Below are 52,107 nucleotides of genomic sequence, written 5' to 3'. Positions count from 1 at the left end.
CTCGGCGGCCATCAGCATCTGCTTGATCGAATCGTTGACGTAGACCACGTTGAGATCGGCGTCGGCGACCATGACGTTGGTCTGCACGACGTCGAGCCCCTGGCGGATCCGCGCCGTGTCGGCCGCCCGGCGCAGGTCCTGCGCGCGGCTCTCGGCCTCCGCCTGCTTCTGCGCGGTGATGTCGGTGGCGAACTTGACGACCTTGGTCGGCCGGCCCCGGGCGTCGAGAATCGGGTTGTAGGACGCCTGGATCCAGATCTCGCGGCCATCCCTGCCGACGCGGCGGTACTGGCCGGCATCGAACTCGCCGCGGCCGAGCTTCTCCCAGAACGCGCGGTACTCGGCACTCGCCCGGTACTCCGGGTCGACGAACATGCCGTGGTGCTGGTCACGGATCTCGTCCATCGAGTAGCCGACGACCTGCAGGAAATTGTCGTTGGCCTTGAGGATCGTGCCGTCGAGCCGGAACTCGATCACGGCCTGGGCACGCTGGATGGCGGCGATCTGGCCGGCGAGGTCGGCCTGCGCATCGCTGCGCGTCGCGACCTTGCGGGGAGCGGCCTTCTTCTTCGTCGAAACGGCCGTCTTGGCCTTGGATGCGGTTTTCATGGCGGAACGGCCTTCTCAGGAGTGGGACACGGTGGCGAGCGCGGCGCTCGAGGCTTGCGCGGGGAGCTGCCGTCTGCGCGACGACCCGCCCAGCGCAGCCAGGGCGAGATAGGCGCCGGCGGCGCCGGCAGCGATCGCCGCGGCGATCACGGCGAGCAGGACGCCCGCTCCGACGGCGCCGTGACCGTGCGCGAAGCACGCGGCTGCCACGACGGCAGGGAGGGTGAGCAGCAGCGTGGCGACGATGCGAAGCCGGGCTGCAAGGGTCGGGGTGCGGGTCTTCATGGGGTACTCCGGTTCGTCGTACGGGTTCGGCACGGGCATGGCGTGCGCGCTACTGCAGGGCCTGGCTGCCGGCGTCCATCAACGCCATGTCGGCAGCCGTCATGAGCTTCTCGATGTCGACCAGGATCAGCATGCGTTCGTCGAGCGCACCGAGCCCGGTGATGTAGCGCGCATTGACGGCACTGCCGAACTCCGGCGCGGGGCGGATCTGTTCCGGCGTCAGCTGCATCACGTCCGAGACGCCGTCGACCACCATGCCGACGACGCGACGCGCGACATTGAGGATGATCATCACGGTGAACTCGTTGTATTCGGCGCGGCCCAGCCGGAACTTCAGGCGCATGTCGATCACCGGAACGATGGTGCCGCGCAGGTTGATCACGCCCTTGATGAAGTCCGGCGCGTCCGGAATCTTCGTGACCGTGTCGTAGCCGCGGATTTCCTGGACCTTGAGAATGTCCACGCCGTACTCCTCGTCGCCCAGCGTGAAGGTCAGGAACTCGTTGGGCATGCCGACCGTGCTGCCGGACTCGGTGTTCTCGGTTGTTGCAGTGCTCATGGATACGGATTCCCGGAAAAGAAACGTTCAGGCGGCCAGTGGCTGGGAGAACAGGCGCACGACGGCGGAGACATCCACGATCAGGGCGACGCGGCCGTCGCCGAGAATCGTCGCGCCGGAAACCCCGCGCACGCGGCGGTAGTTGGCTTCCAGGCTCTTGATCACGACCTGCTGCTGACCGACCAGATCGTCGATCTGCAGCGCCAGCTTGCGGCTCTCCGCCTCGACGATGACGACGATCGACTCGTGCGGTGCAGCCTTCGTGCCCGGCAGGCCGAACCACTCGCGCAGGTCGACGAGCGGCAGGTATTCGTTGCGCACGCGCACGACCGTGCCCTGCTGGGCCATGCGCTTGACCTGCTCGGGCAGCGGCTGCAGCGACTCGACGACGGCCCCCAGCGGCAGGATGAACACCTGGTCGCCGACGGCGACGGACATGCCGTCGAGAATCGCCAGCGTCAGCGGCAGGCGGATCGTCACGCGCATGCCACGGCCGGTCTCGGACGCCACCTCGACGACGCCGTTGAGCGCCTCGATGTTCTTCTTCACCACGTCCATGCCCACACCGCGACCGGAGACGTCGGTGAGCGCAGCCGCGGTCGAGAAGCCGGGCGCGAAGATGAGCTGCCACACCTCGGCATCGGTCATCGATTCGCTGACCGACAGGCCACGCTCCGCGGCCTTGGCGAGAATGCGCGCACGATCGAGTCCGCGACCGTCGTCGGCAACCTCGACGACGATGTGACCGCCCTGGTGCGAGGCCGATAGGCGCATCGTCCCGGTCGTTTCCTTGCCGGCCTCGGCGCGCGCCTCGGGCGTCTCGATGCCGTGATCGATGGCGTTGCGCACCAGGTGCGTCAGCGGATCGCTGATGCGCTCGATCACGCCCTTGTCGATCTCGGTCTGCTCGCCGCTGGTCACGAGCCTGACCTGCTTGCCGAGCTTGCCGGCGAGATCGCGTACCATGCGCGGGAAGCGCGAGAACACGAAGTCCACCGGCAGCATGCGCGTGGCCATCACCGCTTCCTGGATGCTGCGCGTATTGCGTTCGAGCTGCGACAGGCCGGTGAACAGGCGCTCGTGCTGCACGGGGTCCAGACTGCCGGCGAGCTGCTGGAGCATCGCCTGCGTGATCACCAGCTCGCCGACCAGGTTGACCAGGTTGTCGATCTTCTCGGTGGCGACGCGGATCGACCCGCTGTCGACGCGTACCGGGGCCGCGGTCCCGGCGTTCGCCGGCAGGGCAGCTTGCGCGACGTTTGCCGGCAGCGGTGCGGGAACCGGACCGGCGGTCGTCAGCGGCTCGATGGCCAGTGCGCACTCGTCCTCGACCCAGGCGAAGACCTCGGCCACGTCGTCGCGGTCGCAGGCGGCGCGCAGTTCGATGTCCCAGGCCAGGTAGCAGGTTTCCGCGACCAGATCGTCCAGCGCCGGCAGCGTGTCGAGCGTGGCGACGACGCGGCACTCGCCGAGTCGCTGCAGCTCGCGCAGGATGCGCAGCGGATCGTTGCCGCTCGCGAACAGTCCCGCGTGCGGCGCAAAGTGGATCTTCCAGCCGGCGGCCGACCTGTCGGCGCGCGGCGCGGTCTTCTCCGCCGCCGCGGACGCGGGTCCGTCGAGCAGGGCCCGCAACTCGGCGCTCAGGCCCTCGGCCAGCGTCGCGTCGTCCACGCGCCCGGCACGGGCGAAATCGAGGAGGCTGCGCAGTACGTCCACCGAGCGCAGCAGCACGTCGATGTCCGCCGGCGTGATCGCGCGGGTGCCGGCGCGCAGCCGGTCGAGCAGGGTCTCCAGCAGGTGGGTGAAATCGGCCACCGCGGCGAAACCGAAGGTCGCCGCGCCACCCTTGATGGAATGCGCCGCGCGGAAGATGCCGTTGATGGTCTCGGCGTCGGCCGAATCGGGCGTCAGCTTCAGCAGCGACGCCTCCATCGCATCGAGACCTTCGGCGCTCTCGTCGAAGAAGGTCTGGTGGAAGCGCGCGAGGTCGATACCGCTCATGGCGCGCTCAGCCGATCACCTTGTTGATGGTCGAGATCAGTTGCTCGGGATTGAACGGCTTGACCAGCCAGCCGGTCGCACCGGCGGCGCGCCCCTCCTGCTTCTTCTCGGGCCCGGATTCGGTGGTCAGCATCAGCAGCGGCGTGAACTTGTAGTCCGGCAGCTCGCGCAGCGCCTTGACCAGCGAGATGCCGTCCATGCGCGGCATGTTCACGTCGCACAGCACCAGGCGGAATTTCTCCTTTCTCGCCAGCTCGAGCGCTTCCGCGCCATCGGGCGCCTCGGCGACGTCGAACCCCGCGGAACGCAGGGTGAACGCGACCATCTCGCGCATGGAGTTCGAGTCGTCGACGGCGAGGATGCGGCTCATGTGCGCTCCGGATTGAGAGACAGGATTTCGGACAGACCCAGCGTCGCCGTGGCGGCGGTGAGGGCCGCAGAGGTCTGCAACCAGCCGGTTTGCAGGCCGGCATCGCGGCGATCGCGGAACACCGCGGCCAGCATCTGCAACGCGCTCGCGTGCAGGCGCTCGACGGCGGCGCCGTCGATCAGCACCGGCGCGGCTTCGGCGGCCACCGGCATCAGCAGGGCCTTGAGTGCGGCGGCCTGCTCGATGCCCAGGTCGCCCGGCAGCGACACGGTCGCGGCGACCGGCGGCGATCCGGCGTCAACGGTGTCGTCTGTCTCGGTACTGCCCATGGTTCGGCTCCAGCCCGGCCATCGGTCCCGGCGGCTGGCGGTGACGCGCAGCGCCGGACGGGTCGTTCTGCTAGCGGCTCGCCGGCGTCGCGGCGCAGGTGAAGCGGGACGAAAGGCAGTCCGGGGACCGCCGAACGGCATCAGTCGGCGGGAAGCTGGACGCAGTCCAGAACCGACGCCGTGTCGAGCAGCGTCAGCAGATCGCCGTCGCGCGTGTAGACGCCGTGAACGCGCGCCTGCCGCGCACCGGCACCGACGTCCGGCGCACGCTTGATCGCGTTGTCGATGATCTTGCGGACGTCCGCGACGCGGTCGACGAGCAGGCCGAAGCACTCGCCGTCGCTTTCGACGACGACGACCCGGGTCTCCGCATCCGTTGCCGCGGCCGGCAGGTTCAGGCGCCGGCGCAGGTCGATCACGGTCACCACCGTGCCGCGCAGATTGATGACGCCGAGCACCTCGTCCGCGGCACCGGGTACCGGTTCGATGTCGAACTGGCTCAGCACTTCCTGGACGTCGCCGATCGGCAGCCCGTAGATCTGGTGGTCGAGCGCGAAGCAGACCCAACGCGAGAGGCTGTCGTCGCGACGCCGCGCGGTGGCGTGATCGCTCACGATGCCGGCCCCGCCAGCGACTTCAGCGTGCCGGCAGGGACGATCACCTCGCCCCCGCTGCGTGGCTCCGGCACTGCCGCCGCCACGGCGGCCTGTCCGTTCTCGTCGCCGAGCACGACGACGACGACCCGCCGGTTGCGGTTGCGCCCCTCGGTCGTGCGGTTGTCGGCCACCGGATGATGTTCGCCGAGACCGACGACGGTCATGCGCGCCGGATCGATGCCGTGCTGCATGAACAGGTGCACGACGCTCGCGGCGCGGGCGGCGGACAGCTCCCAGTTCGACGGAAACGCGAGCGTCGCGATCGGACGATCGTCGGTATGTCCCTCGATGCGCAGCACGTTGGGGAACGGCGCGAGGATGTCCGCCAGCCGCTGCAGCACCGGTGCCGCCTGCGTCCCGACGGCGGCGACGCCGCTGGCGAACAGGATGTCGGTGTTGATCTCGATCTCCAGCCACTGCTCGGACCGGCGCACGATCACCAGGTCGCGGTCGATCAGATCCTGCATGGCCTGCTGCACGGCATCGGCCATGCGTCGCAGCTCGGCGCCGCCCTGCCCTTCCGCCATCCCGGCAGCGGTGCCCGACGACGCCTCACCGGACCGCCCGCCCGGCTCGGCCTGGTCGCCGCCCATCCTCGCACCCGGCAGGTCGGGACGGATGCCGCTGCGCTCCTGCTCGAAGCCGCGAAGGGTCACGGTATTGAACAGCGACTCGTTCTGCGTGCCCTTCTCCGGCTTGTCGCCGATCTGCACCGGCTTGAGCGCGCGCGGCGGACCGCCGAGCGCCACCGACAGCGAGTCGGCCAGAACGCGGTACTTGCCCTCGTTGACCGAGGACACCGCGTACATGACGACGAAGAACGCCAGCAGCAGCGTCACCAGGTCGCCGTAGGGAATCGCCCAGGCTTCGTGGTTCTGGTGTTCCTCGTGCTTGTGCTTCTTCGCCATCAGTGCAGGTACCCCTGCAGCTTGGACTCGATGTTGCGCGGGTTCTCGCCCTGCGAGATCGAGATCAGGCCCTCGATCGCCATCTCGCGGACGCGCGTCTGTTCGGCGATGGCGGCCTTGAGCTTGGCGGCGATCGGCAGGAAGAACAGGTTGGCCGCGCCGATGCCGTAGATCGTCGCGGTGAACGCGGCGGCGATGCCGGAGCCGAGCTTGCTCGGATCGGCGAGATTCTTCATCACCGCCATCAGGCCGAGCACGGCGCCGATGATGCCGAGCGTCGGCGCGTAGATGCCCATGCCCTCGAAGACCTTCGCACCCTGCTGGTCGAAGTGTTCGTGCGTGCCCATCTCGACTTCGAGGATGTTGCGGATCGCATCGGGTTCGGCACCGTCGACGAGCATCTGCAGACCTTTCTTCAGGAACGGGTCGGCCTCCGACTCCACCGTTCCCTCGAGCGCGAGCAGGCCCTGCTTGCGCGCGATGCCGCTCCACTCGACGATCCGTTCGATCAAGGCCTGCGGATCGTGCTGTGGCGGCCGGAACGCCCAGCGCATGATCTTCATGCCGTGCTTGAAGGTCTTCATCGGCGTGTGCAGCATGATCGCCGCCAGCGTGCCGACCATCACGATCACGAACGCCGCCGGATTCATCAGGCCGGCGATGCCCGAGCCCTTGAGCACGCTGCCGCCGACGATGGCAACCAGCGCGAGCACCACGCCGAGCAGCGAGAGCTTATCCATGGACCAGCTCCCGCGGCCGCGCGATGCGCCGTTTCCAGGCATCCACCAGGCCGGCGAAGTCGAGGATCAGCGCGACGCGGCCGTCCGGCAGCACCGTCGCCGATGAAACACCCGGCGTGCCGCGCAGCGACGGGCCCAGCGGCTTGATCACGATCTCCTCGCGTCCGCGGACCTCGCCGACGACGAATCCGTAGCGCTCGTCGCCGACCTGCGCCACGACCACGTGGCGTCGACCATCGTCCTCGGCGCGGCACAGCCACGGGTCCAGCCAGACCAGGCGCAGCGTGTCGCGCCGCGTCAGCACCACGTCCCAGCGGTCCAGCGTTTCCGCGGCGCCCGGCTCGAGCGCGAACACGTCGAGCACCGGCGCCAGCGGCAGCGCATAGCGCCGGCCGTTGGCCGATACCATCAGCGCCGACAGGATCGCGAGCGTCAGCGGCACGCGGATGCGTACCGTGCTGCCGGCACCGGGCTGCGACTCGATGTACACGTTGCCGCCGAGCGACTTGATGCGCGACATCACCACGTCCATGCCGACGCCCCGACCCGACAGGTCGGAGACCTGCTCCTTGGTCGAGAAGCCCGGCAGGAAGACCAGCTGCAGGCATTCCTCCACGGAAAGCTGCGCGGCCTCGACCGGGTCGAGCAGGCCCTTGTCGACGGCCTTGGCGCGCACTCGCTCGGCGTCGATGCCGCCGCCGTCGTCGCGCACGGTGATCGCGATGCTGTCGCCCTGCTGCTGCGCGCTCAGCGTCAGCCTGCCGGCGGGCGGCTTGCCGCGCCGCACCCGCTCGTCCGGCATCTCGATGCCGTGGTCGACGCTGTTGCGCACCATGTGCACCAGCGGATCGGCCAGCGCCTCGACGAGATTCTTGTCCAGGTCGGTGTCCTCGCCCTGCAGCTCGACCTCGACCTGCTTGCCCAGGCCGCGGGCCACGTCTCGCGCGATCTTCGGAAAGCGCGCGAACACCTTGCCGATCGGCTGCATGCGCACCTGCATCACCGCGTTCTGCAGGCCGCGGGTGATGAAGTCGAGTTCCGCGACGGGGCGCGCGAACTGCGCCGGGTCGGCCTCGCGGGCACGCAGGTCCTTGAGCCGGTTGCGCACCAGCACCAGCTCGCCGACGAGGTTCATCAACGCATCGAGGCGCGCGGTATCGACGCGCACCGTGGTCTCGGCCGGCGGCTTGCCGTTTTCGGCCGCCGGCGAAGCGGAAACAGGTGACCGCGCCGTGGGCGTGGGCGCAGGTGCCGGCGCGCTGACGCTCGCGGTCTGCGCTTCGGCGGCCGGCGGGCTGGCGGGGACCGGGGCAACCGGCGCCTTGCCGGCGCCGTGCAACTGATCGAGCAACGCCTCGAATTCGTCCTCGCTGATCGTGTCCGCGGCAGCAGCCGGCGGCGCCTCGGCCTTGGCCCTGGATTTGCGCGGCTTGCGCGCCGGCCGGGGCTTCGCCGGCGGTGCGAGCAGCGAGCGCAGGGTGTCCAGCAGCGCCGGATCGGCCGGCGCGAGCGGAGCGCCATCGGCCACGGCCTGCATCATCGCCTGCACGCCGTCGAGCGCCTGGAGCACGGCGTCCATCAGCGCCGCATCGACCGGCCGCTTGCCGGCACGCAGCGCGTTGAAGACGTCTTCGGCGGCATGGCACAGCTCGACCAGCGGATGCAGTTCGAGGAACCCGGCACCGCCCTTGACGGTGTGGAAGGCGCGGAAGATCGCGTTGAGCAGGTCCTGGTCCTGCGGCCGGCTCTCGAGCTCCACGAGCTGGCCGCCGAGGGCCTGCACGAGCTCGCCGGCCTCGATCAGGAAATCGGCGCGGATGTCGTCGTCGCTGCTCATGCGTCGGTGTGGTCTAGAAGCCTAGGCTGGCCAGCAGTTCGTCGGCGTCCTGCTGGCTGGCGGCGACCGCCCCCGGCACCGCCGGTCCGGCCAGATCGCCCGCCTTCGCCTGTATCGGCGCGGCCGGCGCGGTCTGAAGGGCGCCGCCGCCGGCGCTGCGCAGCAGCTCCAGCAGCGCGGTCTCGACGTTGCAGACCAGCGCGATCACGCGCTTGATGATCTGCCCGGAGATGTCCTGGTATTCCTGCGCCTGCGCGAGTTCGGACAGCGTGCCGCGCAGGGCGTCGGAGCGGCCGCGAAGGTCGTCGCCGATGCCCTGCAGCAGCACCGCGACGTTGCCGATATCCGGATGGTTGTCGGCGATCACGCTTTCCGCCTCGGCCACATGCGCGGCCGCGGCGTCGATGCCCACGGCCACGCCGCGCGCCTGCTCGACGAGATCGAGCGTGCGGTGCGCGGCCTGCTCGGTCATCTGCATGACGTAGTCGAGGCGGTGGCGGGCGTCGGGAATCTCGTCGCCGGCGATGCGCGCCAGCCGCTCGTCCACCCGCAGCTCGACGACGGCGTCGTGCAGCTCGCGCGTGAGTCGTGCCACGCGGGCGAACAGGGCGTCCTCGCGCTCGCGCGCCAGGGCGTCGATCCCCTGCTCGAACGCGGCGTCGTCGCCGCTCTCGAGCGCGGCGAGCAGTTGCCGCAACCGCGCGGCCGTCTGCCGGCGCCGGTCCGCGATCGGCCCGTCCATGTCAGGCGTCCCGTGGCGCGACGCGCCACCCGCTGCGACCGGGAAGACGGTTCATCCTAGGCCGTCTCGGAAATGCGCTGGAAGATCTTGTCGATCTTTTCCTTGAGCGTCTGCGCCGTGAACGGCTTGATGATGTAGCCGTTCACGCCGGCCTGCGCGGCCTCAATGATCTGCTCGCGCTGCGCCTCGGCGGTGACCATCAGCACCGGCGTCTTGGCGATGCGCGCGTCGCCACGGATCGCCTTGAGCAACTCGATGCCGGTCATGCCGGGCATGTTCCAGTCGGTGACGACGAACTCGAAGCCGCCGGCCTGCAGCAGCGGCCACGCGGTCTTGCCGTCGTCGGCCTCGGTCGTGTTGGTGTATCCCAGATCGTTGAGCAGATTCTTGACGATGCGCCGCATCGTCGAGAAATCGTCCACGATCAGGATCCGCATGTTCTTGTCCATCGTCGCTCCAGTTTCCGGTCGTTGCTTCAGGCTGCGGCGCGCATTTGCTTCCAGCCCTTGAGTCGTGCGCGCAGGCGCACCAGGGCCTGGCCATGGATCTGGCAGACGCGGCTCTCGCTCACGTCGAGCACCGCACCGATCTCGCGCAGGTTCAGCTCGTCGTCGTAGTACATCGACATCACCAGCCGTTCGCGTTCCGGCAGCTCGTCGATGGCCTCGGCCAGAGCTTCGCGGAATTCGCGCTGTTGCAACGCGTCGAGCGGACCGCCGGCAGGATCGGGACTGTCGAACGTCTCGTCGCCGTCCTCGCCGGCAGCGTTGAGGCTCAGGACCTGGCAGCGCGCGGCGTCGTGCAGGATCTCGCGCACCTCGTCGACACTGATGCCCATGCGCTCGGCGACCTCGGACTCGCGCGCGTCGCGCCCACTGGCCTGCTCGATCGCCCGCATCGCCTCGGCGGCCTCGCGGACGCGGCGGTGGACCGAGCGCGGCGCCCAGTCGGTCTGGCGCAGCTCGTCGAGCATCGCGCCACGGATGCGGATACCGGCATAGGTCTCGAAGGAGGCGCCGCGGTCGCCGCTGTAGTGCCGTGCCGCCTCGATCAGGCCGATGACGCCGGCCTGGATCAGGTCGTCCACGTCGACGCTCGACGGCAGCCGCGCCGCGAGGTGGTGGGCGATGCGCCGCACCAGATCGGCATGCCGGCGTACGAGATCGGTTTCGGACAGCGCATCGGGTGTGCTCATGCGGCAACTCCGGTGGCGACGCCGCCGTGAATCAGGCGTTCGACGAAGAATTCCAGGTTGCCGCGCGCGCCCTCCGGCATCGTCCAGCCGCGCACGCGGCGCGCCAGGTCGCGGTAGGCACGCGCGCTCGGCGCACTGGGATAGGCCTCGACGACGGCGCGCTGGCGGCGCACGGCGCGTCGCAGCCATTCGTCACCGGGAATCGTGCCGAGGTCGACCAGCGTGACGTTGAGAAAGCGCTCCGACACGCGGCGCAGGTTCTCGAAGATCTCGCGCGCCTCGGCCGGCGTCTGCGTCATGTTCGACAGCACCTGGAAACGGCGCACGCCGTGGTCGCGGCTCAGCACCTTGATCAGGGCATAGGCGTCGGTCAGCGACTGCGGGTCGTTGGTGACGACGACGATGATTTCCTGCGAGGCCTGGCTGAAGGTGATGACGCTGTCGGCGATGCCGGCCGCGGTGTCGACGATCAGCGTGTCCAGCGGCCGGCGCAGGTCGGAGAACGCGCGCACCAGGCCGGCGTGCTCCGCGGCGGACAGCTCGGCCATGTTGCGCTGGCCGCTCGACGCCGGCACCACCATGACGCCGGACGGTCCTTCGATGATCGTGTCCTCGAGCGAGCAACTGCCGTCGAGTACATGGGAGAGATTGCGCTGCGGCTGCAGGCCGAGCATCACGTCGATGTTGGCCAGGCCGAGATCGCCGTCGAGCAGCATCACGCGCTGTTCGTCCATCGCCATCGACACGGCGAGGTTCACCGAGGTCGAGGTCTTGCCGACGCCGCCCTTGCCGCTGGTGACGGCGATGACCTGCACCGGCCGCTGCATGCGCAGCGCCGCCAGACCCGAGGCCTGGTGACCGAACAGCGAATCAGACGCCGGCATGGGCAGCTCCGAATTGCAGGGCGAGCGTGCTGTCGTGCACGCGGGCGGGGTTGGATCGGGCGAGTTGCATCGCCCGCAGCACGAGCTGGTCGGCGCGCGCCGAGTGCAGGTCCTGCGGCACGCGCTGTCCGTCGCAGATGTACTGCACGGCGAGGCGGTGGCGGATCACGGCGGACAGCACACCGCCGATGCGCGCGGCCTCGTCGAGCTTGGTCAGCACGCAGCCGTCGAGCCCGGCCGGCGCGAAGCGTCGCAGGATGTCCTGCTGATCGGCCGCCTGGGTCGTCGCCGACAGCACCAGCCAGTTGCGCACCGGCCGGTGCGCCGCGCGTAGCTCGGCGAACTGCGCGCCGAGGCGGGCATCGCGCGGGGCGAGGCCGGCGGTGTCGATCAGCACCAGCTTGCGGTCGGCGAGCCGCGCCAGCGCGGCGCGCAACTGCTCGCCGCTGGAGGCGGTCTGCACCGGCACGCCGAGCAGGCGGCCGTAGGTGAAGAGCTGTTCCTGCGCACCGACGCGGTAATGGTCGGTCGTGACCAGCGCGAGGTCGCGGGTGCCGTGGCGCGCGGCGAAGCGCGCCGCGAGCTTGGCGATGGTCGTGGTCTTGCCGACGCCGGTCGGGCCGATCAGCGCGATCGTGCCGCCTTCGAGAATCGGATCACGGGGCGTCGGCGGCAGCCGGCGTACCAGCAGGCCGAGCGGCAGGAAGCGGGCGCGGTCACGATCGGCATCGCCCGGTAGTTCGTCGACGATCTCGCGCGCGAGGCCGGCGTCCAGGCCCAGGTCGGTCATCGCGCGCAGGGCCGCCATGCGTTCCGGCTGGCGGTCGGCCAGGTCGCGCCAGGCGATGTGCGCCACCTGTTCCTCGAGCATGCGGCGCATGCCGCCGAGTTCGCGGCGCAGCTGCTGGATTTCCGGCGCCGGCGGTGTCGGCAGCGCGGCCGGTGCCGGCCTGGCGACCGGGGGCGCCGGCTTGGCCACGGCCGCCTTGTCCTTCTTTGCCGCCGCCGACGCGGCGCGTGTCTGGGGAGGCTGTTCGGGAGCGGGCTCGGGGGCTGCGGCAGGCGTCTCGCGCCGCGTCGCCACCTGCATCAGCGCGGCGTCGTAGTCGGTTGCGGACACCACCTCGATGCCCTCGGCCACGCGCCGGTTCGACAGGATCACCGCATCGGCGCCCTGCTCCTCGCGCACCATGCGGATCGCCTCGCGCATGCTGCCGGCGACGAATCGTTTGATCTTCATGCGGACACCACGCTGTGTTCAGTCTCGGTCACGAAATCGCTCCCACCATGCGCAACTGTTTTGAATCCGGTACTTCGTCGAAGGCGAGCACGTGCAGGCCGGGAATCGTCTGTCTCGTGAACCGCGCCAGCAGGGGTCGCAGCGCCGGCGGAACCAGCAACACCGCGGGCTGACCGTCCGTCTCCAGCTTCCGCGTCTGTTCCGTGAGCGAGCGATGCATCCGCTCGGCGAGGCCCGGCTCGATCGCCGCTCCACCGCTCTTGAGGCTGTCCTGCAACACCTGTTCCAGAGGACCGGCCAGCGTGAGCACCGGCAGCTCCGGCTGCATGCCATTGATTTCCTGAACGATCTGCCGCCCGAGCGCGACGCGCACGAGACCCGACAGGACGACGGGGTCCTGACTCCTGCCGGCGTGTTCCGCCAAGGCTTCGGCGATCACGCGCAGGTTGCGGATCGGCACGCGCTCGGCGAGCAGGTTCTGCAGCACGCGCACGAACGCGGTCAGCGACAGCAGCTTGGGCACCAGGTCCTCGACCAGCTTCGGCGCCTGCTTGGCAAGCTGGTCGAGCAGCGCCTGGCCCTCGTCGTGACCGAGCAGCTCGTGGGCGTGCATGCGCACGATCTGCGACAGGTGCGTCGCGATCACCGTCGGGCAGTCGACCACGGTGTAGCCCAGGCTCTGCGCATGCTCGCGCCCGCCCTTGTCGATCCAGATCGCGTCGAGGCCGAAGGTCGGGTCCTTGGTCGGGATGCCCTCGACACTGCCGAAGACGCGACCGGGGTTCAGGGCCAGCTCGCGCTCGGGATGCACCTGGCCCTCGGCCACCGGCACGCCGTGCACCAGCAGGCGGTAGCTGCCCGGCTGCAACTGCAGGTTGTCGCGGATGTGCACCGCCGGCACGAGAAAGCCCAGCTCCTGCGTCAGCTTGCGGCGCACGCCCTTGATGCGCGCCATCAGCTCGCCGCCCTGGCGCGCGTCGACCATCGGGATCAGCCGGTAGCCGACCTCCAGTCCCAGCGCATCGGCGCCGCCGACGTCCTCCCAGCTCAGTTCGGCCGGCGCCGCGGGCTCGGTCGCTTCCGGTTCGGGCGCTTCGGCCGCCGCCTTGGCCCGTCGCGCGATCAGCCAGGCGACGCCACCGCAGGCCGCGGCCAGCAGCAGGAAGGCGAAGTTCGGCATGCCCGGGATCAGGCCCACGAGTCCCAGTACGCCGGCCGTCACCGCGAGCACACGCGGCTGGTTGAACAGCTGCCCGGCCACCTGCTTGGACATGTCCGCCTGCCGCGACATGCGCGTGACCAGCACCGCGACCGAGGTCGACAGCAGCAGCGCCGGCACCTGCGCCACCAGGCCGTCGCCGATGGTCAGCAGCGTGTAGATGCGCATGGCCTCGCCGAAGCTCATGCCGTGCGTCATCGGGCCGATGACCAGGCCACCGATGATGTTGATGATCAGGATCAGGATCCCGGCGATCGCGTCGCCACGGACGAACTTGCTGGCGCCGTCCATCGAGCCGTAGAAGTCCGCCTCGGAGCGCACCTCCTCGCGGCGCGCCTTGGCCTCGTCACGCGTCAGGATTCCGGCGTTCAGGTCGGCGTCGATCGCCATCTGCCGGCCCGGCAGCGCGTCGAGCACGAAGCGTGCGGACACCTCGGACACGCGCTCGGCGCCCTTGGTGACCACCATGAAATTGACGATCGTCAGGATGATGAAGACGACCAGGCCTACGGCGTAGTTGCCGCCGATCACGAAGCTGCCGAAGGCCTCGATCACCTGTCCCGCCGCGTGCGGTCCCTCGTGGCCGTTGAGCAGCACCACGCGCGTCGATGCCACGTTCAGCGACAGCCGCAGCAGCGTCGCGAACAGCAGCACCGTCGGAAAGGCCGAAAAATCCAGCGGCCGCATCACGTAGACCACCGCCAGCAGCACGGCGATCGACAGCGTGATGTTCACCGTGAACATCAGGTCCAGCACCGGCGTCGCCAGCGGCACGATCATCATGCCGAGCACGGCCATCAGCAGGATGGGCGCGGCGAGTCCGGAGCGGCCCAGTTCGCGGAAGCGGTTCAGAAGATCGGCAAGCGTCATGGACGCCCGCGTGCAAGGCCTGTGCCTCGCGGACAGGCCCCAAGTGTCGGCCAATTGACTCGCCCTCAGACGGTGACTATCTTTGGTATCTACCACTTGGATGGAGATCACCATGAGCACCGCCGCCAAGCTCTTCCTGTCCGGCCGCAGCCAGGCGGTGCGCCTGCCCAAGGCCCTGCGCTTCGAGGGCGACGAGGTGATCGCCAAGCGCTTCGGCAACGGCGTACTGCTGCTGCCGGTCGACGCGCCATGGCAGCTCATGCGAGAAGCACTCGACGAGTTCGAGCCCGGCTTCGAGATTGCGCGCGAGCAGCCCGACCAGCAGACCCGCGACGACTGGGCGTCATGACCGCGCCGCGCTATCTGCTGGATACCAACACCTGCATCTACATCATCAATCGCCGTCCGGCACAGGTCTTCGAGCGCTTCGCCGGCATTCGCTATGGCGAGATCGCAATCTCCAGCATCACCGGTGCGGAGCTGACGTTCGGCGCCGCCAAGAGCGGATCGGAACGCAACCTCCGCGCACTGCAGAAGTTTCTGGCGCCGCTGGAAGTTCTCGCCTTTGACGAAGCCGCGATGAAGCACTACGGTCCCGTGCGCGCCAAACTTGAAAGGCGCGGCACGCCCATCGGCGCCCTCGATCTGCTGATCGCGTCCCACGCCCTGGCCTTGAACGCCACACTGGTGACAAACAACCTTCGCGAGTTCCGCCGCGTGTCCGGCTTGGCGCTGGACAACTGGGTTGGCACCTCGGTCTGATCGAGTGAGCTTCGCGACCCGTCACGAAACCGCGGACGATGCCTCGGCCATCGAGACCGTCACCACCGCCGCCTTCCTCCACGCCGAACACCGCAGCGGCACCGAGCAACACATCATCGCTGCGCTGCGCGACGCCGGGCAGCTATCGGTATCTCTGGTCGCCGAGCTTGATGGCCGCATCGTCGGCCACGTCGCGGTGTCGCCGGTGACGATCTCGGACGGCAGCGCGGGCTGGTACGGCCTGGGTCCCATCTCGGTCCTGCCCGAGTGTCAGCGCACCGGCATCGGCAGCGCGCTGATGCACGCGGCGCTGTCCGCGCTACGCGGGCGCGGCGCGCGGGGCTGCGTCCTGCTGGGCGATCCGGCCTACTACCGCCGCTTCGGCTTTGCGCCCGACCCGCGACTGGTGCTGCCCGGCGTTCCACCCGAATACTTCCAGGCCCTGCCCTTCGGCGATACGGTGCCCACCGGCACCGTCGCCTATCACGCCGCCTTTGACGCGCAGGCCTGATCTCACGAAGCCGACACATCGCCATGCGATGCTGCGCGGTTGAAGCTCGACCCGTAGGAGCGGCTTCAGCCGCGACCATGCGCCCGGATCGCAGAAGGGTCGCGCCTGAAGGCGCTCCTACAACCGCATGCCACGCTTCACCACCTTATCGAGAAGTGCCCCATGAAACGCCGCGACTTCCTCCACTCCAGCCTGCTGCTGCTCTCCACCCCGCTGCTGCCCGGCTGCGGCGACAGCGACGATGCGCCGGACAACGGCGGCGATCCGGGCACCGACCTGCCGGGCAACCTGGACGACAGCCTGCTCGACTATCCGCGCGTGCTGCCGCTGCCGTTCGCGCATGGCGTGGCGTCAGGCGATCCGCTGGCGGACCGCGTCATCATCTGGACGCGCATCACCGAATCCACACCGTCGGCGGATGCGATCCCGGTGCACTGGGAAGTCGCGGCCACGCCGGACTTCGCCACCGTGCTGAAGAGCGGCGCGCAGAACGCCGTCGCCGCGCACGACTGGACGATCAAGGTCGACGTGACCGGCCTCGCCCCGGCCACGAGCTACTACTACCGCTTCCGCGCCTTCAACCGCTGGTCCATCGTCGGCCGCACGCGCACCGCGCCAGCCGATGCGGTGGACGAGATCCGCCTCGCCGTCGTCGCCTGTTCCAGCTACTGGTCCAGTCACTGGAGTGGCTTCGGCCACCTGGCCGACCGCAACGACCTCGATCTGGTCCTGCACTGCGGTGACTACATCTACGACTTCGTCGACGAGGACGAGGAAGTCCGTGCACGGCTCGACCGCAAGGACATCAACGACGTCGACTACCGCGACTGGCTCAACCTCGACGAGGTACGCCGCCGCTACGCCCTGTTCCGGTCGGACCCCAACCTGCTGCGCGCCCACCAGCAGCATCCGTGGATGATCGTCTGGGACAACCACGACATCGATCCCGGATTCGGCAACGAGCTGGACAGCCCCATCGACCCAGCCACCAGCACCTGCACGCTCGCCGACACCGCGCGCGCCTTCCACGAGTGGACGCCGACGCGGCCAGTGAAGCCCGACGGCTCCGGCGAGTTCGTGTTCGTCGACGACGGCAGCTACCCGCAACCGGCCGACCCGCTGCTGATCTACCGCAAGCTCGCCTACGGCCCGCTGCTCGACATCGTCGGTGTCGACACGCAAAGCCTGCTGCCGCGCTACGAGCTGCCGGTGGACAGCAGCCACCTGCCCGACGGCGCGCCCAGCCTCTACGGCCGGCGCCAGTTCGAATGGCTTACCGGCACCCTGCTCGCGTCGCAGCAGGCCGGCACCACCTGGCGGCTCATCAACAACCAGACCTGGTTCGCGCCGGTGGACATCCCGGACGTGGTCGACGGAATCCCCACGCCCAAGCTCGGCATCTCGCGCTGGGCCGATTACGCGCAGGAACGCGCCGCGCTGTGCCGCTACCTGCGCGGCGACAACCCGGCGAGCCTGCGCATCCGCAACAACGTGCTCGTCTCCGGCGACGCCCACGGCAACCTCGGCTCCGACGTGATCGAGGACAACGCCCTGCTCGGCGCCTACTTGCCCGGCGTGCCGCTGCCCAATCCGCGCGGCGGCTCCACGCCGGACAACCTGCTCGCCGGCTACATGCGCGCCACCACCGGCGCCCTCGGCCCCGTCAGCGGCCGCGAAGCTTCCGTCGGCGTCGAATTCGCCCCCAGCTCCATGGGCCGCGGCGGCGCCGACGAACTCGTCACCAACGCCGCCGGCCTCGAACCCGGCTCACCCCTCGGCGTCGTCGGCGCCCGCGCCCTCGAACTCGCCCTCATCGCCGGCAACAAGAACGTCCAGTTCGTCGAATGGGTCGACCACGGCTACGGCATCGTCAGTCTTACGAGCGAACGCGCCGTCTTCGAATGGTGGTGGCAGGACAAGCTCACCCCCGACTCCCCCGACGTGCTCGGCCAGCAGATGGTGGCCTGGGCGGAGACCGATACCGCGCAGCTCATTCCGCGCTTTCAGGATCAGATTGATGCTGTGACGGCGCACGGCATGGCAGTGAGTGCGACGCAGGGGAGCCGCGTTGCCGAGCCGGCGCCGTTACATGGCGAGCTGTTGATTCCGCGCTGACCGGTCGTACTCTCGTAGGGATTCCAGCTCTACTTGCTGGCTGGTATTGTCGCCTAGGCATCGAGACCCCTTGTGCCACTCAACGCGTAAAGCGTTAAATCCGCTTAACAAGCATCACCGCTCTTGGACGAGTACTAGCGTGACATGGACGTTGTTCGTCTGCTGCGCCATGGCGCGGGAGGATCTGGCGATGATGCTAAATGTGCGTCCATCGGATGCGGCACACTGAAGAAGCTGATGGCTGGGAATCATAAGGGGAGGCGGCGATGATCTTTCTCACAATGTACAAAGCTTCGGTAGACGCTGATCTCGCGACTCGATTTGGGGAACTGAAAGCCGGGCTGAGGTCAATCCTCACGCCACTCGTAACCCCCGCAATCGACACTATTGCAAATGTATTCAACGTTCCTGGTGCCACCCTCCGCTCCCCAGCTCAACCCACGGAGTTCGGTGAACCGACAGGAATACTTGACGCTGAGTTGTACACAGATAGGAGATCACTAGTTGCGATCACTCTAAGTGACCCAACGCATAGGCACGTACCACGTCTAAGACGTCTTGCTCGATCTGCCGCTGAAGACTCTGACGATAAGCGCCTCGTCATTGAGGTGGCTTTCATCGGCCCAGATTTGCCGCCTCGCTCCCTCGCTCCAGTGATCGATGTCTACGACACGGTCTTTCCTGTGAAGCTCGCTAACAGGCGATTCACTTCTCCGCGATTTACCGAGCTGAAGGACGAAGGGCGCGAGCCCCCAACTGCCCCAACAGCGCAGGAGCTTTTGGCGGTTACAAAGCTCCGCGATCGAGCAGCGCGCACACTAGCAACAGCTGTGAAAGCCTCTGGCGGCCTTTTGCTCAAGGACGCCCCGAAGCAGCTCCCCCAAGACCACCGAGCTGACGTCGAGCATCTGACTACAGAACTCAAGGCATCGGGAATCATTGACTCAGAGGTTTTTGTCGTCTGCAGCAAGACCCAAGCTCAGGTAGCGCGCGTCCCCAACCTCCAAGTAATTGACGATTTGGCGAGAAGCGGGGTCAAGTGCGCCTGCGGTAGAAGCATCTCCGAGGAACGTCACGAAGAGGCTTTGACAGTTACAGAACTGGGGCGGTCGTTGCTAGATAAGGCTCGATGGCTGACTGTGCTGCTTATTCAAGAACTCGAAGGCATGGGCGTTCCAGCCGGAGACATTCTCGTAGAGCAGAATATCGGCGGAGATGAGATTGATTGCCTCGCAAACATTTCTGGAGAACTGGTCCTGATTGAACTAAAGGACAAGGAATTTAGCTTGGGCAATGCGTATTCCTTCGGCGCCAAGATTGCCATCGTTCGTCCGCAGCACAAGGTGATCATTACGACAGACAAGATAGGCAATGATGCTAAGGAGCATTTTAAGCGGGCACGCCTATCGGGCGGGACGGAAGGCGACATGGACTTTCTCTATGAGCACTCTCAACAAGGGAGGGACATCACTTATATCGAGGGAGTTCAGAATCTCAATGAGGGTCTCGCTGATTTGGTTACGTCAATATATCGCGGCGACGCAACTAGGCTCTTGGGGCAAGTCCTTCCGTTCGCCGTTGTTGATGGAGCGGCTCTACTTGCTGCGTTTGAATCGACAATAGCGCAACCCAAAACCGTGGCGGCCTAAAGGCAGCCCTACCGGGCGCGTTCGTTACTGAACACACTTCCCCGCACGAAGCGACCTTCAGAAGGAAGGCGGTGTTCATTTCTACGGATCGGCCTCTCCTCCTGGCACATCGCCAATACTCGGCACGTTCGGACGCGGCCCGGCGGCCTCGGGTCGCCGACGCCAATCACGCAACTGGTAGATGTAGGTGAGCACCTGCGCGACGGCCGCGTAGAGGTTGGCCGGAATCTCGTCGTCCACATTCGCGTTGCGGTACAGCGCTCGCGCCAGCGGCGGTGCGTCGACGATGGGGATGCGGTGCTGGCGCGCGAGTTCGCGGATGGACAGTGCGAGCAGGTCGACGCCCTTGGCGACGACGCGCGGGGCGCGCATCTTGCCGGCGTCGTATTTCAGGGCCACGGCGTAGTGCGTCGGGTTGACGACGACGACGTCGGCGCCCGGCACGGCTTCCATCATCCGGCGGCGCGAGATCTGTTGCTGCAGTTGGCGCTGGCGGCCCTTCACTTCCGGGCTGCCCTCGGCCTCCTTGTGTTCCTGGCGGACTTCCTGGCGCGTCATGCGCAGCTTCTTCGCATGCGACCAGAGCTGGTAGGGCGCGTCGATGAGCGCGATCAGCAGCAGGCCGCCGCACATCCAGCCGAGGCATCCGAGGGCGATGCGCATGGCGTGCGCCATCGCCGGCGCCAGCGGTTCGCGGCCCAGGGCCATGATCTCGTCAAGCCGCGTGGCGATGTAGAGCACGGCAATGGCGCCGAGCGCGCCGGCCTTGAGCAGCGCCTTGCCGAGTTCGACGAGGCTCTGCGAGGAGAAGATGCGGCCGAGTCCGGACAGCGGGTTCACGCGCTTGAAGTCCGGCTTGAGCGCTTCGGCCGAGACATTCCAGCCGCCGAGGAGGATCGGGCCGACGATGCCGGCGAGAAAGCCGACGCCGAGCAGCGGCAGGGCGACGGCGAAACCGGCGCCGATCAGTGCGCCGAAGTGGCGCGCCATGTCCTGCGGCCGTTCGACCAGCGGCAGTTCCGGCGACAGCGCGCGCTGCATCCATGTGGCCGCGCCGTTGGCGATGGTGCCGGAGAGCAGCAGCAGCGTCAGCAGACCGCCGGCGACGACGACGAAGCTCACCAGCTCGCGCGAACGCGCGATCTCGCCACGCTTGCGCGCGTCGCGCAGGCGCTTGGGTGTGGCGCGTTCGGTCTTGTCCTGGCTGCTGGCCTGTCCGCTCATGGGTTCAGAGCCTCAGCAGGGCGCCGAGCAGCACCCAGGCCTCGTCGAGCAACTGGACGATGCCCTCCTGCAGCGCCGGCAGACCGGCGCGGATCAGCATCAGGCCAGCGACCAGCGTGACCGGGAAGCCGACCGCGAACAGGTTGAGCGTCGGTGCGCTGCGGCTGACCACGCCCATCGCGAGGTTCACGGTGAGCAGGGCGATGACGAGCGGCAACGCGAGCTGCAGACCGCCGGAGAAGACGATGCCGGCGAAGCGCAGCAGCGTGCCCATCTGGTCGATGCCCAGCCCTGCGCTGCCGACCGGCAGCGTCGCGAACGAGCGCACGATCATCTCGATGAGAATCAGGTGACCGCCGAGTGCGAGGAACAGCAGCGTCGCCATCACGGTGAGGAACTGGCCGATTACCGGCGTGCTTGCGCCGCGCAATGGGTCGGCGAGCTGGGCGAAGCCCAGGCCCATGCCGAAGGCGATCAGCTCGCCGCCCATCACCACGGCCTCGAACACCAGCAGCAGCACGAAACCTGCAACCAAGCCGATCAGCAGTTGCTGCAGCAGCGTGGAGAACCAGTCCGCCGACAGCAGCGCCGTAACCGGCGGTGCCGGCAGCAGCGGCGCGACGACGACGGTGATCAGCAGAGCCAGCAGCAACCGGATGCGCGGCGACACCGCGCGCGCGCCGAGCACCGGCGCAATCATGAACAGCGCGCTGATGCGGATCAGCGGCCAGACGAATTGCTGGACCCAGGCGAGCAGTTGGGTGTCGGTGAGGGTCATTGCAGGCCCCTCGGCATACCGCAATGACGTTCCCCTCTCCCGCTCGCGGGAGAGGGTGCCCGGAGGGTGGGAGAGGGCGGCGCGCAGCGCCGTTTCTTTGCCGAGGTGCCGGTCAGCACCCGCTTCGCGGGCCCTCTCCCCTCCCCCTCTCCCGCTTGCGGGAGAGGGGAGACGGTCTGATCGGGGCAGCGACGAAGCGTCATGTACATCGCCTGATGCACTCAGGCCAGCAATCCCGGGATGCTCTCCACCAGCCGCCGCGTGTACTCGATCAGCAGGCGCAGCATCCACGGGCCGGCGACGACGGCGACCGCGGCCATCGCCAGCAGCTTGGGGATGAAGCTCAGGGTCATCTCGTTGATCTGCGTCGCGGCCTGGAACACGCCGACGAGGACGCCGACGGCGAGCGCGGTGAGCAGCAGCGGGGCGCCGAGCAGGATGCCGAGCGCGAGCGCGTCGCGGCCGATGGTCAGCACGCTCTCCGGGGTCATGACACCGCCCGGAACGAGGCCGCGAGCATGCCAGTGATCAGCGACCAGCCGTCCACGAGCACGAACAGCATCAGCTTGAACGGCAGCGAGATCAGCATCGGCGACAGCATCATCATGCCCATGCTCATCAGCACACTGGAAACGACCAGGTCGATGATCACGAACGGGATGAACAGCAGGAAGCCGATCTGGAAGGCCGTGGTGAGTTCTGAGGTGAGAAACGCGGCGGCGAGCACGGCGAAGGGCACGTCCTGCTGCGAGGCATAGGGCTCGTCGCCGGCGATGCGGGCGAAGCTGAGCAGGTCCGCCTCGCGGGTCTGGGCGAACATGAAGCTGCGCATCGGCTCGGCCGCTGCCTGCAGCGCGGGTTCGAACGCCATCTCGCCCGCCATGTACGGCTGCACGGCGTTGCTGTACACGCCGTCCAGCACGGGCGCCATGACGAAGAAGGTGAGGAACAGCGACAGGCCGATCAGCACCTGGTTGGTCGGCGTCTGCCCGGTGCCCAGGGCCTGCCGCAGCAGGCCGAGCACGATGACGATGCGCGTGAACGCGGTCATCGACAGGATCGCCGCCGGCAACAGCGTGAGCGCCGTCATCAGCAACAGCACCTGGATGCTGAGGCTGTATTCGGTGGCGCCGTCGCCGAGCGGCGTGGCAGTCACCGCCGGCAATGCCGGCTCGGCGAACGCTGGCAGCGCGAACAGCGCGGCGAGAACGGCGCAGAGGCGCAGCGCGAACGTCACGTCGCGTTCCGGCCAGTCAGCGCCTGGCGCAGGCGTTCGGCGAAGGCTGGTTCGGCGCCCGGCGGCGGTGCGTCCTCGGTCACGGCCGAGTCGAAGCGATGCAGCAGGTTGACGCCGCCGCTGGCGACGCCGACGAGAAACTGCGTGTCCCCTACCTGCAGCAGCACGACCTTCTCCTTAGCGCCGAGCTGCGCGCCGCCGCGGATCTGGATGGCGGCGCCGCGCGCCACGCGCGCGCCCTGCAGCCAGCGTGCGAGCCAGGCCAGCGCGAAGATCGCGCCGATGACCAGCAGCAGGCTGCCGAAGACTTCGAGCATGCCGGTCGCCGGGACGGCGGATACGGCGGCCGCCGGTTCGCTCACTTGAGCTTCCGGATGCGCTCGGCCGGGCTGACGACGTCGGTCAGGCGGATGCCGAACTTCTCGTTGACGACGACGACCTCGCCGTGCGCGACGAGCGTGCCGTTGGCGTAGACGTCCAGCGGCTCGCCGGCCGCGCGGTCGAGTTCGACGACCGAGCCCTGGTTGAGCTGCAGCAGCGTGCGGATGGGAATGCGCGAACGGCCCACCTCCAGCGACAGCGTGACGGGCACGTCGAGGATGACGTCGAGGCTCACGTCGCCTTCGGCCTGTGGCTGCGAGCGGTCCTCGAGGTTCTGGAAGCTGGCGCGGGCCGGCTCCGGCTTCTGGCTGGTTTCGGTGCTGGTGCTCATGCGGCTTCCCGTTGGCTGGTGGAACGCGGCCGGTTGACCACGTCGGTGATGCGGATGGCGTTGTGTCCGTTGGCGACGCCGAAGCTGCCGCGGTACAGCGGCAGGTCTTCCACGCAGAGTTGCAGCGTCTTCGGCAGCGTCACCGGAATGACGTCGCCCGGCTTGAGCTGGGCGAGCTGGCGCAGAGAGATGGTGGCGCGCGCGAGTTCGCTGGAGAGTTCGACCTCGGCGTCCTTGACCTGCTCGCGCAGCGCGACACCCCAGCGCTCGTCCTTCTCGACGCGATCGGACTGGATGCCGGCGTCGAGCAGCTCGCGGATGGGCTCGATCATCGAGTACGGCAGCGTCACGTGGATGTGGCCGCCGCCGCCTTCGAGTTCGATCTTGAACTTGCTGACAACGACGATCTCGCTGGGCGCGACGATGTTCGCGAAGTGCGGGTTGACCTCGGAGTTCAGGTACTCGAAGTCCATCTTCATCACCGGACTCCAGGCCTCCTGCATGTCGGCGAAGGTCTGGCGCAGCAGCAACTGGATCACGCGCATCTCGGTGGGCGTGAATTCGCGGCCCTCGATCTTGGTGTTGAGGCGCCCGTCGCCGCCGAAGAAGTTCTCGACGACGCTGAAGACCAGGCGCGGCTCGAACACCACCAGCGCGGTGCCGCGCAGCGGCTTCACGCGCACGAGGTTGAGATTGGTGGGCACGTACAGCGAATGCGTGTACTCGCTGAACTTCGCCGTCTCGATGCCGACGACGGTCAGCTCCGGCGAGCGGCGCAGCATGTTGAACAGCGAGATGCGGAACAGGCGCGCGAAGCGCTCGTTGATCATCTCCAGCGTCGGCATGCGACCACGGATGATGCGGTCCTGCGAGGTGAAGTCGAAGGTGCGCGCCTCGCCGGGGGCCGGTGGCGGCGGCGTGGTGTCGACGGCGCCGCTGTCGACGCCGTGCAGCAATGCGTCGATTTCGTCCTGGGACAGCAGATCGTTGGGATTGGCCATCGCGCGCCTACTGCATCACGAAGCTGGTGAAGTAGACCGCCTCGACCTGCGCCTCGCCGGTCTCGGCCATCAGGATCGCCTTGACCTCGGCGAGCACTGCCGCCTGCAGCGCCTCCTTGCCGGCGCGCGTCGACAGGTCCGCCACCTGCTGCTGACCCAGCAGCATCAGCAACTGGCTGCGGATGCGCGGCGCGTGGCGTTCGATCTGCTCCAGCGTCTTGCCGTCGCGGCTCATCAGCTCGACCTGCACCTGCAGGAAGCGCTGTGCGCGTTCGTCCTCGAGATTGACGACGAAGGCCGGCTCCAGCGCGAAGTACTGGGCAGGCGACGACGGCAGCTCGACCTGCTCCTCGGCGTCTTCCTCGCCTTTCGGCTGTGCCGCCGCGAGCGCATGCTGCGCAACGAACCAGGCCGCGCCGCCGCCACCCAGGGTCGACAGCAGCACGGCGGCCAGCACCAGCACGAGGCCACCGCCCTTGCGCGGCGCCGCCGGCGGCGGCAGCGGGGCATCGATCACGTCTTCGGATTTCGCAGCAGCCATCGGCTCGGGCTCGGTTCAGTCAGGAACGTTTGGGGTCACGCTTGCCAGCCCCGGAGCAAGTCCTGTTCCAAGCATCTGCGCCGGACTTTCGACGCGGATCGTTCGAGGTGACGCCACCGGGACCACGCGTGCTGCCCTCCTCGCTGCGGCGGGAGGGGACGCCGGAAAGGAACCGAGGACCGGTTCCGCCTAGGCGTAGGCGTCGACCAGCGAAACGGAGGTGATGCGCCGACGACCGGTGCGCGACGGCGGAACGGTGGCGACGGCGTCGCCGCGGCGCTCGGCCGATTCCACCTGCCCGCGCGTCAGCGTCAAGCCGCCGGCACCGAGCAGATCGCGCAGTTGCGGCAGGCACTGGCTCAGCAGTGCGCGCGCGCCCGGCTCGGCCGCGAGAATGTGCACCTGCGCCTGCTGGCCCTGGGTCTCGATGCGGATGGTCAGCGCGCCCAGTTCCGCGGGATGCAGTTCCAGCGTTGCCTCTCCAAGGCCCTGGTCGACCTGCCAGGCGATGCGCTCGCCGAGGTCCGCAGCGAAATCCGGGTGGTCGGGCACCAGTGGTGGCGTCGCGGGATCGACCGGTGTGGGCGGTGGGGTCGACGACGCGGCGGCGGCCGGCATCGACAGCAGTGCCGCCGCCGGCAGCGGGGTCGGCGATGTGTCGGCGAGCGATGAAGCGGGTTCGGGCACCGGCATCGGCACCGTTCCAGCGGTCAGCGTATCGAGAACGGCGTCCGGCGAAGCGAGAACGGACGCCTCCACTGCGTTCGCATCCGGCGTCGCGAGACGCGCGTCGGTGAGCAACTGCGGCAACGTCGGCTTGTTCGCAGCCGGATCGATGCTGCCTACTGTCGTTCCGGTCGCATCGTTTGCGGTGCCCGCCGGCCGCGGCGCCGCGGTCGCGTCGGTCGGCACGGTTGCCATCGCGATGCTGTCGAACAGCCAGCCGATCAGCGGTGTCCCGCCGTCGTCGGTCGTGGTGTCCTCGGTCGCTGCGGGCTCCGGCGACGCGCCGGCACGCGGGGTCTCGGCCGCAACCGGCGGCAGCGTCAGCAGGGTGAACGGCAGCAGCGGGGGAGCGTCGGCCGCCGATCCCGGTGTGGACGCTGCCGGCAACGGCGCGGCCATCCCGCCGAGCGCGGGAATGCTCACGGATCGAGATCCGCGGCAAGCCCGTCGCCGGCCAGGAACCGGCGCAAGGCGAACTCGTCGAGCTGACGCTGGCCGCGCTGTTCTTCGCTGCGCCGCTCGCGGCGGCGGTAGCACTCGGCCAGCTGGTCGAGCGTCGACACCTCGCGATGCTGCAGCAGCCATTCGGCGCGCTGCACCTCGCAGCGGCTGCGCGCCTGCTCGACCAGCCGCGCCTGCATCGACACCGCTTCGCGCAGGCGTTCGACGAAGGCCTGCCGGTTCATCAGCAGCCGCGGGTTGTGCGCACTGGCCAGTCCTTCGTACTCGGCCAGGTAGCGGGTGAGTTCCTGCAGGCGCTGCTCGCGTTCGCCGAGCACGCGCTGCTGATCGATGAGCCGGCGCGCGGCCTCGTCCTCGCGTACTTCGGCAAGCTGCTGCAGCGGCTGCATGCGGGCGGACGACATCGCGGGACTCATGGGCGTTCTCCTGTGGGCGGCGTCAGCAGCGCGGTCAGCGCACGCGCGCTGTCGGCGAAGCTCGCGGAGCGCTCGACGCTCTGGCGCAGGAACTCCTCGATCTGCGGCCAGCGCGACACTGCCGCGTCGACGCGCGGATCGGCGCCCTTCTGGTAGGCGCCGATGTTGATCAGGTCACGGTTGCGCTGGTAGGCCGACACCAGCGTGCGCAACTGCCGCGCCCGCTGCACGTGCGCAGCCGGGACCACGGCATCCATCACTCGCGAGATGGAGGCCTCGATGTCGATCGCGGGGTACAGGCCGGATTCGGCGATGGTGCGCGATAGCACGATGTGACCGTCGAGCACGCCGCGTGCGGCGTCGGCGATCGGATCGTTGGGATCGTCGCCCTCGGTCAGCACTGTGTAGAAGGCGGTGATCGAACCGCCGCCGGCGCGGCCGTTGCCGGCACGTTCGACCAGGCCGGGCAGTCGCGCGAACACCGACGGCGGATAGCCGCGCGTGGTCGGCGGCTCGCCGACGGCCAGACCGATCTCGCGCTGCGCCTGTGCGAAGCGCGTCAGCGAATCCATCAGCAGCAGCACATGCCGGCCGCGGTCGCGGAAATGCTCGGCAATGGCGGTGGCCGTGTACGCGGCGCGCAGGCGCAGCAGCGGCGACCGGTCGGCCGGCGTGGCGACGACGACCGAGCGTCGCAGACCCTCGGCGCCGAGCGCGTGATCGAGAAAATCGCGCACTTCGCGGCCACGCTCGCCGACCAGACCGACGACGACGACGTCGGCGGCGGTGTAGCGCGTCATCATGCCGAGCAGGGTCGACTTGCCGACGCCGGTGCCGGCGAACAGGCCGAGACGCTGGCCGCGTCCGACGCTGAGCAGCGCATTGATCGCGCGCACGCCGACATCCAGCGGCTGCGCGATGGGCGCTCTTTCGAGCGGATTGAGCGGCAGGCCGTGCAGGCGCGCGTGACCGTCGCAGGCGAGCCGCCCGCGGCCGTCGATGGGTCGCGCCTCCGCATCGAGCACGCGACCGAGCAAGGCATCGCCGACGCCGATCTCGAGGCGGCCGGCCGCCGGCACGACGCGCGCATGCGGCATCAGGCCCTGCATGTCGCCGCTCGGCATCAGGTAGATGCGATCACCCGAGAAGCCGACGACTTCGGCTTCGACACTGCCGCCATCGGCCTGGGCGATCCGCGCGCGCGCGCCGAGCGGGAGCTGGCAGCCGACGGCTTCGAGCGTCAGCCCGACGACGCGGCGCAGTTGTCCTTCGACCTGCACGCTGGGCAGCGTCGCGATGCGCGCCGTCTGCTGACCGAGCCGGGCCGCCAGCCGCAGGTTGCTGCCCTCGGCCCAGGTACTCACGCTTCGTCTCCGGCCAGCGCCTCGGCAATCACGCGTACACGGCGGTCGAGGCGTGCGTCCACCAGCGCCGAGTCCGTGTAGATGCGACAGTCGCCCGGATGCAGTTCCGGGTCCGGCACGATGCTGAATTCCTTCACGTCCGGAGGCGGGCTCAGATGCTCGCGCAGCAGCGCCTCGTCTCCCGGATGCACCTGAAGCCGCAGGCTGCGCAGTTGCGGCGGCAGCCCCGAGAGCGCTTCGCGCACCAGCGTGACGGCGCGTTCCGGCGCGGCCTTGATCTCGTCGTGCAGCAGACGCCGTGCGATCGCGCCGGCCAGTTCGACCAGCGCGCGTTCCACCTCTTCGTCGAGATGCGCGAGCGGCCGCATGATGTGATCGACCAGCGCCTGCAGGCGCTGCGCCTGTTGCAGGACCGCCTGCTGCCCCGCGGCAAAGCCTTCGGCCTGACCGCGCTGGAAGCCGTCCTGGTAGGCAGCGGCCTCGATCGATTCGAGCTGCTCGGCCGTGGGCGGGTTCTTCAGCGCCGCATCGAAGTTCGGCAGCTGCCAGCGTGCCGGCGCCTCGCCGACCGTTTCGGCCGGGAGAATGTCCGCGGTCTCGAAGCCGCTCACCGCTGCACCCCGCGCCCGAAGCAGTCGTCAGCGCCTTGCCGTGAGCACGGGCAACCTCCCGCACTCGTTCGAGCGGCGCGCAAAACACCGTGTCGCGCGCTCACACGAAGGCCTCGCCCTTGCCGCCGATGACGATGGTGCCGGCGTCCGCCAGACGCCGCGCCACGGCCAGGATTTCCTTCTGCGCGGCCTCGACGTCCGACAGCTTGGCCGGTCCCTTGGCCTCCATGTCCTCGACCAGCATCTCGGCGGCGCGCTTGGACATGTTGCGGAGGATCTTGTCGCGCACGCGCGGGTCGGCGCCCTTGAGCGCGAGCCCGAGCGTCTCGCCGCCGACATCGCGCAGCAGCGTCTGCACGCTGCGATCGTCGACCTCGGCAAGATCGTCGAAGACGAACATGAGGTCCTGGATGCGCTGCGACAGCTCCTGGTCCGCCTCGCCGATGCGGCCGATGATGGCCTGCTCCTCGGACGAGTCCATCAGATTGAGGATGGTCGCCGCGACCTTGACGCCACCGACGCTGGAGGCCTTGAGGTTGTTGCCGCCGGTGAACTGCTTTTCCATGATCTCGTCGAGCTCGCGCAGCGCCGCCGGCTGGATGCCGTCGAGCCGCGCGATGCGCATCAGCACGTCGCCCTTCATGCGCTCCGGCAACTGGCCGAGCACGTCGGCGGCCTGGTCCGGATCGAGGTAGGACAGCACGATGGCGACGATCTGCGGATGTTCGTTGCGCACGATGTCCGCCACCGCGCGCGTCTCCATCCACTTGAGCGCTTCGAGGCCCTTGCTGTTGCGGCCGAGCAGGATGCGGTCGATCAGACCGGACGCCTTGTCCTGTCCCAGCGCACCGACGAGCACGCGGCGCACGTAGTCGTCCGCGCCCACGCCCAGCGAAGTCTGCGAGTCCAGCTCCTCGATGAACGAGTCGACGACCTCGGTCGCGCGTTCGCGCGAGACGTTCGACAGCGTGGCCATCGCCGCACCGAGCTTCTGCACATCCTTGGCGCCCATGTGCTTGAGCACTTCGGCCGCCTCGGATTCGCCGAGCGACATCAGCAGGATCGCGGCGCGTTCGACGCCGCTGATCGCTGCCTCCTTGATCTGCGTCTCGGCCATCAGCCTTCCTGTCCCACCCAGTTCTTGACCACCTGTGCGACCCGCTTGGGGTCCTGCGCAACAGCGTTGCGCGCGGACTGCAGTTTGTTCTCGTAGGCGAGCGCCGGCAGCGCGGCCGGATCGGCGGACAGTGCCAGACGATCGTCGGCAGGCTGGCGCGCGGTCTCGTCGCTCGCGGGCAAGGCCGGCTGGGCCACCGGGCGCAGCGGCGTGGCCAGCAGGTTGCGCAATGTCGGCCGCAGCACGAACAGGATCAACGCGAGCACCAGCACCGCGCCGCCGGCCTGGCGCGCCAGATCGCGCAGCGCCGGCCGCTGCCACAACGGTACCGCTTCGGGCTCGGCGATCTCGCTCTGGATGAACGGCGCGTTCTGCACGCTGACCGAATCGCCGCGCTGGGCGTCGAAGCCCACCGCCTCGCGGACCAGGGCCTCGACCTTGGCCAGCTCCGCATCGCTGAGCGGCGCCAGCTCGGTCTCGCCCGACTTGCCGTCGGCCTTCGGTCGCGGCAGGTAGTCCACCAGCACGGCGACCGACAGCCGCTGCAGCCGCCCCACGGACTGGCGGGTGTGGCTCAGCGTGCGGTCCAGCTCGTAGTTGCGCACGGTCTCGCGCGACAGGTTCTGCACGTCCTCGCCGCCGCCGGTGTCGTTGAGTGCGGCGGCGGCCTGGGTTTCCGGCGGCTGGTTGCTCACGGCGCCGGGCACGCCGACCGCCCTGGTCGCGCTGCGTCGTGTGTCCTCGGAAATCTGCTCGCTGCGGACCTTGCCCGGGTCCGGCGTGTAGGTCTCGCGCGCCTCCTCGGTCACCGAGTAGTCGACGCTGGCCGCCACCTGGGTGCTGACGCGTCCGGCGCCGAGCATCGGCAGCAGCAGTTCGTTGATGCGGCGCACGTAGTCGCCCTCGAGCCGGCGCGTGTGCTCGAGCTGCCCGACGCTGCGCGCCGCGGCACTGTCGGCATCGTCCTGGCTGAGCAGGCGGCCGTACTGGTCGATGACGGTGACCGCACCCGGCGGCATGCCCGCGACGCTGGAGGCGACCATGTGCACGATCGAGGCCACCTGGTTTTGTTCGAGCGTGCGGCCGGCATGCAGATCGACGAGCACCGAGGCGCTCGGCGTGCTGCCGTTGCGGGCGAACGCGGACGGCTTGGGAATCGCCAGGTGCACGCGTGCGGCGCGCACCGGCTGCAGCGATCCGATCGTCCGTGCCAGTTCGGTTTCGAGCGCATGCTGGTAGCGCGCGCTCTCGATGAACTGGCTGGTGCCGAAGCCCTGTTCCTGCTGCATCATCTCGAAGCCGACGCCGCCGCTGCGCGGCAGGCCCTGGGCGGCGAGCTGCAGCCGCGCCTGATCGACCTGCGCCTGCGGCACGGTGACCGCGCCGCCCTCGAAGCGGAACGGCACGCCGCTGCCGCGCAGCGCCTCGGCCACGTCCGCGGCATCGCGATCGGCCAGACCGCTGTAGAGCGGCGCGTAGCCCGGCTCCTGCGACCAGCGGAACATCCACAGGCCGACGGCGACCGCGAGGGCGATGCCCCCGAGCAGCAGCAGCTGGCGCAGCGCCGGCGAGTCGCCGAGCTGACGGACGTTGACCATAGCGGCCTGTGCCTGTGCCATCGATCAGTCCTCGCTCAGACCGGCATGTTCATGATGTCCTGGTACGCCGCCACCAGACGGTTGCGTACCTCGGTCATCGCGCGGAAGTTCACCTGGGATTTCGCCGACGCCAGCATCACGTCGGCCAGCTCGACGCTGCGGTCGCCGCGGGCGAAGGATTCCTGCAGGCGGCTCGTGGCCTGCTGGCTCGCGTTGACCTGCGAGACCGCGTCCTTGAGCAGCGACTGGAAACCGACCTGCGGTGCGGCGGCGCTGGCGTTGGGCGTCGCCGGCCGGGTGCCCGCCTGCGCCTGCAGGGCACGGATCTGCGCCAGCACGCGACCGACATCCATCTCGCTCATTGCCTCACCCACCGCTCGGGGAACCTGCGGGCGCTGGAGCAACTTCCATTCCAGGCGCCGGAGGTTTCAGCGCGTCAAGGAGTCGACGCCGGGTCCGGGTGGGCTTGTCGTCGCAACAGTTCGTTGACCTCATCGACCAGCGACGGGATGAAGTCATTGCCGTAGCCGCGATGCTCGTAGGCAACGCGGCCTTCGTGGTCGATCATGAACATGTGTGGAATCGGCCCGACACCCCAGGCCTTGCGCACGCTGCCGTCGCCGTCGTGCGCCAGCGTCAGGCTCAGCCGCTTGGACAGCACGCGGCGCACCTCGCGAAAACGGGCAAGGCTCTCGATGTTGACCGACACGACGGCCAGCTGGTCGCCCGCCTCCTGCTGCAGGCGCTCGAGCACGCTCATCTCGTTGAGGCACGGCCCGCACCAGCTCGCCCAGAACGTGACGACGAGAATGCGCCCGGCATAGTCGGGAGTGCGCAGAACGCTGAAGTTGGGACCGGTGCCGAGCGCTTGCGGCGGCGGCTGGCCGCGGTCGAGCGCCCACGCCGGCGTGACCACGGCGCACAGCATCAGCAGGCCGGCGAACACGCCACGCGGGAGAACGGATGCGGTCATTGCCGCATCGTACCCGCCCGCCGTGCCGGATGGCGCCTCAGGCGGCAACTTCCCGATTCAGCCCGTACTTGCGCAGCTTCTCGACCAGCGTGGTGCGGCGGGTGCTGAGCAGCTTGGCCGCGTGCGCCACGACGCCGCCGGCCTGCTCCAGCGCCTGCCGGATCAGCGTCAGCTCGATGTGTTCGATGTGATCCTTGAGGTTCATGCCCTCGGGCGGCAGCTCGGCGATATCGCCCGGAGTGCCGTCATCGCCCAGTGCCGGCGACACCGGCAGGGCCTCGTCCTCGTCGATCGGCTCGTCGAAGTCTTCCGCTTCGGCCAGCGCCGGCAGCGGCGACTGCGCGCGGTAGCGCGGCGGCAGGTCGGCCACGCGGACGCTGGCGCCCGGATGCAGCACCGCCAGACGTTCGATCAGGTTCGACAGTTCGCGGACGTTGCCGGGCCAGTGGTAGGCACGCAACGCGTGCACTGCGTCGCTGCCCAGGCGGACCGAGCCGTGCCCGCTGCGTTCGAGCGCGCGGATCAGGTCCTCGATCAGCAGGGGCAAGTCTTCGAGCCGCTCGCGCAGCGGCGGCATCTCGACCGGGAAGACGTTGAGCCGGTAGTACAGGTCCTCGCGGAAGCTGCCCTTGACGATGGCGTCCTCGAGGTTGCGATGCGTCGCCGCGATGATGCGCACGTCGCACTGCGAGCTGCGGTTGGCGCCGACGCGTTCGAACGTGCGTTCCTGCAGCACGCGCAGGATCTTCACCTGCATCGACAGCGGCATGTCGCCGATCTCGTCGAGGAACAGCGTGCCGCCGTCGGCCATCTCGAAGCGGCCCTTGCGGGCGGTGATCGCCCCGGTGAACGCGCCTTTCTCGTGGCCGAACAGCTCGGATTCGAGCAGCTCGTGCGGGATCGCACCGCAGTTGACGGCAACGAACGGCTTGTCGGCGCGGTTGGAGCGCTCGTGGATCGCCCGGGCGACGACTTCCTTGCCGGTGCCGGATTCGCCGGTGATCAGCACCGTGGTGTCGAAGCCGGCCACCTGCTCGATCATGCGACGGACGCGGCGCACCGCTGCGGAGTTGCCGGTAGGTCCCTGCTGCGCACGGACGGTCGACGGCGCGGCGGACACCTGCGGCTGCATCTGTTCGGCGCGCCGCAGCAGTTCGGAGAGCTGCACGTAGCGTACCGGCGTGTCGAGCTGCAGGCAGGCGCTGCGATCGAGTCCCGAGGCTTTGAGCACGGCATCGTAGTAGGGCTGCAGGACCAGCAGCGGCGCGTGCATGCGGTCGCGGCGCAGCCATTCCAGCAGTTGCGCCAGCGCCTGGCCGGCGAGCCTGCCGAGAATCACGGCGTTCCAGTCGCGCGGCGAGGTGTCGATGATGTCGGCGGGCCGGTCCGTCACCTGCGCACGGCAGTGAACGAACTCGAGAACCGTGCGCAGCTCCTGCGCGCGTTCCTCGTCGGTATCGATGACCAGAACCCGTCCTTCCGACATGGTGTGACTCCTAGCGTTCGACGACGCAAGCGAGGACTCCATGTCGCTTCGCTGCTTGTTCTTGTTCCTGCCCGCGATCACTCCCGATCGCGCACCACCGTTTTACTTCAGCGCGCCATCCACGCCCGTCGCGGCCCGACGACCGGTGTCCGTTCCTTGGCGGACGGAATCTGCATCGCCTCGCGGTACTTGGCGACCGTGCGCCGCGCCACGTGAATCCCGTTGCGCGCCAGCAGCGCCATGATGTCGCCATCGGCCAGCGGCGCCTGCGGGTTCTCGCCGTTGACGATGCGGCGGATCATCGCCTTGACGGCCGTGCCCGAGGTGTCGCCTTCGCGCATCGCGATCTGCGACGGGAAGAAGGCCTTGAGTTCGTAGACGCCCCACGGCGTCTGCACCCACTTGTTCGTGGTCACGCGGCAGATCGTCGATTCGTGCATGCCGATCGCCTCGGCGATCTCGCGCAGCGTCAGCGGCGCCATGCCCTCCTCGCCACGCTCCAGAAACGCCGTCTGCCGTTCGAAGATCGCACGTCCGGTGCGCAGCAGCGTGTCGTGGCGCATCTCGATGCCGCGCACCATCCAGCGCGCCTCCTGGAGCTGGTCGCGCAGCGCCCGGTGGGCCTGGTTGCTCAGCGCGCGTTCGTACATGGCGTTGACGCGCAGGCGCGGCAGCCGCTCGCCGTTGAGTTCGACCTTCCACGCACCCGGCGTGCCGCTGACGATCAGGTCGGGCAGCGCGGCTTCGGCCGCCGCCGCACAGGCGGCGCCCGGCTTCGGGTTGAGCGAGAGCACCAGATCGAGCGCCGCGTGCAGGTCCACGTGGTCGACCTCGTAGCGTGCGCACAGGCCGTCGAAGTCGCGCGCGGCGATGGCGTCGAGACTCTCGTCGACGATGCGCGCCGCCAGCGCGAGACCGGCGGTACCGGCCGGCTGCGCCCGAAGCTGCAGGTCGAGACATTCGCGCAGGTCGCGCGCGGCGAAGCCGGTCGGCTCGACCGACTGCACCAGCCGCAGCGCGGCCTCGACCTCGGCCGGCGCCGGCAGCGGATCGAGTCCGGATTCCAGCGCGATGCCGTCGAGCGGCTGGCCGAGGTAGCCGTTGTCGTCGACGGCCTCGACGATCGCGGCCACCAGTCGTGCCTCGCGCTCGTTGCGCACGACGAGCTGCAACTGCTCGATGGCGGCGACGCGGGCATCCGTGGCGGCCGGTTGCCCGATGCGGGCTTCCCAGGATTCGCCATCCTCGTCCGGCGGCTCGCCGCCCGACCAGGATTCGCGGCTGGACCAGTCGAAGTCGGCCTCGACCTCCGCGGTCGCGCCGGCATCCGCACCGCTCACCGAGGCGATCTCCTCGGCATCGGCCGCCCCGGCGTCATCCGCCGAGGCCTCGTGGGTGGCAGGTTCTTCCTCGTCCTCCTCGACCGGCTCGAGCAGGACGTTGCGCTCCAGCGCCTCGCGCAGTTCCTGTTCGAGTTCCAGAGACGACAACTGCAACAGACGGATCGACTGCAGCAGCTGTGGCGTCATCGCCATCGTCTGCGTCGTCTTCATCTGCAGGTGCGGTTTCATGCGCCTTGTCTCCTCTTATGGCCGTGCCAGATCCCGGATTCAGATTGGCGAAGCGGCGGCGCAAACCAAAGCAAGATTTTCCTGACGTGATGTCGTGTAAACCCCGACAAGCGTCGGAATTCCGACGATGCCGCCTCAGACGTGGGCGTAGTCGAGCCCGGTGCGGATCGCGTAGCGCATCAGGGCATTGGTGCCGTAGAGCCCCAGCGCATTCATCATGCGCGCGCGATGCGTCTCGACCGTCTTGATGCTCACCCCCATCAGGCCGGCGATCTCCTTGGTCGACTTGCCGCGGCCGATGAGCTGCAGCACCTGACGCTGGCGCGGCGTCAGTGCCACGCGGTCCTCGGCGAGGTGGCCGTTGCGGCGCTCGACGGCGGCATGAGAGATCGAAGGACTCAGATAGATCTGGCGCCGCTGTACTGCGCGCAGCGCAAGGCCGAGCTCCATCGGCTCGGCATCCTTGTCGAGGAAGCCGGCGGCGCCGGCGCGCAGGGCCGCGCGCACGTGCTGACCGTCGGTCAGGCCGGTGAGCACCAGCACCGCCACCTCGGGGTAGTGCCGGTGAATCTGCACCAAGGCCTCGAGTCCGCTGATCTTCGGCAGGTCGATCTCGGTGAGGACCGCGTCGGGGCGCAGCTGACCAACCAGTTCGAGCAGCGACTGTCCGTCACGCGCCTCGCCGACGACTGCGGCGTCCGTGTGTTCCTCGATCAGGCGCTTGAAGCCGGCGAGAACGAGTGTGCGGGAATCGGCCAGGACGAGGCGCATGACAAGGTCCCTTTCATGGTGGCGGATGACGGACCGATTGTCGGGGGGGACCTGACGCCGCGACCGTGCCGGCCGGCGAACGCGCACCAGCGACCGACCGCCGGTGCCGGGTGAACACGAAACGTTCCAGCGCGGCACCGAGCGCCTCGCTCATGTCCTCGAAGCGCGCACAGGTCTCGCCCTCGTGCTCGCCGATGAGCTGGACGGGCCAGCACAGCGGCGCCGGTGCGCAGGGGTGCAGGCTCAGCTCGACCAGCAGCCGCGCGTCCGTTGGCGCCGGATGCCCGACCGGCCACGACAGGCCCTCGCGGCTCAGGCGCACCGGCACTGCCGGCGCCTCACTGCGCCCCGCCCGCAACACCGCGCCGAGCAGCTCGAGCACCACGTCGATCTTCTGGTGCAGGCGCTCGACCTCGGTCTCCAGCGCGCCGCCGGTCTCGCTGCCGACATGCCGCTCGTCGAGCACGGCGATCGCGTGCAGTGCGCGCAGGTTCTGGTCGTGCCAGTGCTCGAGCTGCGCCACCGATGCCTGCGTCAGTGGCGTGAGCGCCAGCGGCAGGCAGTCCCGGTAGCCGAGCCAGTGGTCGAGCGGGCCTTCGGTCGCGTTCATTGCCGCGTGGGGGCAATGCCGTCCCAGGCCGACTTGATCTGGCGCAGCAGCGCCAGCGCCTCGTCGATCGCCTCGACGTCGTCGCGCACGTTGGCCTGCAGCAGGCGGCGGCCGAGATAGTCGTAGAGCGCATCGAGATTGCGTGCGATGGCGCCGCCGGCCTCGTGGTCCAGGCTCAGCCGCAGATGCTCGACGATCGCCAGCGCCGAGCCGAGCGTGCGCAGCTTGACCGCCACCTCGCCACGCAACACCGCGCCGCGTGCCGTGGCCAGGCGGTCGATCGCGCCGGTGTAGAGCATCTCCACCAGCTTGTGCGGCGAGGCCTCGACGGTGCCACCGTAGTTCGAGGTGCTTCGATACTGCTGCAGGGCGGCGTAGGACACGGTCGTCGGCTGTCGCAAGGGTTCGCTGCCTGTATCGACCACGCGGAGCGAGTCTTTAACCCCGTCCCGTGACGGACGGGCGTGCGATCATGCCGCCCGACCGCTCGTCGGCGACGAACGTCGCCATGCCCGGAGGCTCCATGATCATCGACGCCTGGGCGCAGCACCCGACGCTGCGCCAGATGCAGGACCCCATCTTCGACTCCCTGCGCCGCTGGACGCGCAGCCGCCTGCCCGAGGCCGAGCTGCCGGTGGCCGCCACCCTCGCGCAGATGGACGCGGCGGGGGTCGACCGCGCCCTGATCAGCGCCTGGCATGCGCCGAGGCGCACGCTGATCGGCAACGACGAGGTCGCCGGCTTCGTCGCGCAGGCGCCGCAGCGTCTCGTCGGCGTCGGGTCGGTCGACATCACGCGGCCGATGGACGCCGTGCGCGAGGCACGACGCTGTGTGCAGGAACTCGGCTTCCGGGCGATCCGCGTGCTGCCCTGGCTGTTCGAGCTGCCGCCCACCGACCGCCGCTACTACCCGCTCTACGCCGCCTGCTGCGACCTGGGCGTGCCGTTCTGCACGCAGATCGGCCATACCGGGCCGCTGATGCCGTCCGAGGTCGGGCGCCCGATCTATCTCGATCAGATCGCGCTCGACTTTCCCGAGCTGGTCATCGTCGGCGGCCACATCGGTTACCCGTGGACCGACGAGGCCGTGGCCGTCGCCACCAAGCACGAGAATTTCTACATCGACACCTCGGCCTACGTGCCCAAACGCTACCCGCCGGCGCTGGTCGACTTCCTGCGCGGTCACGGCCGTCGCAAGGTGCTCTGGGGCAGCAATTACCCGATGCTCACGCCGGAACAGACCCTCGACGGTTTCGACGGCCTGGGCCTCGACGAGCAGACCCGCGAGCTGTTCCTCGCCGGCAATGCCCGCCGCGTCTATGCGCTCGATGCCTGATTCGCCGCCGTCGCTGACGTAGAATCCGCCGCGTCGATCTGCGCCTGTAGCTCAGTTGGATAGAGCACGAGCCTTCTAAGCCGGCCCGGCGCCGCTCGCAATCTGTTGATTCATCAGCAACTATCTGAATCGACTCAAATTGCAGGGGTGCAGTAAGGTGCAGCGGTGAACGCAAAATTGCGGCCGGATGCGGTGCGAGTGCGGATATAGTGCAGATGAGCCTAGCGGCTCCGCGTTTCGCATGCGAAACGTGTGGCGGGGTCTAATCCAGGGTATGCCAGCAGCGCGCCAAAGGCGGTTTCGCATGCGAAACCGTCAGTGATGTCGTCGGCATGCTATCGGAGGCCCTCACCCGCACAGGCTTTTGTCAATCGGCCGTCCCAGCCCTTCACCGGGGCACAGCCCGCGAACCATGAATGCAGTAGAGATCGAAGAAGCGGTATCGACCTTGGCGGATCAGCCCTTTGATCCCGCCGAGTTCCCGTTCGCCTTTCTACGGGCGTTCGGGAACAAGGAGACGACGATCAAGCGCCTGCGCTCGGGCGCATCGAACAAGTCCGACCTGGGCGGCGTTCTTCAGACAAACAACATCCATATCGCCGTCAGCCCTCCGGGGGAAGTCGCGAAGGCCCTCGCAGCGTTGAAGGCAAGCCCGGCGACGGCCCGGGCGAAGGCACGCTTTATCCTCGCGACAGACGGCACTGATTTGAAGGCCGAGGATCTGGAGGCCGGCGACACGGTCGCCTGCGCCTACCGCGATTTTCCGGATCACTTCGGTTCTTTCCTGCACTTGGCCGGAATCACAACCGTTAAGCAGGTTCGCGAAAGCTCATTCGACATCAGGGCCACCAGCCGACTGAACCGGCTCTATATCGAACTGCTGAGGGACAACGCGGCTTGGGGAACCGCCGAACGCCGCCCAGACATGAATCACTTCATGGCGCGGCTGATCTTTTGCTTCTTTGCCGAAGATACGGGCATCTTCAACGAGAAGGCTCTGTTCACGAACACGGTCGAGCGGATGAGTGCGCGGGATTCGTCCAACACCCACGAGGTGATCGGCGAAATCTTCCGCGCCATGAACACGCCGATTGCTGATCGCGCATCCGCTGCGCTACCGCGATGGGCCAACACCTTCCCCTACGTCAACGGCGGACTCTTCTCGGGCAGCCCGGAGGTTCCGCGATTCAGCAAGATCGCGCGGTCCTACCTACTGCGTATCGGCGGCCTTGAGTGGACGCAGATCAATCCGGATATTTTCGGGTCGATGATCCAGGCCGTCACGGACGACGAGGAGCGCGGCGCGCTGGGTATGCATTACACCAGCGTGCCGAATATCCTCAAAGTGCTCAATCCACTGTTCCTCGATGATCTGCGGGCGCGCCTTGAGGAAGCAGGCACCAACCCTCGCATGCTGCTCAACCTGCGCAAGCGCTTGGCGAGGATCAGAGTGTTCGATCCGGCCTGCGGCTCGGGCAACTTCCTGGTTATCGCCTACAAGCAGATGCGAGAGATCGAGAACACGATCAACGAGCGGCGCGGCGAGCCTGGACGCAAGAGCGAAATTCCGAAGACGAACTTTCGAGGTATCGAACTGCGCGATTTCTCAGCAGAGATTGCGCGTCTTGCTCTGATCATTGCCGAATTCCAGTGCGATGTGCTCTACCGCGGTCAGAAGGAGGCGCTGGCAGAGTTTTTGCCGCTCGACAAACAGAATTGGATTACACGCGGCAATGCGCTACAGATGGACTGGCTCAGCGCCTGTCCACCCACGGGAACGAACGTGAGGTTGCTTGGCGGCGACTTGCTAAGTGCACCATTGGACCAGGCGGAGATTGAGTTCGAGAACGAGGGAGGCGAGACATACATCTGCGGGAATCCGCCTTATAGGGGGAGCCAATGGCAGACGGCGGAGCAGAAGGCGGACCTCAAAAGTATCTTCGAGGGTCGAACGGACAACTGGAAGTCGCTGGATTATGTGGCCGGCTGGTTCATGAAGGCGGCTGACTACGGAACACGAACTGCCTGCGTCTCTGCGTTCGTCTCTACCAACTCGATCTGTCAAGGGCGGCAAGTCGAAACGCTTTGGCAGCTCATCTTCTCAACCGGGCATGCGATCGCGTTTGCGCATACGTCGTTCAAATGGGCCAACCTTGCAAGTCACAACGCAGGGGTGACCGTTGTCATTGTCGGGATCACGAACCGGCCGACGCGAACTAGACTTCTGTACTCCGAAAGCGGCGAGTCAGGCAGTACAGTTAAGGTCGCCGAGAACATTAATGCCTATCTGGTTCCGGGCCGAAACGTGACGATCGCCCCATCGTCATCACCGCTTTCAGATATCGGCGAAATGCGCTTCGGAAACATGCCAAACGATGGTGGTCACCTGCTGCTATCGCTGACTGAGGCAAATGCCGCACTGACCGAACACGGTGTGGAACCGTCGTTTATCCGCCCTTTCCTTGGTTCGCAGGAATTCATTCGCGGCATCGAGCGCCGCTGCCTATGGGTACACGATGAAGATTTTGCAGCCGCTCGAAACAATGACTGGCTAAGCAACCGCTTCGATGCTGTTCGAGAGCAACGTTCTGCATCCGACCGAAGAACGACTAAGGCGCTTGCTTCTGTTCCGTACCGCTTCGGGGAAGTACGGCAAACAGGTGATGAAACGGTCATCATCGTTCCGAGCGTTTCGTCGGAAGCACGGGAATACCTACCTGTGGGGTTCTGCAGACCCGGAACGATCATCAGCAACCTCGCCTTCGCTATCTACGACGCCCCACTCTGGAACCTAGCCCTCATTGCTTCGCGCCTACATCTCGTCTGGATTGCGACCGTCTGCGGCAAGCTGAAAGCGGACTTCCGCTACTCGAATACCCTGGGCTGGAACACATTCCCTGTGCCTACCCTTACCGAGAAGAACAGATCTGACCTCAGTCGGTGCGCCGAAGACATTTTACTGATACGTGAAGTCCATTTCCCAGCAACGATCGCGGATCTCTACGATCCTGAAGGGATGCCTGCCGATCTGCGCGAAGCGCACGAGCGCAACGATGAGGTTCTCGAACGCATCTACATCGGCCGTCGCTTCCGCAATGACACCGAGCGACTGGAAAAACTTTTCGAGCTGCACACGAAGATAGCTGCGGCCGTCGGGCCGACTAGGAAGCGCAAGGCGGAGGCAGGCTTATGACCGACGAGAAGAGAACCGTTCCGTCTATTTCGGTTTCCTACGCTCAGACCGGCTGTTCGACTAAGGCGAACGCACTCGGTATGCGGCCAATGCAGGAGCGCGCCTACGAGCGGCGCGGCGAGCAGTACCTGCTCATCAAATCGCCTCCCGCCTCTGGAAAAAGCCGTGCGCTCATGTTCATCGCGCTCGACAAGCTTCACAACCAGGGCCTGAAGCAGGCGATCATCGTCGTGCCGGAAAGGTCGATCGGAGCCAGTTTCCACGACGAGCCGCTAACGACGTTCGGGTTCTGGGCGAATTGGCATGTTGAGCCGAAATGGAACCTGTGCAATGCACCAGGACCGGACAACGGTGGCAAAGTCAAGTCAGTCCGCGCCTTCCTAGACAGTGGCGACGAGGTACTGGTCTGCACCCACGCCACATTTCGGTTTGCTGTCGATCAGTTTGGCGTCGAGGCGTTCGACGGCAGGCTGATCGCCGTCGACGAGTTCCATCATGTGTCCGCGAACCCGGACAATAGGCTTGGCGCTCATCTTGGTCAGTTCATCGCCCGCGACAAGGTGCATATTGTCGCGATGACGGGCTCCTATTTCCGTGGCGACGCCGAGGCCGTCCTTGCGCCGCACGACGAGTCGAAGTTCGATACGGTTACCTATACCTACTACGAGCAACTGAACGGCTACGAGCATCTGAAGCAGCTCGACATGGGTTACTTCTTCTACTCCGGCTCCTACGTCTACGACATTCTCAAGGTGCTCGATTCCGCGGAGAAGACGATCGTCCATATCCCGAACGTGAACTCGCGCGAGAGCACCAAGGACAAGATTCGAGAGGTCGAGCACATCATCGAAGAGCTGGGCTCATGGCAGGGCATCGATCCGGTAACGGGGTTCCAGCTGGTCAAGGCTACGGACGGCCGCGTACTCCGGATCGCCGACCTGGTCGATGATGAGCCAGCCAAACGCGACCAGGTGTCTGCCGCATTGAGGGACCCGACGCAGAAGAACAATCGCGACCACGTCGATATCATCATCGCCCTGGGCATGGCGAAGGAAGGCTTCGACTGGATATGGTGCGAGCACGCGCTAACGGTCGGGTATCGGTCCAGCCTCACGGAGATCGTCCAGATCATCGGTCGCGCCACCCGTGACGCTCCAGGCAAGACCCGCGCTCGCTTCACGAACCTGATTGCTGAGCCGGACGCCTCCGAGCAGGCCGTCACCGAAGCGGTGAACGACACCTTGAAGGCGATCGCCGCCAGCCTGCTCATGGAGCAAGTGCTCGCACCGCGCTTTGAGTTCAAGCCGAAGAACCCCAACAGCGGCCCGGTCGAAGGGTTCAACTACGGCGAAGGCGGCTATGACCCCAACAAGTGCAACGTCGGCGTCAATGAGGAAACAGGCCAGTACCAGATCGAGATCATGGGCCTCACCGAGCCGAAGACTCAGGAAGCAGCTCGAATCTGCCGGGAAGATCTGAATGAGGTGATCGCGACTTTCGTTCAGGACAAGACCGCGATCGAGCGCGGCCTGTTCGATTCGGAGCTTGTCCCCGAGGAGCTGACTCAGGTTCGGATGGGCAAGATCATCAAGGAAAAGTACCCGGACCTCGACGAAGATGATCAGGAAGCGGTGCGCCAGCACGCCATTGCTGCCCTCAACCTGACGCAACAAGCCAAGAAGGCGGCGCTTGAGGGTGGCAACGGTGGGCCGGTAGCCAACACCGCTCTGATCGACGGTGTGCGCAAGTTCGCGATGGACGTGCGCGAGCTGGACATCGACCTCATCGACCGAATCAATCCGTTCGGAGAGGCGTACGCGATACTTGCGAAGGCAATGGATGACGAGAGGTTCAAGCAGGTTGCTGCCGCGATCTCGGCCAAACGCACGGCCCTTACGCTTGACGAAGCGCGGGAGCTTGCAAAACGTGCTCTGAAATTCAAGCAGGAGCGCGGGCGATTGCCGTCGATCACGTCACCGGACGCCTGGGAGAAGCGCATGGCCGAAGGCGTTGCCTTTCTGGCCAGGATGAAGGCGGAGGCCGCGCGTGGCTAAGCTCACCGAAGAAGACGATGCGCTGCTGGAGGCGCTCGGTGTCGAGAGCGAGGCGAAGAAGGGCTCAAGCCGGACACCCCGAGAGGAGCGCGTCATCGCCGGCTTTGAGGAAATTCAGCGTTTCGTCGAGCAGCACGGGCGCACCCCTCAGCATGGCGAAGACCGCGACATCTTCGAGCGGCTATATGCCGTCCGTCTCGACCGCCTGCGCGAATTGGACGGCTGCCGGACCCTACTGGAGCCCCTTGACCATCAAGGACTCTTGGCCGCGGAAAGTCCGGCCGCCGCGGTGAAGTCTGCTGACGACCTTGACGATGATGAACTGCTGGCCCAGCTAGGCGTCGATGTCGCTTCACCAGGCGACATCACCGAGCTGCGGCACGTTCGTTCCACGGCGGAGATACGTGCGGCTGAGGAGATTGCCGATCGTGAAAGGTGCGAGGACTTTGATCGCTTCGAGCCGCTTTTCGAGCTCGCGGAGCGCGAGCTCAAGGCTGGGGCTCGGCAAACGCGCCCATTCGGCAAAGACGCCAGCATCGACGAGGGCAATCTGTTCATCCTCGGCGGGCAGCTCGTCTACGTCGCGGAAGTGGGGGAAACCATCAAGGCGCCCAACGGCGAGAATGACGCGCGACTGCGCGTGATCTACTCCAACGGCACTGAAAGCAACCTGCTCCGCCGATCACTCCAGCGAGCCCTCTACAAGGATGAGGCCGGACGGCGCGTAACCGATCCGAACGCAGGGCCGCTCTTCAGCGAAACCTGGGAAGACGACGACGTTGAAAGTGGCACCATCTACGTGCTGCGCAGCAAATCCAACCACCCCTTCGTCTCTGAGCACCGCGAGCTGATCCACAAGATCGGCGTCACCGGCGGAAAGATCGAGACTCGCATCGCCAACGCGGCGAACGACGCGACCTACCTGCTGGCTGAGGTCGAGGTCGTGGCAAGTTACAAGCTAGCCGGCATCAACCGCACCAAGCTAGAGAACCTCTTCCACCGCGTCTTCGCACCGGCGCAGCTTGATCTCACGATCAACGATCGCTTCGGCCATCCGGTACGGCCGCGGGAATGGTTCCTGGTTCCCCTGCACGTCATTGATGAGGCGGTGCAGCGCATCAGGGATGGATCGATAACCCAGGTGATCTACCATCCGGAGACTGCCAGTCTAATTGAGGGGTAGTCCCGCACCCCACTTTGCGGGGAGGTAGAGGCGAAGCTTCCCTGTACGCAGGAAACGCCTGATCACTGGAGTCGAAGCATCTTCGGAAACTGGCGGATTGGCGGTGTCTACGCCGCGAACAACCTCTTCATCTCATCGAACAGCTTCTGCGGCGTATTTGGCGAAGTGAGAAATACTGTGCCTTCACTGTTGCCGGTTCCTACGTGAATGAACCTCAGGTTAGCAAGCATCCGAATTGCGACATCGGAGCCCTTGTTGCATCGGGCGATGATGATGCGGTTTCCGTACAGATTGAGGGCTTCTTTGAATAGCTGAAATCCGAATCCGCGCCGACGATAGCCCGGCGAGATCGATGCCATCCAGAATTCAACCATCTGGCTCTGCTCTTCGCCTTTGAATAAGGCGAATCCGCAAGGCTTCTTGGAGTTCTCGTTGGCGTAGAAGAGGTGCGCATGCAGCAGCTCTGATCGCCCGTCAGGGCCGTGGACGTGACCAGTGCGCAAACCGATTTGCAGCCCGCGAAAAAACGCAATCTCCGCGTTTGGAAGCCGAAGTGAGCGATCATAGACGCCAGTTCCTGCGCCCTCAATGATCAGCGATTTCATCCACGGGAAATGATCTGGATGATACGGCTTCAGCATGGCTATGCACTCCCCAGAAAGGATGTGGATTTCGCTATTACCGCATCCGGCGAACGACGGCGCTCACGACCCCCCACAGTGACAGTTCACCTCCTTCGGCGACAAGGGGCTTGTTTTCTGGGTTGGACGATTCCGGATGGAGCTCCGGCACCCCATTGCGGACCGTCAAGCGCTTAATCGTGTGCTCTCCTCCTGCGAGAACAGCGAGCACGATGTCCCCTGAACTAGGACTCAGCGACCGGTCGACAAGGACATTGTCACCGTCCAGTATGCCCGCGAGGTCCATTGAATCGCCTGCGACCGTGTAGATAAAGGTAGTCTCCGGATTGCGGACAAGAAGGTCGGTCAAGTCGCAATCGTCGTCGAGATGATCGTCTGTTGGAGTTGGAGCGCCCGCCGCGACCTTGGTTGAAAACCGGCGGATCAGGCGCTGGTCACGCAGTGCCAGCTTGGCTGACGACGATGACAGTGCGCCCGTTCCGGTATAGCCATCCAGAAAGGCGGCGACACGCGGAAGCGCCGACACAGGCACTCGGATGTTTCGTGTGGGCTCACCGTACTTGCCTGAACCTACGCGACGCCCTGCGCCAGGTCGTGCGCCACCGTGTTGGCGAAGCGTGTGGTGGGTCGAAGCAACCTTTGAAGTCACGAGGCGTCAGGCCTGAGTTACTTCTTGCCGAGGTCGCGCGGAAAGGAGAGAACCCTCTGCGCAGGCGCACGAATGACGTCGCCGCCCTGAATCCTTGCCGACGTGACCTTGCCGGTGCTGGCACTAACCACCTCGACCTCACCGAGGTCGCGCAGTTTCGACACGGCCTCTTTGTGCAGCTCAGCGTGCGCCGGTGACATGTTGCAGTGGGTCGCGAACATTTCGTTGAAGACGACGCACTCGTCTGGCGCAGAGTAAACAAGGCTCGGAATCTGCTCCATCAGCGTATCGACGCTCAGCCTGCGTTCGGTGTCGCCAAAGCCGAATCCGAGCTGTCCCTGGTTCGAATTCCGGGTGTCGAGGCTTGGCGAATAGCCAAGACCCTCGAACATGTTCAATCCTGCGCCGCCGTAGTGAATGAAGAAATTTCCCTTGTCCCAGTGAATCTTCGTCATCACGTCCCGGGCGCGGGCATGACGGGACAGATGAATGAACCAGTAGTCACCGTGACCTTGCTCTGAGCGGATGAAAAACAGCGTGTAGAACTCGGCGCCACACTTGTCGACCAGCTCAGGGTAGAGACATGACTGGATGAACAGGCGCCAATCTGCCTCGTGCATCTTGATGTCTTCGATCTTTCGCCCACGCAGAGCCTCCGGAACGCCGGCACCAGTGAGTAGCTTCTGCGCACGATCGTTTTTGTCGGAAATGTACGTCAACAGCGATGAGACGTTGAACGTCAGGATCACTTCACTGCCGGGGATTGTCCGCATGATCTTATGGATCATATCGGTGGGAACCTCGGAGTAGCCGTATTGGTCGAGTAGAAATATTGCTCGACCCATGCGCGGCATTCTCGTGTTGACGTGCTGAATGATTGATTCGGCTTTGTCGTTGAAATCCGCGTTCCAGACAATGACGTTGCCGTTGAGCTGCGCTCCATAGCCACGATCCTTGAGCGTGTGCTCCAGGAACGCTGTGGCACCCGGGTGCTTGTCGATAAAGAAGTAGTCGACGTTGAAGTGAATCGGCTTGGCTCGATCCTGGTTGACCAGCGCCTGCGCTTCTTTCATCGCATCGAGCATGATTAGCGGGGAGCCTGGCATTTCCTGGCTCGAGCCCGCCAGAGTGAACAGACCGCCGCCGGAAAAGCCGTCGACGAGCGTCAGCTTGAACTCATCGCGATGGGGGACGGAAACCAATGTCTGCACGTAGGCAGATAGGTACGCACCGAGAATTTCGTGCTTCGCCCGGCTGTGATGCTCTAGCGTCGGAAGCTTGCCGCCGATGGCCCACTCATAGTGGTTTGAAACCATTCAGGGCCCCATGTGTTGGCTGGGCATTGCGTCCCAGGTGCGACCATTCAGGATGCGACCATTGAGCTTTTTCGCGCGCCGCCGGCCATCAGCCCCCCAGCCGCCCCATTGCTTGAAGAAGAAGGCGACACCCGCAGTCTCACACTGCTGGCGAACTTCTTCCAGCCAAGCAAGCTTCATCGGCCTCGCTTTTGGACCCGACTCGCCGCCGACGATGACCCAATGTATTCCGGTCAGATCGAGCTCGCCCAAAGCCTCTAACAGCGGCTCCACGGACAAGAACCGGATCTGCGCCGGAACTTTCCTGAGCTCATCGATCCGCGAAAGACCATGTCGTCGGTTCTCAACAGAAACTCCCAGCCATGCATTCGCCGGTGGAGTGCGCTTCTCGAAATAGCGAGCCATCCGGCCGGCACGCTTGGTCAGCATCTGATACGTGTGATGAGGCGTCTGGCGGATCGTGTCGAAAATCCGGTCGATGTAGTCGAACGGCACCTTCTCGTGGAACACGTCGGACATCGAGTTGACGAAGTAGATCGTCGGCTTTCTGCGCTTGAGCGGTTCGGAAAGCCGCTCAGGTCGCAGCACGAGCTTGAAGCCTTCGTCGTAGCCCGCCACGCCCATCGCCTGCAGTCGGTGCGCCATGGTTTCGGCGTAGCAGTGCTTACACCCCGCGCTCACTTTCGTGCAGCCGACAGTGGGGTTCCATGTTTGCTCAGTCCACTCGATTTTGCTGTTGGTCGTCATGGCGTCGGCCGCAAGGTATAGATCCTTAAGGCAAAAGCTGCAAAGCGTGCGCGATGATACCCTGATCTTGATTGACGTTACAATAATCAAATGAAACGACAATCCGGGATGAGGCCATCTAGCCCCGCGTTTCGCATGCGAAACGCAGCAATGCTATCAATTTGCTATACAGATAGCATTTTGCTATACTGCGCATATCGGTATAGCTCGGCGCCGAGTTGCGGCGCCTAATTCCCGAAGATGGCAATGAAAATCTCGAAAGCAGCAACCTCCCACAAGGGCGCCACGACCTTGCTTCGTTGGCGGGACAAAGACACACGGCATGGAGTCACAAAAAGAACAGCAATCGAAGCAGCCGAGCAACTGGGCGTTAGCGAAACGCAGCTCATCCACGAGGCGTTGGCGCAATTCATTGCGCGCGAACTACCGCAGTACGATCCGAACATCGGCGACGTTCCGGAGGCCGCTTACGAAGCAATCCGGTCGCGCGTGCCTCAGTCGACCGACGGCCGTGTGCTCAGCTCGATCATCGACTGAGCATCAGAGTGGCGCGGTATGAGCGCCGCGCCAGCCCCATTTCCGAAGCCGGCCGCCGCTGACGTGGTGCTGTGCCGCTTCCCGACCGACTTGGTTCGCCCGGCCCCTGGCATCAAAGACCGGCCGGCGATCATTCTTAAAGTGCTCGACCCCGCGCCTGGCGATGCGAGCCAGGCGTTTCGGGTTGTGGTCTGCTACGGCACCAGCAATCGTGCGCGGCTCTACCCGCATGAGTTCGAGATCACCCGTCACGATCATCCCGACGAATATGCGCGCGCGGGTCTGAGCTCGGACACGAAGTTCAGCCTCCGGCAGCTGGTCACCCTCCCATATACCGACGAATGGTTTGCGCTGCCGCGCCATCCGCTCTTTGGACAGACCCCGAAGCTGGGAGAGTTGCATCCGCAGAGCATGCCGCGGCTGACGACGGCCTATCGCCACAGCGGGCGGTAGGTCATCGTGCTGGGCGGCGACGAGGCCCGAAGCCCTAACGGGCCGCGACATCGCTGCCCGTTCTCACTGAACCATCGTCATCAGAGCCCCACAATCTCTGTGGAGAGCCGGCCATCCGGATCGACGATTCCGAACCGGTTGCCCGTCGCTTGAGCGCCAACCGCAACCTCATACAGCGCCAGCCCGCGCCGCAGGATGTCGGCCTTGCTCATGGAGCGGTCCTGCGCCAGTGCTTCAAGGCGACTATCGAGGTCTGCCGAGATCACCAAGCTGTACCGAACGTCCGGTGCTGTATCCGTAGTCATCGTCGCTCCAAGGGGCCGCCGCCTCAGTTTCGCATGCGAAACGCCGCCGATGTCCCACGTGAAACATTGGCTATTTTAGCTCTTTTATCTATTTCTCAGATCTCTTGTCTTGCGAACCGGCACCGCGCCGTGCAGCCGACGCCAGAAGCCACAGTCTTCAAGGGTGAAGTCGTCCTAGCTGACGATTCTGAAAAGTGCGCTGATCAGAGAACACTCGCTATGGGCATGAGTGAGTTCCTATCACGTCGCGTTCAGTAGAATGGCGAGCAGCCCCGGTTGCTTTCCCTCCCTTTGACCGGGGTCGACTCGGGCGGCGGCCCCTCGCGGCAGTCGCCTTTTTCTGTTCTGATCCGTTTCGCATGCGAAACGTCGATGCGCAGTTTCGGACGTGGAAGCGACGATAGCCCGAGTCGCGTTATCGTATGTCTTCGCGGCAACCATTCGAGACGCGTGAGGCCTTGAGATGGTTCCGCATCCTGGCCCGCCACCGCGCTTCGTATCGTATTCCGTAACTACGATACGAAATACGATACGGAATCCCACACTGCACCGGGAGCCAGCATGACGCAGAACTCGAACATCCACCCCGAAGGCGCACGCGCTGCCGCGTTGGCTGCAGCCGAGCGCAGCAACCTCCGCGAGGGGCTACCACCCGCGAGCCCGATCGCGCGGGCGCTCGACGCCAAGCTGATCCGCGGCGAGCTGACCTGCGATCAGGCAATCGAGATACTGGGTAAGCACCACCGCGATGGCGTGCCGGCGGTCGAACTGGGTTTGGGTTCAACCCTGGCCGCGATCGGCGAGAAGCACGACGGCGTTGATCTGGAGCCGATGCGCCGCGACGAATCGATGAGGATTTCAGACTTGCCGTGACCCCCGGCGCCCTGGCCGATTGAGACCCTTCTTCAGTCACTGGTCGCGAATGGCCGAATCCGAGCTGGGATCGACCACCGAAGCGGGAAATTCGAAAGCGCAGATAGATCGAACGGCGCGAGGCCTGGCGCGGTAGGATCGCGGACAGGGCGACGGGATCGGACTTGCAGGAGCAGGCCCGATGCTCACGATTTCACGTTTGCGCGACAGCGCGGCTGCCGTCTCGTACTACGAGAAGGACGACTACTACACCGCCGGCTCGGAGTCGTCCGACGCACAAGGTCAATGGTGGGGCGCCGCAGCGCAGCGCCTGGGACTATCCGGTGCCGTTGATCCCGACTCCTTCAAGAATCTTCTCGACGGCAAGCTCCCGGACGGCACTTCGCTGAAGACAACCCAGCCGGGTTGGGATCTGACCTTCAGCGCGCCGAAGAGCGTGTCGATCATGGTCGAAGCCTTCGGCGACGCGCGCCTGCGCGAAGCACACGAGCGCGCCGTCAAGAAGGCACTGGCCTACCTTCAGGAGCACAGCACCGCCTATCGCCAGCGCGGCGGCTGGGCCTGGGAAGGGCGCCAGCGTCAGGGCGACAACCTGGTCGCGGCGCTGTTCGAGCACCACACCAGCCGCAACATGGACCCGCAGCTGCACACGCACGCGGTCATGGCCAATGTCACGCAGCGCGCCGATGGCCGCTGGGTTGCGCTCGAGTCCAAGCCGTTTTACGAGGACCAGAAGCTGGGCGGCATGATCTATCGGGCGGAGCTCGCCGCCGACGCGCAGCGCCTCGGCTATGCCGTCGAGAAGACGGCACGCGATGGCAGCTTTGAGTTGGCTGCCGTGCCCAAGCCGCTGATCGAAGCCTTCTCAACGCGACGGGAAGACATCGAGCGCGCGATGGCGGAGCGCGGCCTGACCGGCGCCAAGGCTGCGGAACAGGCTGCACTGCGAACGCGCTCCGGCAAGCAACCATACTCCCGCGAAGCGATCGCGGAGCACTGGAAGGCACAAGCCCAAGAGCACGGCTTCGACGGCGATCGCGTGCTCGCCGATGCACTCAAGACCGGCGACGTGACACCGACGGAACGCTTCGACGACACCCGAGCAATCCTCGATGCCTCGGACCGGCTATCCGAAAGCGAGGCCGCCTTCCTCCGAGGTGACCTGTTGCGCGAGACCTTGGCCAACGGCGTTGGCCGCCTGCGCCTAGCGGATGCCTCGGCCGCCGTGCGCCGCTACGCAGCCGGCGGTGCGCTGCGAGAAACGCGCCTGGGCGCGCGCGATGCATGGACCACGCCGAAGGCCCTTGAACAGGAAAAACGCACCTTGGAGGCTGTCCAGCGCGGCGAGAATGCCATGTCGCCAGTGATGAGCCAGCGCGAGGCTGCTGCGACCCTGGCGCGCACCAATCTCAACGATGGACAGCGCAAAGCCGCCACGCTGATCGCCACCAGCCGCGACCGCTTCATCGGCGTGCTCGGCCGGCCTGGTACCGGCAAAACCTACATGCTCGGCAGCGCTCGGCAGCTGCTCGAAAGCCGCGGCTATACGCTGAAAGGCTTGGCCGGCAATGCCGACGCCGCCCGCCAGCTCGCGCGTGAAAGCGGCATCGAATCCAGCACGCTGCGAAAGCATCTGAACGCAGCGGAGCGCGCATGGTCGGCCCTGAAGAACGCCGACCCGCACGAGGCCGCGAAGCTGCGCGTCGAGCACGAGAAGGAAGCCTGGGTGCTCGATGAAGCCTCGCAAGTCGGCAGCGCCGACATGCGCAAACTGAGCTTTCTCGCCGAGCGCCTAGGCGCCCGCGTGATCCTGATCGGCGATCCGCAGCAGCTTCCCGCCATCGGGGCCGGCAAGCCTTTCGCGCAGATGCTGCCCCTCATGAAGCACATCGAGTTGGACGAGCTGCGCCGGCAGACGCGTGACGAGCACAAGGCGGCCCTTCGCGCCGCGATTCAGGGCGACATCCCGGCCGCAATGGCGCGCCTCAAACCCGACACCCGTGAGACCCCGGACCGCGATCAGCGGCTCAAGGCCATTCTCGAGCACTGGCGCGCCGCCGGCGACGATCGCGCGCAGACGCTGATGCTGACAGCGCGCAACGTCGACAAGACTGCTCTCAACGACGGCGCGCGCGACATCC

General features: G+C 66.5%; 55 protein-coding genes. 13 read left to right on the top strand and 42 right to left on the bottom strand.

Annotation, left to right across the window (positions count from 1 at the left end):
- The 16 genes from C8D93_RS14085 to flhA all read right to left on the bottom strand — a co-directional run.
- A partial coding sequence (locus C8D93_RS14085; protein WP_146216624.1) for a PAS domain-containing protein occupies positions 1 to 609 on the bottom strand: 609 nt, incomplete at its 3' end.
- Positions 610 to 624: 15 nt separating this feature from the next.
- Positions 625 to 894, bottom strand: a complete 270-nt coding sequence (locus tag C8D93_RS14080; protein WP_146216617.1) for a hypothetical protein — start codon at positions 892 to 894, stop codon at positions 625 to 627.
- Between the two features lie 49 nt (positions 895 to 943).
- The gene (locus C8D93_RS14075; protein WP_110265855.1) at positions 944 to 1,453 is read right to left on the bottom strand and encodes a chemotaxis protein CheW; all 510 of its coding nucleotides are present in this window, start codon (positions 1,451 to 1,453) and stop codon (positions 944 to 946) included.
- 27 nt (positions 1,454 to 1,480) lie between these two features.
- A complete protein-coding gene (locus tag C8D93_RS14070; protein WP_110265854.1) occupies positions 1,481 to 3,454 on the bottom strand; it encodes a chemotaxis protein CheW in 1,974 nt (657 codons plus the stop codon).
- A 7-nt stretch (positions 3,455 to 3,461) separates the two neighbouring features.
- On the bottom strand, positions 3,462 to 3,824 hold the full coding sequence (locus C8D93_RS14065; RefSeq protein WP_110265853.1) for a response regulator: 363 nt from the start codon (positions 3,822 to 3,824) through the stop codon (positions 3,462 to 3,464).
- On the bottom strand, positions 3,821 to 4,153 hold the full coding sequence (locus tag C8D93_RS14060) for an STAS domain-containing protein (RefSeq protein WP_170124034.1): 333 nt from the start codon (positions 4,151 to 4,153) through the stop codon (positions 3,821 to 3,823). Before C8D93_RS14060 ends, C8D93_RS14065 begins: the two co-directional genes overlap by 4 nt.
- 140 nt (positions 4,154 to 4,293) lie before the next feature.
- Complete coding sequence (locus C8D93_RS14055; RefSeq protein WP_170124033.1) at positions 4,294 to 4,767, bottom strand: chemotaxis protein CheW; 474 nt, start codon at positions 4,765 to 4,767, stop codon at positions 4,294 to 4,296.
- Complete coding sequence (gene motD, locus C8D93_RS14050) at positions 4,764 to 5,717, bottom strand: flagellar motor protein MotD (RefSeq protein WP_110265851.1); 954 nt, start codon at positions 5,715 to 5,717, stop codon at positions 4,764 to 4,766. The genes C8D93_RS14055 and motD overlap by 4 nt, the downstream gene beginning before the upstream one ends.
- Positions 5,717 to 6,457, bottom strand: a complete 741-nt coding sequence (locus tag C8D93_RS14045) for a flagellar motor protein (RefSeq protein ID WP_110265850.1) — start codon at positions 6,455 to 6,457, stop codon at positions 5,717 to 5,719. Before C8D93_RS14045 ends, motD begins: the two co-directional genes overlap by 1 nt.
- On the bottom strand, positions 6,450 to 8,294 hold the full coding sequence (locus C8D93_RS14040; protein WP_110265849.1) for a chemotaxis protein CheA: 1,845 nt from the start codon (positions 8,292 to 8,294) through the stop codon (positions 6,450 to 6,452). Before C8D93_RS14040 ends, C8D93_RS14045 begins: the two co-directional genes overlap by 8 nt.
- A 13-nt stretch (positions 8,295 to 8,307) precedes the next feature.
- Complete coding sequence (locus tag C8D93_RS14035) at positions 8,308 to 9,036, bottom strand: protein phosphatase CheZ (RefSeq protein ID WP_110265848.1); 729 nt, start codon at positions 9,034 to 9,036, stop codon at positions 8,308 to 8,310.
- A 56-nt stretch (positions 9,037 to 9,092) separates the two neighbouring features.
- A complete protein-coding gene (locus C8D93_RS14030) occupies positions 9,093 to 9,485 on the bottom strand; it encodes a chemotaxis response regulator CheY (RefSeq protein ID WP_110265847.1) in 393 nt (130 codons plus the stop codon).
- A gap of 26 nt (positions 9,486 to 9,511) precedes the next feature.
- Positions 9,512 to 10,231, bottom strand: coding sequence for an RNA polymerase sigma factor FliA (locus C8D93_RS14025; RefSeq protein WP_110265846.1), 720 nt, complete (start codon positions 10,229 to 10,231; stop codon positions 9,512 to 9,514).
- The gene (locus tag C8D93_RS14020; protein ID WP_110265845.1) at positions 10,228 to 11,115 is read right to left on the bottom strand and encodes a MinD/ParA family protein; all 888 of its coding nucleotides are present in this window, start codon (positions 11,113 to 11,115) and stop codon (positions 10,228 to 10,230) included. Before C8D93_RS14020 ends, C8D93_RS14025 begins: the two co-directional genes overlap by 4 nt.
- Entirely contained in the window at positions 11,102 to 12,355 is a 1,254-nt protein-coding gene (gene flhF / locus C8D93_RS14015) for a flagellar biosynthesis GTPase FlhF (protein WP_110265844.1), read from the bottom strand. Before flhF ends, C8D93_RS14020 begins: the two co-directional genes overlap by 14 nt.
- 28 nt (positions 12,356 to 12,383) lie before the next feature.
- Positions 12,384 to 14,444, bottom strand: coding sequence for a flagellar biosynthesis protein FlhA (flhA, locus tag C8D93_RS14010; RefSeq protein ID WP_110265843.1), 2,061 nt, complete (start codon positions 14,442 to 14,444; stop codon positions 12,384 to 12,386).
- 112 nt (positions 14,445 to 14,556) lie between these two features.
- Here flhA and C8D93_RS14005 point away from each other — a divergent pair, with 112 nt between their 5' ends.
- The 5 genes from C8D93_RS14005 to C8D93_RS20445 all read left to right on the top strand — a co-directional run bounded on the left by C8D93_RS14005 (position 14,557) and on the right by C8D93_RS20445 (position 19,481).
- Positions 14,557 to 14,793, top strand: a complete 237-nt coding sequence (locus C8D93_RS14005) for an antitoxin (protein WP_211307354.1) — start codon at positions 14,557 to 14,559, stop codon at positions 14,791 to 14,793.
- Positions 14,790 to 15,206, top strand: a complete 417-nt coding sequence (gene vapC, locus C8D93_RS14000) for a type II toxin-antitoxin system tRNA(fMet)-specific endonuclease VapC (protein ID WP_110265841.1) — start codon at positions 14,790 to 14,792, stop codon at positions 15,204 to 15,206. Before C8D93_RS14005 ends, vapC begins: the two co-directional genes overlap by 4 nt.
- A gap of 4 nt (positions 15,207 to 15,210) precedes the next feature.
- Positions 15,211 to 15,717: a GNAT family N-acetyltransferase gene (locus C8D93_RS13995; RefSeq protein ID WP_110265840.1), complete on the top strand. Its 507-nt coding sequence runs from the start codon at positions 15,211 to 15,213 to the stop codon at positions 15,715 to 15,717.
- A gap of 162 nt (positions 15,718 to 15,879) precedes the next feature.
- A complete protein-coding gene (locus C8D93_RS13990; protein ID WP_110265839.1) occupies positions 15,880 to 17,832 on the top strand; it encodes an alkaline phosphatase D family protein in 1,953 nt (650 codons plus the stop codon).
- Positions 17,833 to 18,098: 266 nt separating this feature from the next.
- Positions 18,099 to 19,481 (top strand): hypothetical protein, encoded by a 1,383-nt coding sequence (locus C8D93_RS20445; protein ID WP_146216616.1) that lies wholly within the window; start codon positions 18,099 to 18,101, stop codon positions 19,479 to 19,481.
- Positions 19,482 to 19,562: 81 nt separating this feature from the next.
- Here the strand turns inward: C8D93_RS20445 and flhB are convergent, their stop codons facing one another.
- The 21 genes from flhB to fliS form a co-directional block, all read right to left on the bottom strand.
- Positions 19,563 to 20,705: a flagellar biosynthesis protein FlhB gene (gene flhB / locus C8D93_RS13980; RefSeq protein ID WP_110265837.1), complete on the bottom strand. Its 1,143-nt coding sequence runs from the start codon at positions 20,703 to 20,705 to the stop codon at positions 19,563 to 19,565.
- Positions 20,706 to 20,709: 4 nt separating this feature from the next.
- Positions 20,710 to 21,483, bottom strand: a complete 774-nt coding sequence (gene fliR / locus C8D93_RS13975) for a flagellar biosynthetic protein FliR (RefSeq protein WP_110265836.1) — start codon at positions 21,481 to 21,483, stop codon at positions 20,710 to 20,712.
- Between the two features lie 221 nt (positions 21,484 to 21,704).
- A complete protein-coding gene (gene fliQ, locus C8D93_RS13970; RefSeq protein WP_110265835.1) occupies positions 21,705 to 21,974 on the bottom strand; it encodes a flagellar biosynthesis protein FliQ in 270 nt (89 codons plus the stop codon).
- Positions 21,971 to 22,720 carry a flagellar type III secretion system pore protein FliP gene (fliP, locus tag C8D93_RS13965; protein WP_211307353.1) on the bottom strand — a complete coding sequence of 250 codons (750 nt, stop codon included), beginning with the start codon at positions 22,718 to 22,720 and terminating at the stop codon, positions 21,971 to 21,973. The genes fliQ and fliP overlap by 4 nt, the downstream gene beginning before the upstream one ends.
- A complete protein-coding gene (fliO, locus tag C8D93_RS13960; RefSeq protein WP_110265834.1) occupies positions 22,717 to 23,082 on the bottom strand; it encodes a flagellar biosynthetic protein FliO in 366 nt (121 codons plus the stop codon). The genes fliP and fliO overlap by 4 nt, the downstream gene beginning before the upstream one ends.
- Complete coding sequence (gene fliN / locus C8D93_RS13955) at positions 23,079 to 23,432, bottom strand: flagellar motor switch protein FliN (protein ID WP_110265833.1); 354 nt, start codon at positions 23,430 to 23,432, stop codon at positions 23,079 to 23,081. The genes fliO and fliN overlap by 4 nt, the downstream gene beginning before the upstream one ends.
- Positions 23,429 to 24,433 carry a flagellar motor switch protein FliM gene (gene fliM, locus C8D93_RS13950; protein ID WP_110265832.1) on the bottom strand — a complete coding sequence of 335 codons (1,005 nt, stop codon included), beginning with the start codon at positions 24,431 to 24,433 and terminating at the stop codon, positions 23,429 to 23,431. Before fliM ends, fliN begins: the two co-directional genes overlap by 4 nt.
- Before the next feature lie 7 nt (positions 24,434 to 24,440).
- Positions 24,441 to 24,974, bottom strand: coding sequence for a flagellar basal body-associated FliL family protein (locus C8D93_RS13945; RefSeq protein WP_110265831.1), 534 nt, complete (start codon positions 24,972 to 24,974; stop codon positions 24,441 to 24,443).
- 189 nt (positions 24,975 to 25,163) lie between these two features.
- Positions 25,164 to 26,123, bottom strand: a complete 960-nt coding sequence (locus C8D93_RS13940) for a flagellar hook-length control protein FliK (RefSeq protein ID WP_146216615.1) — start codon at positions 26,121 to 26,123, stop codon at positions 25,164 to 25,166.
- Positions 26,120 to 26,578, bottom strand: coding sequence for a flagellar export protein FliJ (fliJ, locus tag C8D93_RS13935; RefSeq protein ID WP_110265829.1), 459 nt, complete (start codon positions 26,576 to 26,578; stop codon positions 26,120 to 26,122). Before fliJ ends, C8D93_RS13940 begins: the two co-directional genes overlap by 4 nt.
- Entirely contained in the window at positions 26,575 to 27,942 is a 1,368-nt protein-coding gene (fliI, locus tag C8D93_RS13930; RefSeq protein ID WP_110265828.1) for a flagellar protein export ATPase FliI, read from the bottom strand. The genes fliJ and fliI overlap by 4 nt, the downstream gene beginning before the upstream one ends.
- Complete coding sequence (locus C8D93_RS13925) at positions 27,939 to 28,553, bottom strand: FliH/SctL family protein (protein WP_110265827.1); 615 nt, start codon at positions 28,551 to 28,553, stop codon at positions 27,939 to 27,941. The genes fliI and C8D93_RS13925 overlap by 4 nt, the downstream gene beginning before the upstream one ends.
- A gap of 100 nt (positions 28,554 to 28,653) precedes the next feature.
- On the bottom strand, positions 28,654 to 29,640 hold the full coding sequence (gene fliG, locus C8D93_RS13920; RefSeq protein WP_170124046.1) for a flagellar motor switch protein FliG: 987 nt from the start codon (positions 29,638 to 29,640) through the stop codon (positions 28,654 to 28,656).
- A 29-nt stretch (positions 29,641 to 29,669) separates the two neighbouring features.
- Positions 29,670 to 31,289, bottom strand: a complete 1,620-nt coding sequence (fliF, locus tag C8D93_RS13915) for a flagellar basal-body MS-ring/collar protein FliF (RefSeq protein WP_110265825.1) — start codon at positions 31,287 to 31,289, stop codon at positions 29,670 to 29,672.
- 14 nt (positions 31,290 to 31,303) lie between these two features.
- The gene (gene fliE / locus C8D93_RS13910; RefSeq protein WP_110265824.1) at positions 31,304 to 31,630 is read right to left on the bottom strand and encodes a flagellar hook-basal body complex protein FliE; all 327 of its coding nucleotides are present in this window, start codon (positions 31,628 to 31,630) and stop codon (positions 31,304 to 31,306) included.
- 74 nt (positions 31,631 to 31,704) lie between these two features.
- A complete protein-coding gene (locus C8D93_RS13905; protein ID WP_110265823.1) occupies positions 31,705 to 32,241 on the bottom strand; it encodes a TlpA family protein disulfide reductase in 537 nt (178 codons plus the stop codon).
- A gap of 37 nt (positions 32,242 to 32,278) precedes the next feature.
- Positions 32,279 to 33,727, bottom strand: coding sequence for a sigma-54 dependent transcriptional regulator (locus tag C8D93_RS13900; RefSeq protein WP_110265822.1), 1,449 nt, complete (start codon positions 33,725 to 33,727; stop codon positions 32,279 to 32,281).
- Between the two features lie 107 nt (positions 33,728 to 33,834).
- The gene (rpoN, locus tag C8D93_RS13895) at positions 33,835 to 35,298 is read right to left on the bottom strand and encodes an RNA polymerase factor sigma-54 (protein ID WP_110265821.1); all 1,464 of its coding nucleotides are present in this window, start codon (positions 35,296 to 35,298) and stop codon (positions 33,835 to 33,837) included.
- Between the two features lie 135 nt (positions 35,299 to 35,433).
- Positions 35,434 to 36,069, bottom strand: coding sequence for a response regulator (locus C8D93_RS13890; RefSeq protein ID WP_110265820.1), 636 nt, complete (start codon positions 36,067 to 36,069; stop codon positions 35,434 to 35,436).
- Between the two features lie 13 nt (positions 36,070 to 36,082).
- Entirely contained in the window at positions 36,083 to 36,679 is a 597-nt protein-coding gene (locus tag C8D93_RS13885; protein WP_110265819.1) for a PilZ domain-containing protein, read from the bottom strand.
- Positions 36,676 to 37,062 carry a flagellar export chaperone FliS gene (gene fliS, locus C8D93_RS13880; RefSeq protein WP_110266006.1) on the bottom strand — a complete coding sequence of 129 codons (387 nt, stop codon included), beginning with the start codon at positions 37,060 to 37,062 and terminating at the stop codon, positions 36,676 to 36,678. Before fliS ends, C8D93_RS13885 begins: the two co-directional genes overlap by 4 nt.
- 140 nt (positions 37,063 to 37,202) lie before the next feature.
- Here fliS and C8D93_RS13875 point away from each other — a divergent pair, with 140 nt between their 5' ends.
- The 4 genes from C8D93_RS13875 (at position 37,203) to C8D93_RS13860 (ending at position 44,445) form a co-directional block, all read left to right on the top strand.
- Positions 37,203 to 38,015: an amidohydrolase family protein gene (locus C8D93_RS13875; RefSeq protein WP_211307352.1), complete on the top strand. Its 813-nt coding sequence runs from the start codon at positions 37,203 to 37,205 to the stop codon at positions 38,013 to 38,015.
- Between the two features lie 412 nt (positions 38,016 to 38,427).
- Positions 38,428 to 41,208: a class I SAM-dependent DNA methyltransferase gene (locus C8D93_RS13870; protein ID WP_110265818.1), complete on the top strand. Its 2,781-nt coding sequence runs from the start codon at positions 38,428 to 38,430 to the stop codon at positions 41,206 to 41,208.
- Positions 41,205 to 43,262: a DEAD/DEAH box helicase gene (locus C8D93_RS13865; RefSeq protein ID WP_110265817.1), complete on the top strand. Its 2,058-nt coding sequence runs from the start codon at positions 41,205 to 41,207 to the stop codon at positions 43,260 to 43,262. Before C8D93_RS13870 ends, C8D93_RS13865 begins: the two co-directional genes overlap by 4 nt.
- Positions 43,255 to 44,445 (top strand): GIY-YIG nuclease family protein, encoded by a 1,191-nt coding sequence (locus C8D93_RS13860; RefSeq protein ID WP_110265816.1) that lies wholly within the window; start codon positions 43,255 to 43,257, stop codon positions 44,443 to 44,445. Before C8D93_RS13865 ends, C8D93_RS13860 begins: the two co-directional genes overlap by 8 nt.
- 107 nt (positions 44,446 to 44,552) lie before the next feature.
- Here the strand turns inward: C8D93_RS13860 and C8D93_RS13855 are convergent, their stop codons facing one another.
- The 4 genes from C8D93_RS13855 to C8D93_RS13840 all read right to left on the bottom strand — a co-directional run bounded on the left by C8D93_RS13855 (position 44,553) and on the right by C8D93_RS13840 (position 47,798).
- Positions 44,553 to 45,086 carry a GNAT family N-acetyltransferase gene (locus tag C8D93_RS13855; RefSeq protein ID WP_146216614.1) on the bottom strand — a complete coding sequence of 178 codons (534 nt, stop codon included), beginning with the start codon at positions 45,084 to 45,086 and terminating at the stop codon, positions 44,553 to 44,555.
- A 37-nt stretch (positions 45,087 to 45,123) separates the two neighbouring features.
- Positions 45,124 to 45,612: a LexA family protein gene (locus C8D93_RS20440; RefSeq protein ID WP_146216613.1), complete on the bottom strand. Its 489-nt coding sequence runs from the start codon at positions 45,610 to 45,612 to the stop codon at positions 45,124 to 45,126.
- A gap of 140 nt (positions 45,613 to 45,752) precedes the next feature.
- Complete coding sequence (locus tag C8D93_RS13845; RefSeq protein WP_110265813.1) at positions 45,753 to 47,051, bottom strand: three-Cys-motif partner protein TcmP; 1,299 nt, start codon at positions 47,049 to 47,051, stop codon at positions 45,753 to 45,755.
- The gene (locus C8D93_RS13840; protein WP_110265812.1) at positions 47,052 to 47,798 is read right to left on the bottom strand and encodes a DUF5131 family protein; all 747 of its coding nucleotides are present in this window, start codon (positions 47,796 to 47,798) and stop codon (positions 47,052 to 47,054) included.
- A 246-nt stretch (positions 47,799 to 48,044) separates the two neighbouring features.
- On the opposite strand from C8D93_RS13840, the gene C8D93_RS20435 reads away from it, so the two are divergent.
- Both C8D93_RS20435 and C8D93_RS13835 read left to right on the top strand, forming a co-directional pair.
- On the top strand, positions 48,045 to 48,335 hold the full coding sequence (locus tag C8D93_RS20435) for a hypothetical protein (RefSeq protein WP_146216612.1): 291 nt from the start codon (positions 48,045 to 48,047) through the stop codon (positions 48,333 to 48,335).
- Positions 48,336 to 48,353: 18 nt separating this feature from the next.
- Entirely contained in the window at positions 48,354 to 48,788 is a 435-nt protein-coding gene (locus tag C8D93_RS13835; protein WP_110265811.1) for a hypothetical protein, read from the top strand.
- An 80-nt stretch (positions 48,789 to 48,868) separates the two neighbouring features.
- Here the strand turns inward: C8D93_RS13835 and C8D93_RS21240 are convergent, their stop codons facing one another.
- Positions 48,869 to 49,000, bottom strand: a complete 132-nt coding sequence (locus tag C8D93_RS21240; protein WP_281269318.1) for a hypothetical protein — start codon at positions 48,998 to 49,000, stop codon at positions 48,869 to 48,871.
- 654 nt (positions 49,001 to 49,654) lie between these two features.
- Between C8D93_RS21240 and C8D93_RS13825 the strand changes: the two genes are divergently transcribed.
- Together C8D93_RS13825 and mobF are read left to right on the top strand one after the other, a co-directional pair.
- A complete protein-coding gene (locus C8D93_RS13825; RefSeq protein ID WP_110265809.1) occupies positions 49,655 to 49,966 on the top strand; it encodes a hypothetical protein in 312 nt (103 codons plus the stop codon).
- Between the two features lie 181 nt (positions 49,967 to 50,147).
- The coding region (gene mobF / locus C8D93_RS13820) for a MobF family relaxase (protein WP_110265808.1) at positions 50,148 to 52,107 on the top strand (1,960 nt) is incomplete at its 3' end.

It is taken from the genome of Sinimarinibacterium flocculans (assembly GCF_003201205.1).
Taxonomy (GTDB): domain Bacteria; phylum Pseudomonadota; class Gammaproteobacteria; order Nevskiales; family Nevskiaceae; genus Solimonas; species Solimonas flocculans.
The sequence above is the reverse complement of the archived record's forward strand: the minus strand, read 5'-3'. Positions and strand labels throughout refer to the sequence as shown.

Coding starts and splice junctions, on each gene's coding strand:
- rpoN (WP_110265821.1), bottom strand. CDS start 35,298: ATGAAACCGCACCTGCAGATGAAGACGACGCAGACGATGGCGATGACG.
- C8D93_RS13835 (WP_110265811.1), top strand. CDS start 48,354: ATGAGCGCCGCGCCAGCCCCATTTCCGAAGCCGGCCGCCGCTGACGTG.
- fliN (WP_110265833.1), bottom strand. CDS start 23,432: ATGAGCACCAGCACCGAAACCAGCCAGAAGCCGGAGCCGGCCCGCGCC.
- C8D93_RS13905 (WP_110265823.1), bottom strand. CDS start 32,241: ATGACCGCATCCGTTCTCCCGCGTGGCGTGTTCGCCGGCCTGCTGATG.
- C8D93_RS13865 (WP_110265817.1), top strand. CDS start 41,205: ATGACCGACGAGAAGAGAACCGTTCCGTCTATTTCGGTTTCCTACGCT.
- C8D93_RS20445 (WP_146216616.1), top strand. CDS start 18,099: ATGATCTTTCTCACAATGTACAAAGCTTCGGTAGACGCTGATCTCGCG.
- C8D93_RS14045 (WP_110265850.1), bottom strand. CDS start 6,457: ATGGATAAGCTCTCGCTGCTCGGCGTGGTGCTCGCGCTGGTTGCCATC.
- C8D93_RS13825 (WP_110265809.1), top strand. CDS start 49,655: ATGACGCAGAACTCGAACATCCACCCCGAAGGCGCACGCGCTGCCGCG.
- C8D93_RS14060 (WP_170124034.1), bottom strand. CDS start 4,153: ATGGGCAGTACCGAGACAGACGACACCGTTGACGCCGGATCGCCGCCG.
- fliJ (WP_110265829.1), bottom strand. CDS start 26,578: ATGAGTCCCGCGATGTCGTCCGCCCGCATGCAGCCGCTGCAGCAGCTT.
- C8D93_RS14040 (WP_110265849.1), bottom strand. CDS start 8,294: ATGAGCAGCGACGACGACATCCGCGCCGATTTCCTGATCGAGGCCGGC.
- C8D93_RS20435 (WP_146216612.1), top strand. CDS start 48,045: ATGAAAATCTCGAAAGCAGCAACCTCCCACAAGGGCGCCACGACCTTG.
- vapC (WP_110265841.1), top strand. CDS start 14,790: ATGACCGCGCCGCGCTATCTGCTGGATACCAACACCTGCATCTACATC.
- fliM (WP_110265832.1), bottom strand. CDS start 24,433: ATGGCCAATCCCAACGATCTGCTGTCCCAGGACGAAATCGACGCATTG.
- C8D93_RS13945 (WP_110265831.1), bottom strand. CDS start 24,974: ATGGCTGCTGCGAAATCCGAAGACGTGATCGATGCCCCGCTGCCGCCG.
- fliE (WP_110265824.1), bottom strand. CDS start 31,630: ATGAGCGAGATGGATGTCGGTCGCGTGCTGGCGCAGATCCGTGCCCTG.
- C8D93_RS14035 (WP_110265848.1), bottom strand. CDS start 9,036: ATGGACGGGCCGATCGCGGACCGGCGCCGGCAGACGGCCGCGCGGTTG.
- fliQ (WP_110265835.1), bottom strand. CDS start 21,974: ATGACCCCGGAGAGCGTGCTGACCATCGGCCGCGACGCGCTCGCGCTC.
- C8D93_RS13900 (WP_110265822.1), bottom strand. CDS start 33,727: ATGTCGGAAGGACGGGTTCTGGTCATCGATACCGACGAGGAACGCGCG.
- C8D93_RS13875 (WP_211307352.1), top strand. CDS start 37,203: ATGATCATCGACGCCTGGGCGCAGCACCCGACGCTGCGCCAGATGCAG.
- C8D93_RS21240 (WP_281269318.1), bottom strand. CDS start 49,000: ATGAGCAAGGCCGACATCCTGCGGCGCGGGCTGGCGCTGTATGAGGTT.
- fliR (WP_110265836.1), bottom strand. CDS start 21,483: ATGACCCTCACCGACACCCAACTGCTCGCCTGGGTCCAGCAATTCGTC.
- C8D93_RS14070 (WP_110265854.1), bottom strand. CDS start 3,454: ATGAGCGGTATCGACCTCGCGCGCTTCCACCAGACCTTCTTCGACGAG.
- C8D93_RS13870 (WP_110265818.1), top strand. CDS start 38,428: ATGAATGCAGTAGAGATCGAAGAAGCGGTATCGACCTTGGCGGATCAG.
- C8D93_RS13890 (WP_110265820.1), bottom strand. CDS start 36,069: ATGCGCCTCGTCCTGGCCGATTCCCGCACACTCGTTCTCGCCGGCTTC.
- C8D93_RS13855 (WP_146216614.1), bottom strand. CDS start 45,086: ATGCTGAAGCCGTATCATCCAGATCATTTCCCGTGGATGAAATCGCTG.
- C8D93_RS13990 (WP_110265839.1), top strand. CDS start 15,880: ATGAAACGCCGCGACTTCCTCCACTCCAGCCTGCTGCTGCTCTCCACC.
- C8D93_RS14020 (WP_110265845.1), bottom strand. CDS start 11,115: ATGCCGGCGTCTGATTCGCTGTTCGGTCACCAGGCCTCGGGTCTGGCG.
- C8D93_RS13885 (WP_110265819.1), bottom strand. CDS start 36,679: ATGAACGCGACCGAAGGCCCGCTCGACCACTGGCTCGGCTACCGGGAC.
- C8D93_RS14080 (WP_146216617.1), bottom strand. CDS start 894: ATGAAGACCCGCACCCCGACCCTTGCAGCCCGGCTTCGCATCGTCGCC.
- flhF (WP_110265844.1), bottom strand. CDS start 12,355: ATGAAGATCAAACGATTCGTCGCCGGCAGCATGCGCGAGGCGATCCGC.
- C8D93_RS14025 (WP_110265846.1), bottom strand. CDS start 10,231: ATGAGCACACCCGATGCGCTGTCCGAAACCGATCTCGTACGCCGGCAT.
- C8D93_RS14030 (WP_110265847.1), bottom strand. CDS start 9,485: ATGGACAAGAACATGCGGATCCTGATCGTGGACGATTTCTCGACGATG.
- flhB (WP_110265837.1), bottom strand. CDS start 20,705: ATGAGCGGACAGGCCAGCAGCCAGGACAAGACCGAACGCGCCACACCC.
- C8D93_RS14075 (WP_110265855.1), bottom strand. CDS start 1,453: ATGAGCACTGCAACAACCGAGAACACCGAGTCCGGCAGCACGGTCGGC.
- fliF (WP_110265825.1), bottom strand. CDS start 31,289: ATGGCACAGGCACAGGCCGCTATGGTCAACGTCCGTCAGCTCGGCGAC.
- C8D93_RS14005 (WP_211307354.1), top strand. CDS start 14,557: ATGAGCACCGCCGCCAAGCTCTTCCTGTCCGGCCGCAGCCAGGCGGTG.
- flhA (WP_110265843.1), bottom strand. CDS start 14,444: ATGACGCTTGCCGATCTTCTGAACCGCTTCCGCGAACTGGGCCGCTCC.
- motD (WP_110265851.1), bottom strand. CDS start 5,717: ATGGCGAAGAAGCACAAGCACGAGGAACACCAGAACCACGAAGCCTGG.
- C8D93_RS13845 (WP_110265813.1), bottom strand. CDS start 47,051: ATGGTTTCAAACCACTATGAGTGGGCCATCGGCGGCAAGCTTCCGACG.
- C8D93_RS13840 (WP_110265812.1), bottom strand. CDS start 47,798: ATGACGACCAACAGCAAAATCGAGTGGACTGAGCAAACATGGAACCCC.
- C8D93_RS14065 (WP_110265853.1), bottom strand. CDS start 3,824: ATGAGCCGCATCCTCGCCGTCGACGACTCGAACTCCATGCGCGAGATG.